Annotated in this window: 42 protein-coding genes and 1 pseudogene; 18 read left to right on the top strand and 25 right to left on the bottom strand. The window is 61.9% G+C overall.

Going from position 1 to position 45,529, the window contains the following annotated elements:
- Positions 1–517 precede the first annotated feature (517 nt).
- Positions 518–1,408 (top strand): hypothetical protein, encoded by an 891-nt coding sequence (locus GSQ90_RS09255; RefSeq protein ID WP_158814544.1) that lies wholly within the window; start codon positions 518–520, stop codon positions 1,406–1,408.
- A gap of 88 nt (positions 1,409–1,496) precedes the next feature.
- On the opposite strand, the gene GSQ90_RS09250 is transcribed toward GSQ90_RS09255, so the two are convergent.
- Both GSQ90_RS09250 and GSQ90_RS09245 read right to left on the bottom strand, forming a co-directional pair.
- Positions 1,497–2,348 (bottom strand): NAD(P)H-binding protein, encoded by an 852-nt coding sequence (locus GSQ90_RS09250; protein WP_158814543.1) that lies wholly within the window; start codon positions 2,346–2,348, stop codon positions 1,497–1,499.
- Complete coding sequence (locus GSQ90_RS09245; RefSeq protein ID WP_158814542.1) at positions 2,345–3,178, bottom strand: SGNH/GDSL hydrolase family protein; 834 nt, start codon at positions 3,176–3,178, stop codon at positions 2,345–2,347. The genes GSQ90_RS09250 and GSQ90_RS09245 overlap by 4 nt, the downstream gene beginning before the upstream one ends.
- 199 nt (positions 3,179–3,377) lie before the next feature.
- Here GSQ90_RS09245 and GSQ90_RS09240 point away from each other — a divergent pair.
- From GSQ90_RS09240 to argC, 3 genes and pseudogenes are all read left to right on the top strand, one after another.
- A pseudogene (locus GSQ90_RS09240) lies at positions 3,378–3,593 on the top strand (transposase); the annotation flags it as partial.
- Positions 3,594–4,154: 561 nt separating this feature from the next.
- On the top strand, positions 4,155–5,432 hold the full coding sequence (locus GSQ90_RS09235) for a hypothetical protein (protein ID WP_158814541.1): 1,278 nt from the start codon (positions 4,155–4,157) through the stop codon (positions 5,430–5,432).
- 173 nt (positions 5,433–5,605) lie between these two features.
- Entirely contained in the window at positions 5,606–6,532 is a 927-nt protein-coding gene (argC, locus tag GSQ90_RS09230) for an N-acetyl-gamma-glutamyl-phosphate reductase (RefSeq protein WP_158814540.1), read from the top strand.
- Positions 6,533–6,541: 9 nt separating this feature from the next.
- Here argC and GSQ90_RS09225 read toward each other — a convergent pair whose 3' ends face one another.
- Positions 6,542–6,856: a hypothetical protein gene (locus GSQ90_RS09225; protein ID WP_158814539.1), complete on the bottom strand. Its 315-nt coding sequence runs from the start codon at positions 6,854–6,856 to the stop codon at positions 6,542–6,544.
- 50 nt (positions 6,857–6,906) lie between these two features.
- Positions 6,907–7,761, bottom strand: a complete 855-nt coding sequence (locus tag GSQ90_RS09220) for a fumarylacetoacetate hydrolase family protein (RefSeq protein ID WP_158814538.1) — start codon at positions 7,759–7,761, stop codon at positions 6,907–6,909.
- Between the two features lie 503 nt (positions 7,762–8,264).
- On the opposite strand from GSQ90_RS09220, the gene GSQ90_RS09215 reads away from it, so the two are divergent.
- The 7 genes from GSQ90_RS09215 to GSQ90_RS09185 all read left to right on the top strand — a co-directional run bounded on the left by GSQ90_RS09215 (position 8,265) and on the right by GSQ90_RS09185 (position 13,892).
- On the top strand, positions 8,265–8,879 hold the full coding sequence (locus GSQ90_RS09215; RefSeq protein WP_158814537.1) for an NYN domain-containing protein: 615 nt from the start codon (positions 8,265–8,267) through the stop codon (positions 8,877–8,879).
- A gap of 99 nt (positions 8,880–8,978) precedes the next feature.
- Positions 8,979–9,623 (top strand): uracil-DNA glycosylase, encoded by a 645-nt coding sequence (locus GSQ90_RS09210; RefSeq protein WP_158814551.1) that lies wholly within the window; start codon positions 8,979–8,981, stop codon positions 9,621–9,623.
- 118 nt (positions 9,624–9,741) lie between these two features.
- Positions 9,742–10,137: a DNA-directed RNA polymerase subunit omega gene (gene rpoZ / locus GSQ90_RS09205; RefSeq protein WP_158814536.1), complete on the top strand. Its 396-nt coding sequence runs from the start codon at positions 9,742–9,744 to the stop codon at positions 10,135–10,137.
- 705 nt (positions 10,138–10,842) lie between these two features.
- Positions 10,843–11,346, top strand: coding sequence for a cold-shock protein (locus GSQ90_RS09200; protein ID WP_158814550.1), 504 nt, complete (start codon positions 10,843–10,845; stop codon positions 11,344–11,346).
- A 249-nt stretch (positions 11,347–11,595) separates the two neighbouring features.
- Complete coding sequence (locus GSQ90_RS09195) at positions 11,596–11,982, top strand: DUF192 domain-containing protein (protein WP_371418351.1); 387 nt, start codon at positions 11,596–11,598, stop codon at positions 11,980–11,982.
- A 164-nt stretch (positions 11,983–12,146) separates the two neighbouring features.
- Positions 12,147–13,184, top strand: a complete 1,038-nt coding sequence (locus GSQ90_RS09190; RefSeq protein WP_246731498.1) for a Ppx/GppA phosphatase family protein — start codon at positions 12,147–12,149, stop codon at positions 13,182–13,184.
- Positions 13,185–13,187: 3 nt separating this feature from the next.
- On the top strand, positions 13,188–13,892 hold the full coding sequence (locus tag GSQ90_RS09185) for an RlmE family RNA methyltransferase (protein WP_158814534.1): 705 nt from the start codon (positions 13,188–13,190) through the stop codon (positions 13,890–13,892).
- A gap of 18 nt (positions 13,893–13,910) precedes the next feature.
- On the opposite strand, the gene GSQ90_RS09180 is transcribed toward GSQ90_RS09185, so the two are convergent.
- Positions 13,911–15,329 (bottom strand): MFS transporter, encoded by a 1,419-nt coding sequence (locus GSQ90_RS09180; RefSeq protein WP_158814533.1) that lies wholly within the window; start codon positions 15,327–15,329, stop codon positions 13,911–13,913.
- A 237-nt stretch (positions 15,330–15,566) separates the two neighbouring features.
- Here GSQ90_RS09180 and guaB point away from each other — a divergent pair, with 237 nt between their 5' ends.
- Complete coding sequence (gene guaB / locus GSQ90_RS09175) at positions 15,567–17,057, top strand: IMP dehydrogenase (RefSeq protein WP_158814532.1); 1,491 nt, start codon at positions 15,567–15,569, stop codon at positions 17,055–17,057.
- Positions 17,058–17,066: 9 nt separating this feature from the next.
- Here the strand turns inward: guaB and glp are convergent, their stop codons facing one another.
- The 5 genes from glp to GSQ90_RS09150 are packed head-to-tail and all read right to left on the bottom strand — an operon-like array spanning position 17,067 to position 21,260.
- The gene (glp, locus tag GSQ90_RS09170; protein ID WP_158814548.1) at positions 17,067–18,287 is read right to left on the bottom strand and encodes a gephyrin-like molybdotransferase Glp; all 1,221 of its coding nucleotides are present in this window, start codon (positions 18,285–18,287) and stop codon (positions 17,067–17,069) included.
- A gap of 11 nt (positions 18,288–18,298) precedes the next feature.
- Positions 18,299–18,787 (bottom strand): cyclic pyranopterin monophosphate synthase MoaC, encoded by a 489-nt coding sequence (moaC, locus tag GSQ90_RS09165; protein WP_158814531.1) that lies wholly within the window; start codon positions 18,785–18,787, stop codon positions 18,299–18,301.
- Entirely contained in the window at positions 18,784–19,605 is an 822-nt protein-coding gene (gene trpC, locus GSQ90_RS09160; RefSeq protein WP_158814530.1) for an indole-3-glycerol phosphate synthase TrpC, read from the bottom strand. Before trpC ends, moaC begins: the two co-directional genes overlap by 4 nt.
- Positions 19,606–19,622: 17 nt before the next feature.
- Complete coding sequence (trpD, locus tag GSQ90_RS09155) at positions 19,623–20,636, bottom strand: anthranilate phosphoribosyltransferase (protein WP_158814529.1); 1,014 nt, start codon at positions 20,634–20,636, stop codon at positions 19,623–19,625.
- 15 nt (positions 20,637–20,651) lie between these two features.
- A complete protein-coding gene (locus GSQ90_RS09150; protein WP_158814528.1) occupies positions 20,652–21,260 on the bottom strand; it encodes an aminodeoxychorismate/anthranilate synthase component II in 609 nt (202 codons plus the stop codon).
- Positions 21,261–21,489: 229 nt separating this feature from the next.
- On the opposite strand from GSQ90_RS09150, the gene GSQ90_RS09145 reads away from it, so the two are divergent.
- Entirely contained in the window at positions 21,490–22,272 is a 783-nt protein-coding gene (locus tag GSQ90_RS09145; protein WP_158814527.1) for an SDR family NAD(P)-dependent oxidoreductase, read from the top strand.
- A 45-nt stretch (positions 22,273–22,317) separates the two neighbouring features.
- On the opposite strand, the gene GSQ90_RS09140 is transcribed toward GSQ90_RS09145, so the two are convergent.
- Genes GSQ90_RS09140 through GSQ90_RS09135 form a run of 3 tightly spaced genes read right to left on the bottom strand, consistent with a single transcriptional unit; the run spans position 22,318 to position 24,069 of the window.
- Positions 22,318–23,301: a deoxyribodipyrimidine photo-lyase gene (locus GSQ90_RS09140; RefSeq protein ID WP_371418350.1), complete on the bottom strand. Its 984-nt coding sequence runs from the start codon at positions 23,299–23,301 to the stop codon at positions 22,318–22,320.
- Between the two features lie 6 nt (positions 23,302–23,307).
- On the bottom strand, positions 23,308–23,760 hold the full coding sequence (locus GSQ90_RS32820) for a deoxyribodipyrimidine photo-lyase (RefSeq protein WP_371418349.1): 453 nt from the start codon (positions 23,758–23,760) through the stop codon (positions 23,308–23,310).
- A 54-nt stretch (positions 23,761–23,814) separates the two neighbouring features.
- On the bottom strand, positions 23,815–24,069 hold the full coding sequence (locus GSQ90_RS09135) for a hypothetical protein (protein WP_158814526.1): 255 nt from the start codon (positions 24,067–24,069) through the stop codon (positions 23,815–23,817).
- 231 nt (positions 24,070–24,300) lie between these two features.
- On the opposite strand from GSQ90_RS09135, the gene GSQ90_RS09130 reads away from it, so the two are divergent.
- Together GSQ90_RS09130 and mfd are read left to right on the top strand one after the other, a co-directional pair.
- Positions 24,301–24,606, top strand: a complete 306-nt coding sequence (locus GSQ90_RS09130) for a succinate dehydrogenase assembly factor 2 (protein ID WP_158814525.1) — start codon at positions 24,301–24,303, stop codon at positions 24,604–24,606.
- Positions 24,603–28,136 carry a transcription-repair coupling factor gene (gene mfd, locus GSQ90_RS09125; protein WP_246731496.1) on the top strand — a complete coding sequence of 1,178 codons (3,534 nt, stop codon included), beginning with the start codon at positions 24,603–24,605 and terminating at the stop codon, positions 28,134–28,136. Before GSQ90_RS09130 ends, mfd begins: the two co-directional genes overlap by 4 nt.
- Positions 28,137–28,163: 27 nt before the next feature.
- Here the strand turns inward: mfd and GSQ90_RS09120 are convergent, their stop codons facing one another.
- From GSQ90_RS09120 to GSQ90_RS09100, 5 genes are all read right to left on the bottom strand, one after another.
- Entirely contained in the window at positions 28,164–28,475 is a 312-nt protein-coding gene (locus GSQ90_RS09120; RefSeq protein ID WP_246731495.1) for a hypothetical protein, read from the bottom strand.
- On the bottom strand, positions 28,465–29,547 hold the full coding sequence (locus GSQ90_RS09115) for a hypothetical protein (RefSeq protein WP_158814524.1): 1,083 nt from the start codon (positions 29,545–29,547) through the stop codon (positions 28,465–28,467). Before GSQ90_RS09115 ends, GSQ90_RS09120 begins: the two co-directional genes overlap by 11 nt.
- A gap of 14 nt (positions 29,548–29,561) precedes the next feature.
- Positions 29,562–29,978 (bottom strand): DUF4383 domain-containing protein, encoded by a 417-nt coding sequence (locus tag GSQ90_RS09110; RefSeq protein ID WP_158814523.1) that lies wholly within the window; start codon positions 29,976–29,978, stop codon positions 29,562–29,564.
- Positions 29,979–29,985: 7 nt separating this feature from the next.
- Positions 29,986–31,335, bottom strand: coding sequence for an FAD-binding oxidoreductase (locus GSQ90_RS09105; RefSeq protein WP_158814522.1), 1,350 nt, complete (start codon positions 31,333–31,335; stop codon positions 29,986–29,988).
- Between the two features lie 205 nt (positions 31,336–31,540).
- Positions 31,541–32,398 (bottom strand): alpha/beta fold hydrolase, encoded by an 858-nt coding sequence (locus GSQ90_RS09100; RefSeq protein ID WP_158814521.1) that lies wholly within the window; start codon positions 32,396–32,398, stop codon positions 31,541–31,543.
- 287 nt (positions 32,399–32,685) lie between these two features.
- Between GSQ90_RS09100 and GSQ90_RS09095 the strand changes: the two genes are divergently transcribed.
- Both GSQ90_RS09095 and GSQ90_RS09090 read left to right on the top strand, forming a co-directional pair.
- Positions 32,686–34,764, top strand: a complete 2,079-nt coding sequence (locus GSQ90_RS09095; RefSeq protein ID WP_158814520.1) for a M3 family metallopeptidase — start codon at positions 32,686–32,688, stop codon at positions 34,762–34,764.
- A 131-nt stretch (positions 34,765–34,895) separates the two neighbouring features.
- Positions 34,896–36,197, top strand: a complete 1,302-nt coding sequence (locus tag GSQ90_RS09090) for an Hsp70 family protein (RefSeq protein ID WP_158814519.1) — start codon at positions 34,896–34,898, stop codon at positions 36,195–36,197.
- Positions 36,198–36,388: 191 nt separating this feature from the next.
- On the opposite strand, the gene tkt is transcribed toward GSQ90_RS09090, so the two are convergent.
- The 4 genes from tkt to GSQ90_RS09070 form a co-directional block, all read right to left on the bottom strand.
- Positions 36,389–38,434 carry a transketolase gene (gene tkt / locus GSQ90_RS09085; RefSeq protein WP_158814518.1) on the bottom strand — a complete coding sequence of 682 codons (2,046 nt, stop codon included), beginning with the start codon at positions 38,432–38,434 and terminating at the stop codon, positions 36,389–36,391.
- A 315-nt stretch (positions 38,435–38,749) separates the two neighbouring features.
- Entirely contained in the window at positions 38,750–39,523 is a 774-nt protein-coding gene (locus GSQ90_RS09080) for a TIGR00266 family protein (RefSeq protein WP_158814517.1), read from the bottom strand.
- Positions 39,524–39,668: 145 nt separating this feature from the next.
- Positions 39,669–40,061, bottom strand: a complete 393-nt coding sequence (locus GSQ90_RS09075) for a tautomerase family protein (RefSeq protein ID WP_158814516.1) — start codon at positions 40,059–40,061, stop codon at positions 39,669–39,671.
- The gene (locus GSQ90_RS09070) at positions 40,051–41,361 is read right to left on the bottom strand and encodes an MFS transporter (RefSeq protein ID WP_158814515.1); all 1,311 of its coding nucleotides are present in this window, start codon (positions 41,359–41,361) and stop codon (positions 40,051–40,053) included. The genes GSQ90_RS09075 and GSQ90_RS09070 overlap by 11 nt, the downstream gene beginning before the upstream one ends.
- A gap of 299 nt (positions 41,362–41,660) precedes the next feature.
- On the opposite strand from GSQ90_RS09070, the gene GSQ90_RS09065 reads away from it, so the two are divergent.
- Entirely contained in the window at positions 41,661–42,527 is an 867-nt protein-coding gene (locus GSQ90_RS09065) for an ADP-polyphosphate phosphotransferase (RefSeq protein ID WP_158814514.1), read from the top strand.
- 39 nt (positions 42,528–42,566) lie between these two features.
- Here GSQ90_RS09065 and GSQ90_RS09060 read toward each other — a convergent pair whose 3' ends face one another.
- The 3 genes from GSQ90_RS09060 to nikR all read right to left on the bottom strand — a co-directional run bounded on the left by GSQ90_RS09060 (position 42,567) and on the right by nikR (position 45,326).
- Positions 42,567–43,451, bottom strand: coding sequence for a hypothetical protein (locus tag GSQ90_RS09060; RefSeq protein ID WP_246731494.1), 885 nt, complete (start codon positions 43,449–43,451; stop codon positions 42,567–42,569).
- 280 nt (positions 43,452–43,731) lie between these two features.
- Positions 43,732–44,787 carry a HoxN/HupN/NixA family nickel/cobalt transporter gene (locus GSQ90_RS09055; protein ID WP_371418352.1) on the bottom strand — a complete coding sequence of 352 codons (1,056 nt, stop codon included), beginning with the start codon at positions 44,785–44,787 and terminating at the stop codon, positions 43,732–43,734.
- 59 nt (positions 44,788–44,846) lie between these two features.
- Entirely contained in the window at positions 44,847–45,326 is a 480-nt protein-coding gene (gene nikR / locus GSQ90_RS09050; protein WP_158814512.1) for a nickel-responsive transcriptional regulator NikR, read from the bottom strand.
- Positions 45,327–45,529 lie beyond the last annotated feature (203 nt).

Here is a 45,529-nt window from a genome sequence, read left to right as displayed (position 1 = left end):
TCGGCAGCTCCTCGAATCAGGCTGCCCCCAACAGGAATCATAACCGATTCATTCGAATCGAGAAGTTTCGAGACGGACACTTAGGAAAATCGTTCAGCATCGACCAGAATCCCCGGCGCCAAACGCCAACAAAAAGTGATGCGCCCGAAGACGTTGGGGACCCGTCCCGTAATGCGGCATCGCGCCGCTTGCCTATTAGCGCAAATCACTTCAAAGTGAGATGCCTAAGGGCGTGGACCGCAGGGACTTGCGACTCTTCACGATTAACGGAACGTTAGGTTGCAATAGCCACCATCCGGCACAATATACCGACTCGAATGGGCCGTCGGATCGGGGAACCTTGCTGGGTTCCCAAAGTTATCGGCCTGAGATGAAAAGGAGCCCACGATGATCACATGCTTCACCAAAAGAGGGTCCATCGTGACATCTGTCAGGGAAACAGTCTAAAATCCTTGTAGATTTACTTTATTATAATGGATAACAATCCCCCTGCTGCCAACAGCGGGGGGATTTGTCTATGTGGGGACCGTTCGCAAAACTGTTGAACTGGGCATTCTTGGTCGCGGGCGTGATCGGCCTGATATATCCCGCATTCCTTGAGCCGCCCCAAAGCCTCACGCAGATCATAACATCGTTGCTTCATCCGGAGCTGACAGCGGCGTTCGCCCTTCGCTGGCTTTGCGTCGTCATCGTCGGCGCCTGCATTTATATGCTCGCGATAAGGTCCATGTATTTCCATAGGCCAATTACCATCGTTGAGAGTAAAATTAAGTACACATTCTTCGACAATCGTGGATCGGTATTAATATCGGATAGAAAACAAATTCTCAGAGCAAATCAAAGTAATGTCAGCGCTTGCTACAGCGGGGCCTCTCCAACCAACTCCACCGGTAGAGTGAGAAGACTTGAAGTAAGCTCGTATTGTCATGACGGAGACGTTAAGAACCTGGTCGAGTTGGTAGGATCAGAAGTAAAAGGATATGAGATAATACAAGAATTTGGCCGACCAATGCCATATGGGTGGTATATGCCATTAATTCCGATTTGGTTTATTAATTCTGACTATGACAGAAATTTTCGTTTCATCAAAAAGAACCTCATATTAAGAGGACAGACAGTCGAATATCACGATGACTTTGTTGATGACCCGTGCCTGATAGAGATAGAGGCCTCGCAGTATCCGTTTCGAAGAATACGCTTAGACATTGACTTTGGTCCTTTCGGCCTTCCCGCCGACCTCAAATTTCGTCGCGTACAAGCGAACGGTGTCCTCAACCTAAACCCCAACATTTCAGGGACCACTGCGGGAATTTACATTGACCGCCTCCAGCACGAGACTTTGCGCATTTCGTGGAAACGCCCAGAAATCGCCGGTCATGCTCGCGCGGAGGCCCGTCGCGTCGGTTAGTGGTTGGTCCCGTCAAGTATAATATCGCCTTAGCATACGATTTCGTGCAGTTCTTGTTGCTGCCCCTTTAAGGCGCCGCACCGAAGCACTACTGAAACGAAGCGGCGTTCTCGGCGGCCCACTGAGCGAACGGGATTGGTTGCCGCCCAGTTACTCGTTTTACCCCGTCCGTCACCGTGTCAAGTCGGCCCTCGCGCACCGCGCGCCAGATGCCCACAAGGGCATCGACGTAGGGGCCTTTCCCCGCCCATTCGACGGCGTCGGCGTACGCCTGCCGGTCGGATATTTCCTCGAAGCCGACGGGCTTGCCGATGGCTCTGCCTATCGTGGCCGCCATCTCCCCATAGGACAGCGCCTTACGGCCGGTGATCACCAGCGCCTGGCCGTCGTGGTTGCGCGTGGTCAGGGCGGCCGTGGCGACGGCGGCGATGTCGTCTGGATGGATGAATGCGATCTTGCCCCCACCCGTAGACGAGCGCAGCACGCCCTCTCGGCGGATGGATTCCGACCAACCGAGCGCGTTGGACATGAATCCGGCCGCCTGAATGAACGTGAACACAACCCCGCTCTCCCGAATGGCATCCTCGCCGCGTGCGTGCCACGGACCGGTGCCGATCCCGGTTCGCACGTCCAACGTAGAGAGCTTGACCACATGTCGTACGCCTGCGTCGCGGGCGGCGAAGGAGACCGCGCGATCTCGCTTCTCGAGATCCGATCCATCAGTCAGGAGGAATATGCCGTCGACCCCAGCCAGCGCAGTCGCGAGCGAGGAGCTTGGCTTTTCGAGGTCTCCGGTATGGATATCGACATGGTCGCCGAAAAGGGCTCTGGCCCTCTTCGCGCTGCGCACGAACACGGACGGGCGCGCTCCAGAATCAACGAGGCGCCGGGTTACCCGAGAGCCGATGTTTCCCGTGGCGCCGATGACGAGATGTTTCACTTGAGCTCGCTCCAGCCACGGATCACTTCGAGCGCCAGTCGCTTCTGGCCCGCCACAGTGAAATGCAGACCGTCGTCCATGAGCAGGTCGGAAGGAGGGGGACTCCCCAGCGTTGAGAAGGCGTCGATAACCGGCCCGTCGCCCTCGCGGACGATCTTGGCGACTCGCGCCAAGTCTTCGTTGCGGAACCGAACCCCGAACCTGGCCAGGCCCCAATGCGCCCCCACCTGTGCCTCGTTGACCGCGGGCGGGGTGATCCAAACGCAGCTCGCCGCGCTCTCTCTGGAAACGCGCTGACGCAGCTCGGCAATGTTGCGCGCGGTCTCCTCGTGATGGACGAGCGTCTTCGTGGGGTGCGGGCCCTGCGTGCGGGCGTCATTCGTACCGAAGAGGAAGAGTATCCAGTCGGGCCGGGAATTGATGGCATTTGCGATCCGCACGAGACCGTGCGTGGTCGTCTCGCCTGCGATTGCGCTGATGGTCAACGAAATCCCGTCGGCGCCGCGGCGCCTCGCCGGCATTTCCCTCAGGACTACCGCCCAAGATTGGGGATCGGACGTCAAGCTGTCGCCGAACGCCACTACCTTGGCCCCTTTCCGCAGGGGAAGGCGATCGACCATCGATGCCACGGCTGGGTCAGCAAGCAACGCGCCGGCCGCTTCCGAGGCCTCCTTTTGCATGCGGCCGAGTTCGGTCGCGTAGATATCGACCGGGAGGTTGAGGAGCCCGGCATGAGCTTCCCGGTTTAGGTTGGCGCCCCCGGGGAGGGAGGCCAAGGTCCCTTCGGGTTGGATGACCTTCAAAAGCCAGCGCACTTGCTCGTCCGACATGGGTTTCACCTCGCAGTTCGATCCGTTTGCAGAAGGCGAAAGAGTAGTGGCGCCTCGGGGGCGTCGCTACTCGCGTTGGCTGGCTCATAAGTTATTGTAATTACTTTTAAATATTGCGACCACCAGAGCTTTCATCGGATTCAAGGTCCGTCTGAGAGGCGCCTTTCACGTTCGGCGCCGAGAGTCCGCATTTGGCGGATATCGTTGGTTTTGTTGGCTCGGCCTTGACGGCAAGGCGCCTGATCACTCCACTTTTTCGCTTAACCGGCATCGCCGCTTCCTGCAGAGCGACATCCTGCGGCATTTGTTCGAGACGGTGGTCGAGCGCCGCCTCAGCGAAGGCCTGGTCGGCGGCGAAGGCTTCGCGGTCGACGCCAGCCTGATCGCGGCGGACGCCAACAAGCAATGTTCGGTCCGGGGCGACTAGCGGATAAGAGTCCAGCCGCTTGTTTCTATTTTAGAGAAATATTGCCTGGACGCTCCAGCTTTTCCATCGTATAGTTTCCGATGTTTTCCAACGGAGACGCTTGAGTTTTTGCGCGAGCACGCGCCACGAAGGGCGGGCAGAAAGGGCGGGGCGGCGGCGGTTTTTCAGAAAATCGCTTTTTTCGGTTTTTCGCTTGCAACCCCTTGATATCTCACGATCAGGCTCGAAAAAATTTGCAAATGTTGAGCAGGTGAAAATGTAACCCATTGATATCATTGTGGTCGCTTCAGGAAGGCAAGAGCGAGATAGGAATTAATTGAATCGAACTCCCGTCATTGCGATCGGCGGTTCCACCATAAATCATCTCGCTCCAGGATTCCTGAGCCGCCTTTGCTCCCCGTCCATCGACATGCGGCTCGTCTTAGGGCATCTTCGCCCCCGTGGGGCTTGAGCGCATGCGCCCGAAGCGAAGGGCGCGAGTTTGCGATTTGGCTGGGGGCCGTTCGCGCTTGCTTGGGCGATATTGACCTTTTCCAGGGAGTTTCAGTCATGTTTCACCATTCCGTTCGCCTGGCGTCGCGCGCAACGCTCGCCGGCGCATCGCTTCTGACGCTTGTTCTGGCTTTGGGCGCCTTCCCGCGATTGGCGGCCGCATGGCCGGTGGGACAGGAAGAGGAGGTCACGCTGGATGATTTCACGACCACGTCGAAGGACGGCGACGTCATGACGATCAAACATGCCGAGTTCAAAGGGACCAATCTCAGCGAGGACGAAATCAAGAAACTGCTGACGCCCGATACTTCGCAGGAGGATAAAACCGCTTTGATGCAAAAGCTGAAGGTCGGCGAAATGTCGATTCCGCTGATCGATGTCGCGCCGAAAAAGGGCGGCGCCATCCATATTCACGATGTCACCGGAAGCGACATCGATTCAGGCAAAGTCGGCAAATTCGGCTTCTCGGGCATCGATGGCTCCGGAACGGACAAGGACGGTCCGGTGAGCATCAAGGCTGGCGCATTCACCATGGAGAACGCCGATCTGGCGGATGCGTTGGGCGCCGCCAAGGATCCCAAACAGATTTCCCCGCTGACTCATCTGGGTCATGTTTCGTGGGAAGGCCTCGATTTCACCGTCCCGGATAAGGACGCCGGCCCAGGCAAGACAATCCACATCGCGCTCGGTTCCGTTGAAATCCGCAACAATTACGATGGCGATATTCTCAAGGACGGCGCGACGACGGTGAAGGGCCTTGTTATCGAGCCGTCCAAAGGCTCGGAATTCGCCAATTCCCTGGCGATCCTGGGCTATACGCGCGTCGAATTGAGCGCGCATGTCGCCGCTCATTACGACGCCGGCGCCAAGAAACTGACGCTTGATGACTTCACGATCGACAGTCCCAACGCCGGCGCCATCAAGCTGAAGGCGGATTTCGCCGATATTGATCCGGCTTTATTTGGCGCTGACGCTTCGGCGCGGATGGGCGCCGTCATGGGAGGCGCAATTGCCGCGATTGAGATCAAATTCGTCAATGCGGGTCTTTTTGAAAAATCGGTCACCTATTTCGCCGACCAGCAGAAGACGACGCCCGACGCCCTGAAGAAACAATGGATGGGCGCGGCGGGCCAGATGCTGCCGGCTGTGCTGGGCGGCGATCCGTCCGCGTTGAAAGTCGCCGCGGAGGCGCAGAAATTCATCGCCGCGCCCACCAATCTGACCATCTCGCTGCATCCGAAGTCGGGGACGTTCAAGTTTACGGATGCCGTGGGAGCCGGCGATCCGATGGCTCTGATCAGCACGATCGATATCGCCGCGGCGGCGAATAAATAGGGCGCGCGGCGCTCTTGACGGCATGCATCATTTGCGTCATTTGCAAATGATGATCCGTGCAAGAGCCGCTCGCCACCGACGAAGCTGATCGCCCTTGACCGGAGCGCGACCTCAGGTCGCGCTCTGATGGCGCTCCTGCGCCCCATCGCTTTGCTCCTGCGACCGAGACGATCATGACAGCGACCATTTTTATTGACGGCGAGGCTGGAACTACCGGCCTGCAAATACGCGAAAAGCTTGCCACGCTGCCTGGAATCGTCTTGCGCAGCCTGCCGGCGGAGGCGCGCAAGGACGCTGCCGCCAAGCAGCGTCTTCTCGGCGAGGTCGATCTCGCGATCCTTTGCCTGCCCGATGACGCGGCGCGGCAGACCGCCGCCTTGATCGAGAGCCTGGGCGAGGCCGCCCCACGCGTTATCGACGCCTCCTCCGCCCATCGCGTCGCGCCGGGCTGGACCTATGGTTTTCCTGAATTGACGCGCGGGCAGGGCGCGGCGATCGCCAAGGCGCGCAAGGTCTCCAACCCCGGCTGCCACGCCACTGGCGCGATAGCGCTCTTGCGCCCGCTGACCGAGGCGGGCCTCATCAGCAAGGAGACGCCGATCACGATCACGTCGGTGAGCGGCTATACCGGCGGCGGCAAGACGATGATCGCGGCCTATGAAAGCGGCCAGGCGCCGGCCTTCGAACTCTACGGTCTCGGCCTCGAACACAAGCACGCGCCCGAAATCGAGGCCTATTCGGGGCTCGCGCGGCGTCCGCTATTTGTGCCGTCGGTGGGCAATTTCGCCCAAGGGATGCTTGTCAGCATTCCCCTGCAACTGGAGGCCTTGCCTGGCAAGCCGACGAGTCGGCAATTGAGCCAAGCGCTTGAAGAGCATTATCGCGGCGGTCCATTTGTCAGCGTCCTGCCCATGGCGGAGGGAGGCGGCGAGGCTGGGCGGCTCGAAGCAGAGTCGCTTAATGGCACAAATGACATGCACTTACGCGTCTTTGCTAATGAAAAACATCGGCAGGCTGTTCTCGTCGCCAAGCTCGACAATCTCGGTAAAGGCGCGTCCGGCGCGGCCGTTCAAAATCTGAGATTGATGCTCGGCCTTTGAACGCGCCGGTCAGGCGGACGGCCGGCGGCGCGCGAGGCGAAAAATCGCCCGCGCGGCCCATTCCAGCGCGCCGCCAATCACCCAGGCGAGCGCGCAGCAAAATAGCGCCGCCGCCAGCAGCTTGAGACTGTCCTCGCCGGTCATATCGAAGGCGCCGCCTGACAGAAACCGCATCGTCAGGACAAACGGCAACGCGACGAAAATAAGCCCAATATCGGCCAGCCATTGGCCGATATGGTTGCGATAATCGACATAGGCGACGACAAACGCCACGGCATAGAGCGCCGCAAACAGAGCGCCGGTGATCGATTTCAGCGGTCTCATGCGGCGCTATCCGGCTTCGGATGGAGGTTGTTGAAGCAAGACGCCGACGTTCAGGCTTCTTTCTTCCAGGCGACGACGCGCTGCGCCTGCTGGCCCAGGCCTTCAATGCCAAGCGAGACGGTGTCGCCGGCCTTGAGAAAGCGCGGCGGCTTCATGCCCATGCCGACGCCGGGCGGCGTGCCCGTGGTGATGACGTCGCCAGGCTCCAGAATCATGAAATGCGAGATGTAGGACACCAGCTTGCGCACATTGAAGATCATCGTGGCGGTTGAGCCCTTCTGCATGCGCGCGCCATTGACGTCGAGCCACATGTCGAGCTTTTGCACGTCGGCGATTTCGTCCTTGGTGACGAGCCAGGGGCCCAATGGGCCGAATGTCGGGCAGCCCTTGCCTTTCATCCATTGACCGGAGCGTTCCGTCTGGAATTCGCGCTCGGACACGTCATGGCAGAGGCAATAGCCCGCGACAAAATCCAGCGCTTCGTTTTCGGCGACGTAAGAAGCGCGGGTTCCGATCACGATCGCCAGTTCGACTTCCCAATCCGTCTTCACCGAGCTCTTCGGGATCATGACGTCGTCATTGGGGCCGACGATGCAGGACGGCGCCTTGTTGAAAAGGATCGGTTCTTTGGGGATGGCCGCCCCGGTTTCGGCCGCATGGTCGGCATAGTTCAGACCAACGGCGATGAAATTGCCGACATGGGCCACGCACGGACCAAGGCGCGGCGCGCCACGAACGAGGGGCAACGCGTCGGGCTTGATTTTAGCGAGTCGCGCAAGAACCTTGGGCGAGAGCGTTTCCGCGCCGACATCGCCGATGATGTCGCTCAGATCGCGAATCTTGCCGGCGGCGTCGATGAGGCCCGGTTTCTCTTTGCCCGACTTGCCGTAGCGTACCAGTTTCATAGCGTTTCCCCAATTCAAACGACGCGCTAGAATGAGCGTCGCGGTGGATTAGCCGATTTGCAGCTTGCGCGAAACCATGGCTGCAACAAGTTTTGACGGCAAGTGCGGCTCGTCGGCGCAGGTCGGGGTCGTGCGGGTGATTTTTCTGCGTCTGCGGCGAGATCGTCCGCAAAATGCCGCAACATGCGCGAAAACTGTCCATTTTGGGACGATTGATATTTTCGTCTTTCCATCCGTTGGAAGAGATCGTCAATCGGCCATTAATACACATTAATGATGTAATGAAATGATCGATTTCCGCGCTTGACTCCACTGGCGCCGGCGAGTTGATAAACGAGCGAAGCCAAATAATTCACGACTCCTACGATGCTTCCAGAAATGCAGATCGGAGAGCGCAAGACGGTATCGAAACGGGTAATTCTGGATGAAAGAATGAAGGCCTATTTCTTGCCAAGATTATCGTTGTTATTCTGTTAGAATCAAAACATGAAGAGATATTGATTATGCCGCAACAAGAACGAATCGCTCTTTTCATCGATGGAGCAAATCTTTACGCAAGCGCAAAGTCGCTCGGCTTCGATATTGACTATAAACGTCTTCTCAGAGAGTTTCAGGCCAAAGGTCGTCTGATACGCGCGTTTTATTATACGGCGCTTGTAGAAGATCAGGAATATTCATCCATACGTCCGCTCGTCGATTGGCTGGATTATAATGGATATTCTGTCGTCACAAAGGCGGCAAAGGAGTTTGTCGACTCGACGGGACGTCGCAAGGTGAAAGGCAATATGGATATCGAACTGGCGGTCAATGCGATGGAAATGGCCGACCATATCGATCACATGGTGCTTTTTTCGGGCGATGGCGATTTTCGTTCGCTCGTCGAGGCGATCCAGCGCAAAGGCGTGCGCGTTTCGGTTGTTTCCACCGTCGCCACCCAGCCGCCGATGGTCGCCGACGAATTGCGCCGTCAGGCCGACGAGTTCGTGGACCTCACGCAAATGATTGCGCGCATCGGGCGCGATCCGGGCGAGCGCGCGCCGCGTCAGGGCGACCATCGCCGTCCGCCGGGCCAATTGGCCGGTTTCGCCCAGCCTGGCGACGAGACCGCTGGGGATTGACGTCGCGCCCCCTTGCCCCAGCGTGTTATTATCACGCAGAACGGCGATGGTTTTGCCGGAACGGCTCCGGCCTTCTCAGAGGCGCATTTGGCATTCGATATGGAGCCGCCGAGCGATTGCCAGGATTGTCCGCGGCTGGCCGAGTTCCGGCGCGCCAATCGCGAGCAATTCCCCGATTGGCATAATGCGCCGGTCTCGTCATTTGGGCCCGTCGACGCCCGTCTGGCGATCATCGGCCTGGCGCCGGGGCTTCGCGGCGCCAACAGGACGGGGCGGCCCTTTACAGGGGATTACGCGGGGGACCTACTTTACGCGACGTTGCTGGAATTCGGCTTTGCCGACGGTGAATATGATCGTCGGCCCGACGACGGTTTGAAACTGCAGGATTGCGCTATTGTGAACGCAGTGCGTTGCGTGCCGCCGCAAAACAAGCCGACGCCGCTGGAGATCGCGACCTGCCGACGCTATCTCATCGGGGCTTTGAGCGGGCTCACGAATCTGCGCGCCATCGTGGTCCTTGGACGCATCGCCCATGACAGCGCCTTGCGGACTTTCGGGCTGCCGCTCGCGCGGTTTCCGTTTTCCCATGGCGCGATTCACGACCTGCCTGGCAGCCATCTGAAGCTTTTCGACAGCTACCATTGCTCCCGCTACAACACCAATACGGGGGTGCTCACGCCGCAAATGTTTCGCGCCGTGTTCGCCTCGGTGCGCGCGCACCTCTCCGTCGGCGGCGGCGCCTGAGACGCCCCGGAAAAGCCTGATTCGGCTGCGAGGCCGGATCGATTGTCTTGCTTTGCCGGGGTTGGCGGTGTAGGAGGCCTGCAACCCTTTCATTGCTGACCGTTTTTGAGGAGTTGCCATGGCGCGCGTCACCGTCGAGGATTGCATCGACAAGATCGAGAATCGCTTCGATCTCGTTTTAATGGCCAGTCACCGCGCGAGGATGATTTCCTCCGGCGCCCAGATCACCGTGGCGCGCGATAATGACAAGAACCCGGTCGTCGCCTTGCGCGAAATCGCCGACGCTCATTTGACGCCGGGCGATTTGAAGGAAGATCTGATTCATTCGCTGCAAAAGCATGTCGAGGTCGACGAGCCCGAGGCCGAGGCGGCGCCGCCGATGGTCAACAACGCCTTTGCCGGCCAGGCCGACGCTGGCGGCGACGCCCAGTTCGATCGTATGACCGAAGAAGACCTGTTGCGCGGCCTCGAAGGCATGGCGCCGCCACCCGAACCCGAAGACGAAGCGGAATAAAATTCGGGGCGTTCTGCGCAGCGCTGTTTCCTATTTCGGCTTGACCGACGCCGCGCGCCTCGAGGGATTTCGTGGCGCGCGCGAGCTACGGGCACGCCTTTTCTCGATCGCGTATCCAGCCTTTGCTTGCGGCGCGTTTTCCCAAAGATGAATCAAAATCACGCTCGAGACTTTCGGCGCCGTGTTTGCGTTGGTGCGCGGGCGTCGTCGCGCGGCGCTGAGGCCTGATTCGATCGCCATGGATGGGGCTGGACGCAGCGGAAAACGCCCCGCGCGCGGTGCGCCGCGCGGTCCCGCGGAAAATTTCGATCGATGAAGGGCTGTCCACAAGGTTTCGCAAGCGGGCGAAGATTTTACTAGGTCGCCTGCGGCGTTTTGCTATCCTTCATGTGAGAGAATCACTTGGCTCACGCTCAGATTGACCGGCGACCCGAGTGAATCAGGGTTAATGGAGCGGCGATTTATCCGACAAGCGATTTGCGAAGGAAGAATAGCCGAACATTGAGCATGTGCGGGAGCGCCGACGATTTTGTCGATGCATGCGAGCGGGATGTTTTGTTCGCCTAGATTTATTGTTTGTTGAGGGATGCTGTATTCGTTGGGGGAGCCGATAAATTGAGCGCGAACGGTTCTAAATCTCATCTTGAGATTGGCGGCGAGGCCCCGGGTCTGTCGGAAGAGGGTCATCGCGGCGCGCTTGTGGAGATGGCCGGGCGCGTCAAATGGTTTGATGTGTCCAAGGGCTATGGCTTTATCATCCCCGATGGCGGCGAGCCTGACGTTTTACTTCACGTCACGGTGTTGAGGCGAGACGGCTTTCAATCGATCCACGAAGGCGCGCGCGTCGTTGCTGAAGTCGTGCGCGGGGACAGGGGCATGCAAGTGTTCCGCGTCCTTTCCGTTGAGGCTGGCGAACCCGTTCATCCCTCCCAATTGGCGCCGGCGCGCACGCATGTGCAGGTCACCGAAGTCGGCAGCTTCGAAATTGTCATCGTCAAATGGTTTAATCGCATTCGCGGCTTCGGTTTCCTGTCGCGCGGCGAGGGCACGGAAGACATATTCGTCCATATGGAGACGCTGCGCCGCTACGGATTTGCGGACGTCAAGCCGGGCGATAGCCTTCTCGCGCGTTTTGGTCCAGGCCCGAAGGGCTTGATGGCTGCCGAAGTGCGGCCGCTCGAGGGCTCAAAGCTGCTTTCCTCGCATTGAGTCCGGGCGGGGCCGTGCCAAATTCGACACATTCAGCCAGCAGATAGGGCGTCCTCGCGCGCCGCGATTTCGAGAGGAAATCGTTTGGGTTTCCCCGTCTGCCGGCGTTCTTTGACAGCCATTATTGAAAAGGCAGGCGTGAACGTGCCGATCAGGTCGACCTCAGCTCTCAGTTGGCGTGCGCCGCGCCGATTCGCGGCGGCGTTGTTTGTCTTTGCCTATTTCGCCATAGGGGGCTCCATTGGAGCCTTGGCGCAAACCTTTGACAAACTTGAGATTGTGACGTCGACGGGCGTTCACGCTTTTTCGGTTGAACTCGCGCGCAACGACGCCGAGCGGGAAAAGGGCCTGATGTATCGCCGGTTCATGCCGGCCGATCGCGGCATGCTTTTCGATTTCAAACGCGAAGAGCCGGTCACGTTCTGGATGAAGAACACCTATATCCCGCTCGACATGATTTTCATCTCTCATGCCGGAACGGTCGTCAGCATCGCCGCCAACGCGGAGCCCCTGTCGGAACGCCTGATCCCTTCCGAAAGGCCTTGCTATGGCGTTCTCGAAGTCAATGGCGGGGTCGCGGAGAGCATTGGGCTCAAACCCGGCGACAAGGTCAGGCATCCGATATTCGCGCCCTGACGCCCGGCTGCGCCACGCCCGCATTGCATCCTTCCGCCACGTTGTTACAATTGCGGCGAATGTTCGCCCGGACGCAGGCTGTTTCGGGCGCGAGGAGTTTGCGCTTGACTGTCATCTCGCCGCTCGGCTCGCCCTTTGGGCCGACGCCGAAGCGCGCGTCCGGCATGGATGGGGGCCCGCCGCTCGGCCGCGCGCCGCGGGGTCCCTACGCCGCTTTGGACCTTGGCACCAATAATTGCCGGTTGCTGATCGCCCGCCCGACGGTGGACGGGTTCAGGGTCATCGATTCGTTTTCCCGTATTGTAAGGCTTGGCGAAGGGTTGTCGCAGACCGGCCGTCTCAGCGAGGCGGCGATCGCGCGCACGATCAGCGCCTTGACCGTTTGCCGCGACAAGATGCGTATCCATGGCGTCGCGCGCGCGCGCATGATCGCCACCGAGGCGTGTCGATCCGCGGCGAACGGCATCCAATTCCTTGAAGACGTGCGCGATCGCCTTGGGATCCAGCTTGAAATCGTCGATCGCGAGACCGAGGCGCATCTGGCGGCGGCCGGGTGCGGCGCCCTTGCCGACCAAAATGCCCGTTCGATCGTGCTGTTCGACATCGGCGGCGGGTCGTCGGAGATTGTCTGGCTGTCGGGCGAAGAAGGGCGAGGCGGGGAAGGCTTCGACGATTCAACAGCTCGGCGAATTCGGGCATGGGAATCGCTTCGTCTAGGCGTCGTGACGCTCGCCGAGAAATTCGGCGGCAATGATGTCAGCGACGAAACATTCGCGGCAATGACCCAATTCGTCGCCGATCAATTGGCGCCTTTCGCCCTTCGCGTGGCGGGCGAGGCGCGATGCGCCCATTTTCACCTGCTGGGCACTTCAGGCACCGTCACGACAATCGCCGGCGTCCATCTGAATTTGCCCCGATACGACCGGCGGCAAATCGACGGACTCTGGCTGACCAGCAGCGAAGTTGACGCGACAATCGGCAGATTGCGGTCGATGACCTATGCGCAACGCTCGGCCAATCCCTGCATCGGCCACGAGCGCGCCGATCTGGTGCTGGCCGGGTGCGCGATTCTTGAGGCGATCCGCCAGAGTTTCCCCGCCGAGCGCATCCGCATCGCCGATCGGGGCCTGCGTGAAGGCATGCTCACCCAATTGATGAGCGCCGATCGCGGCGGCCCGCACGCCAACAGAATGGGTCACTGATTCATGGCCACAGGCGGGGGTGGCTCAGGACACGAGGGCGGTCGCTCGCTCAAGACGAAGGTGCGCACCGCCAAGAAGCGCAGCCTCTCGTCGACGCTTTGGCTGGAGCGCCAATTGAACGATCCTTTCGTCGCGCAAGCGCGACGGGAAGGATTCCGGTCCCGCGCCGCCTATAAGCTGATCGAAATCGCTGAGAAATACCACCTGTTCAAACTCGGCCAGAGAATCGTCGATCTTGGCGCGGCGCCGGGCGGCTGGTCGCAGATCGCCGCCAAAAGCGTCGGTTCGCCCGATGGTAAGGGCAGGGTGGTCGGCATTGACCTGCTCGATATCGATCCTATCGAGGGCGTCGAATTCAAGGTGATGGATTTCCACGATCCAGAGGCGCCCGCGCGATTGACGGCGATGCTCGGCGGCCCCGCCGACGGCGTGCTGTCCGATATGGCGGCCAATGCGACCGGTCATCGCAAGACGGATCACCTGCGCATAGTCGGTCTTGCCGAGCTCGCCGCTGATTTTGCGCGCGGAATCCTGGCGCCGAACGGCTTCTTCCTCGCCAAAGTGCTGCATGGCGGCACCGAGGGCGAATTGCTCGCCAGCCTGAAGCGCGACTTTGCGACCGTCCGCCACCTCAAGCCGAAGGCGAGTCGCGCGGGAAGCGCCGAACTCTATGTGCTGGCGACGGGGTTTCGAGGGCGGCCGAGCTAGCGGCCGGCGCTCGGGTTCTTACTCCGCCGCCGCGGGGGCCGTTTCACCGACGGCGGCCTTGCGCCCGGAGACTTCGGCGCCGGCATCCGGCGTCAGGCGCGCGAAGATCGCGACCGAGGCGACCGAGATCAGCGCCACGACGAAGAAGGCGGGCCCAAAATCCCGGGTGACCAGGGCGCCGTCGCCGTAAAAAAATTGCACGGATTCGAGCGCCGCGGCGCCGGCCGCGATGCCGACGGTCTGCGACATCTGCTGCGAAACGCTGGAAAAGCTCGTCGCGCGGCTCATTTTCGCCAAGGAGATGTCGGCATAGCCGATGGCGTTGAGCGCGGTGAATTCCAGCGAGCGGAAAAAGCCGCCTAGCAACAGGGCGGTCAAGATGAGCCAGCCCGGTGTCGTCTGCGTGAAGAGGCCGTATGACGCGAGGAAGATTGCGCTGATGACGGCCGTGATGATCAGAACGCGGCGAAAGCCGAAGCGGCGAAGGATCGCGCTTGCGGAGAACTTCATCATCATCGCGCCCGCCGCCGCCGCGAAGGTGAGAGAACCCGATGCGAAGGGCGTCAATCCGAAGCCAAGTTGCAACAGCAACGGCAACAGGAACGGAATGGCCCCGATGCCGACGCGAAAGATGAAGCCGCCGACAGCGCTCGAGAAGAAGGTTGGTATCGACAGCAGGCTGAGGTCCAGGATTGCGTTGGGCTCGCGACGGGCGTGGCGGACATAGGCGATCAGCGAGGCGAGGCCGAGCACGATCATCGCCGCGTTGACGGGCGCGGAAACGAAGCCGCGCCCGATCAGGGTCAGTCCGAAAATGAATGTCGCGAGCCCGAACCCCGACAGCAGGAACCCGGTGAAGTCGAAACGCGTCACCGTCTTTTCGCGCAGATTTTCGATGAAAGTCAGGGCCAGCGCGATCCCGAGGATTCCGATCGGGACATTGATCCAGAAAATCCAGCGCCAATGGAAATAGGTTGTGATGAAGCCACCAAGCGGCGGCCCTGCAACCGGACCGATCATCGCCGGAATTGTCAGATAGGCAAGTGCGCGGACAAGGTCGCTCTTCGAGACGCTACGCAGCAGAACCAGCCGCCCGACGGGCACCATCATCGCGCCGCCGACGCCTTGGAAAATGCGGGCGGCGATCAATGTGCCCAGGGAATTGGAGGCGCCGCAGAGAATTGATCCAAGGGTGAAAACGCCGATGGCCGAGCAAAAGACGGTGCGGGCGCCGAAGCGGTCGGCGACCCAGCCGCTTGCCGGAATGAACACCGCCAGCGTCAGCATATAGGCGGTCAGCGCCAGTTTTAGAACAATTGGATCCTGATGCAGATCGAGGGCGATCGCGGGCAGTGAAGTCGAGAGCACCGTCCCGTCCATATTTTCCATGAACAGGGCGGTGGCGATGATGAAAGGCGTCAGAACAGCGGGTCGCATGGTGACTCTGGCAAATCGAAGTCCCCTTGTGGCGCCGCGCGGCGAAGGCCGCAACGTTTGGCGGCGCTTTTGGCGCGCTTCGGCGCCAGAAGAATGCTCACGAAGCGTTGATCGGACAATACGACGCCCTGTTCGCGCGAGATCGACCGTGTTAACAGCCCATGCCACGCGCGGGAATCGCGCCCTTGATGTGAACGCGGCTCCGACCTTTCAGGAGCGCTAACGGAAGGACCCGCCATGGCGACCGTCGAAAAGTCAGTGTTTCCCGAAGGCCTCGCCTTTGATGACGTATTGCTGCGGCCGGGGCATAGCACGGTCATGCCGAGCCAGGTCGATATTGGCGCGCGGCTGACGCGCTCGATTCGCCTCAATGTGCCGATCATCTCCTCGGCGATGGACACCGTGACCGAAGCGCGCCTCGCCGTGGCGATGGCGCAGGCGGGGGGCATCGGCGTCATCCATCGCAACCTGTCGCCCGAGGATCAGGCGGATGAAGTGCGCAAGGTCAAGCGCTTCGAGAGCGGCATGGTGGTCGATCCGATCACGATTTTTCCTGACGCGACCCTCGCCGAAGCGCTCGCGCTCATGCGCCGCAGCGCCATATCGGGCATTCCGGTCGTCGAGCGCGGCGCCAATGGCAAGCCGGCCCGGCTTGTCGGCATTTTGACCAATCGCGATGTGCGCTTTGCCGACGACCCGCGCCAGGCGATCAGCGAACTGATGACGCGCGACGTCGTCACCGTGCGCGAGGGCGTCGGCAAGGACGAGGCGCGCCGGCTGCTGCACCAGCGCCGGATCGAGAAACTGGTCGTCGTCGACGAAGACGGGCATTGCGTCGGCCTCATTACGGTCAAAGACATCGAGAAGGCGACCCAGCATCCCCACGCCGCCAAGGACGCGGAAGGCCGCCTGCGCGTCGCCGCGGCGACGACAGTCGGCGACAAGGGCTATGATCGCGCCGAGCTTCTGATGGCGGCGGGCGTCGATTGCCTCGTCGTCGATACGGCGCACGGCCATTCCGAGCTGGTGCTCGATCAGGTCCGGCGCATCAAGCGCGCGACCAACAAGGTTTCGATCATCGCCGGCAATGTCGCCACGCGCGAGGGCGCGCAAGCGCTGATCGACGCGGGCGCCGACGCGATCAAGGTCGGCATCGGGCCGGGTTCGATCTGCACGACGCGAATCGTCGCGGGCGTCGGCGTGCCGCAGCTCACCGCGATCATGGAGGCGGCGGAAGCGGCGCGTGCCGCCGACATTCCGGTCATCGGCGACGGCGGCATTAAATTTTCGGGGGATCTGGCCAAGGCGATCGCCGGCGGCGCCGATTGCGTCATGATCGGATCGCTGCTGGCGGGAACGGATGAGAGTCCAGGCGAAGTGTTCCTTTACCAGGGCCGGTCCTACAAGACCTATCGCGGCATGGGCTCGCTCGGCGCCATGGCGCAGGGTTCGGCGGATCGCTATTTCCAACAGGATATCAAGGATCAGATGAAGCTTGTTCCAGAAGGCGTTGAGGGACAGGTTCCCTATCGCGGCCCGACTGGCGCGATCATTCACCAGTTGGCGGGCGGCCTGCGCGCGGCGATGGGCTATGTCGGCGCGAAAGACATCGCCGAGTTTCAGGCCAAGGCGCAGTTCATGCGCATTTCCTCGGCCGCCCTGCGCGAAAGCCACGTTCATGACGTGGCGATTACGCGCGAAAGCCCGAATTATCCCTCGAGCCTGTGAACGAATTGGTCAGAGCCCCCATTCGTCGAGCCTGATGATCCGACAAGCCTCGCCGCGTCGCGTCGCGGGCGCGTGGGGCGGGCGAACGACGAGGCATTGGGCTCGCGCCAGCAATTTGACCAGCGACGAATCCTGGCTCGTGAAGGGCGTCGCGACCAGCGCGCCGCCTGCGTCGCGCGCCAATGTCGCACGCAGATAATCCTGCCGCATATCGTTGGCGGCGACATCCGCGCCGAGCGCCGCCGGTTCGCTGACATCAGCGCCGGCTTGGGGATCGCCGGCAAGCGCGCGCAACAGCGGCGCCAGGAACAGAATCGCGCAGACAACCGAGGATACGGGATTGCCCGGCAAGCCGAGCACGCGCATGGCGCCGAGCCGCCCCTGCATCAGCGGCTTGCCGGGGCGCATGGCGATGCGCCAGAAGCCCAATTCGAGACCGGCGTCGACCAGCGCCCGCTGCACAAGATCGTAATCGCCGACCGAGGCGCCCCCAAGGGTCACGAGAATATCGGCTTCGATCTCCTGAGCGCGGCGGAAGCTGCGCGCGAGGGCGCCCATTTCGTCGGCGGCTATGCCAAGATCGACCGATTCGCCGCCGCATGCCGCGACAATGCCGGCGATCGCATAATTGTTGGACGCCACGATCTGCGAGGGGCCAAGCGCATCGCCCGGCCGCACGAGTTCGTCGCCGGTCGCCAGAATAGCGACGCGCGGCCGCCGTCGCACTGCGAGGGTCGGATGGTTGGCGGCGGCGGCGAGAGCAAGATCGCGCGGACTCAATCGCCGCCCCGCCGGCAGCAAGAGCTCGCCTTCGACAAAGTCTATCCCTGCGTCCCGCACATTATGGCGCGAGGTCTCGCGGGTTTTCGCGACGAGTAAATCACCCTCGCGCGCGGCATTCTCCTGGATCAGAACCGCGTCGGCGCCTTGGGGCATCGGCGCTCCGGTGAAGATACGCACGGCCTCATGCGCGCCAACCGCGCCGGTAAAGGCGCGCCCGGCCGCCGATTCGCCGATCACCCTCAACCTCGCAAGGGAAGGCGCGGTGTCGGCGGCGCGCAACGCGTATCCGTCCATCGCGGAATTGGCGAACGGCGGCTGCGTGCGCAGGGCGTGAAGGTCGCTCGCCAGCGTGCGCCCGAGGGCGGCCTCGATGGAAACGGATTCCTCTGTGACGGGTTTTGGCGCCGAGGCGAGCACGCGGGCCAAAGCCTCGGCGACCGAGATCATGCCCTCGGCGCTCACGCGGCGCTTTCGGGCGCGCGCCAGTCGCCGGACTTTCCGCCGCTCTTTTCGAGCAAGCGCACGCCTTCGATGCGCATGCCGCGATCGGCGGCCTTGGCCATGTCATAGATGGTGAGGCAGGCGATCGAGACGGCCGTCAGCGCTTCCATTTCGACGCCGGTCTGTCCGCGCGTTTTCACCTCGGCGCGCACGCGCAGGCCGGGCAGCGCCTCGTCGGGCGCGATGTCGACGGAGATTTTGGTCAGCAGCAGGGGATGGCACAGCGGGATCAGTTCATGCGTTCGCTTGGCCGCCATAATGCCCGCGATGCGCGCCGCGCCCAGCACATCGCCCTTCTTCGCATCGCCCGACAAGACCATCGCCAGTGTCTGCACGGCCATGATCACGTGGCCCTCGGCCAATGCGACCCGCGCCGTCTCGCTCTTTCCGGAAACATCGACCATGCGCGCCTCGCCCGAAGCGCCGATATGGCTTAGGGCGCTCAATGCGCCGTCTTTGCATGTTCCGGCTCGACGCCGGTCAGCAGCGCGCGCGTCGCCGCCGCGACATCGTCCTTGCGCATCAGGGATTCGCCAACCAGGAAAGTCTCGATGCCGACATTGGCGAGGCGCACGCAATCGGCGTGGCGCGAAATGCCGCTTTCGCCGACGACGACCCGGTCCTTTGGAATGAGGCGCGACAGCCGCTCGCAGACCTCCAACGTCGTGTGGAATGTGCGCAGGTCGCGATTGTTGATGCCGATCAGCCTGGCCTCCAGCGCCAGCGCGCGCGCGAGCTCCTCCTCATCATGCACCTCGACCAGCACGTCGAGCCCGAGGTCATGGGCCGTCTTGTTGAGGGTTCGCGCGCATTCGTCGTCGACAGCCGCCATGATGATGAGGATGCAATCGGCGCCCCAGGCGCGCGCCTCAAGCACCTGATAAGAATCGAACAGGAAATCCTTGCGCAGCACCGGCAGGCGCGCCGCTGCTCTGGCCATGCCGACATGCTCGGGTTTGCCCTGGAAAGAGGGTGTGTCGGTGAGGACCGAGAGGCAGGCGGCGCCGCCCGATTGATAAGCTTTGGCGAGCGCGCGCGGATCGAAATGTTCGCGGATCAGACCTTTGGAGGGACTGGCCTTCTTGATTTCAGCGATCAGCGCGAAACGGCCGGCGGCCTGCTCGCGCTCGATCGCCTTAAGAAAACCGCGCGGCGGCGTCTGGTCATGGATCTCGCGCTCAAGCGTGGCGCGCGGTACGCGCACTTTCGCATCGGCGATTTCGCGCCGCTTGTAAGCTTCGATCTTGCGCAGAATGTCGGACATGCCCAATCCCGCCCCGGTCAATCGTTCGAAACTTTGACAAGCTTGGCGAGCGTGCGGCGCGCCTCACCCGATTTGAGCGCCGCCGCCGCGAGAGTGACGCCTTCGCCGAGTTCGCGCGCCTTGCCCGCCACGACCAGGGCGCCGGCGGCGTTCAGCAGCGCGATGTCGCGATAGGCGTTCTCGGCCCCCTCAAGCACTGCGAGCAGCGCTTCGGCATTATATGCGGCGTCGCCGCCCTTGAGGTCGGCGGGCTGCGCGCGTTTCAGGCCAACCTCTTCCGGCGTCACCTCGAAGGAGCGGATTTCGCCGTCACGCAATTCAACCACGCTTGTCGATCCGGTCGTCGTCATTTCATCGAGGCCGTCGCCGCCATGGATGACCCATACGCGCTCCGAACCGAGATTGCGCAACACCTGCGCCACTGGTTCAAGCCAGGCGCCGGAGAACACGCCAATCAATTGGCGCCGAACGCCGGCGGGGTTCGACAAAGGCCCTAGCAAGTTGAAGATCGTGCGCGTGCCAAGCTCGACGCGCGCGGGTCCGACATGGCGCATCGCCGCGTGATGCGTGGGCGCCATCATGAAGCCGATGCCCGCCTCTTTGATGCAGCGCTCGATCGCCGCCGGTTCGATGCCGATCTTAACGCCAAGCACGCCGAGCGCGTCGGCCGCGCCCGATTTCGACGAAGCAGCGCGATTGCCGTGTTTGGCGACGGGAACGCCGCAGGCCGCGACGATGATCGCGGCGAGCGTCGAAACATTGTAGGAGCCGGATCCGTCGCCGCCGGTCCCGACGACATCCACGGCATCGGCCGGCGCTTCGACGCGCAGCATTTTGGCGCGCATCGCCGAAACGGCGCCGGTGATTTCCTCGACGCTCTCGCCGCGAACGCGCAGGCCCATCAGGAACCCGCCCATTTGCGCTGGCGTGACCTCGCCCGACAACATCGCGTCGAAAGCGGCCGCTGCCTCGGCGCGGCTCAAATATGCGCCGGCGGCCACCTTGCCGAGAAGAGGCTTGAACGATTCCATTCCCGACCGGTCTCCTTAATGGACGCGGGCCGCGTCGGCGCCGTTGAAGGCGCGCGCGAGGTCCAGAAAATTCCGCAAAATGAGAGATCCATGCTCCGAAAGAATGCTCTCGGGATGAAATTGTACGCCATGCGTCGGCAATTCGCGATGCGAGACGCCCATGATCAGGCCGTCTTCCGTTTCGGCGGTGATTTCGAGGTCCGCCGGCGCTGTGGCGCGATCGACGATCAGCGAATGATAGCGGGTCGCCTGAAACGGGCCATTGATGCCGCGGAAAACCCCGCGCGCATTGTGGGAAATGCGCGAAAGTTTACCATGCATCGGCAGCGGCGCACGCACGACTTCACCGCCAAAGACCTGGCCGATCGCCTGATGGCCAAGGCATACGCCGAGCATCGGAATCGTGGCGCTTGCGGCGCGAATGAGTTCAAGGCAGATGCCCGCCTCGTTGGGCGTGCAGGGGCCGGGGGAGAGAACGATGGCGTCGGGCTTGGCGGCGAGCACGTCGGCCGCCGAAATCTCGTCATTTCGCCATACCGACACATCCGCCCCCAACGCGCCCAGATAATGCGCGAGATTGAAGGTGAAACTGTCGTAATTGTCGATCAGCGTGACGGTGGGCATCGGAATCTCGGTAAAAGCAGCGGCGAAGCGGCGCGCGCCTGCTCATCTTTTCCGACGCTGCGCCGCCCCCGTCAAGCTGCGCGGGTAGACCGGGTGGCGCAGGAGCGCAAGAGGCGCGCGTCCCGCTCGCCCTTTCGATAGGCCCTTGTTGCTCGGCGAGCGCCTATGAGGGACATTGCGGTCAAGGCAAGCGAGCCGCTCATTGTTCGAAGACCACAGAGAGACATTCATGACGTACAGAGCCAATCCTGACGACGGGATCGCCTGGGTCACAGGCGCCAGCTCCGGCATCGGGCGCGGGGTCGCTCTCGAGCTGGCCCGACGCGGCTATGTCGTCGCCGCCAGCGCGCGCCGCGCCGAGGAATTGCAGACCTTGGCGAGCGAAGCGGTAGGCCATCCCGGGCGCATCGAGCCGACGCCAGTGGACGTGACGGATCGCGAGGCGATGGCGAAAGCCGTCGCGGAAATCGAATCGCGCGGCCCGATCGCGCTGGCGTTTCTCAACGCCGGCGGTTCCTTTGACGATGCGGCTGGCGATTTTGGCGGGGCTGGATTTCGCAAAACATTCGAACTGAATGTCTTTGGCGTCGTCAATGGCCTCAATCCGCTGATGAACGCCATGAAGACTAGAGGCAAGGGCCAGATCGCGATCAACGGATCGCTTGCCGGCTATGGCGGCCTGCCGGGAGCGGGCGCCTACGCACCGAGCAAAGCGGCGATCATCAATCTGGCGGCGGGCGCGAAATTCTCCGGCGATCGCATCGGCGTGACGATCCAGATCGTCAATCCCGGCTTCGTGCGCACGCCATTGACCGCCGCCAACACCCATCCCATGCCCGGAATCATCGATTGCGACGACGCCTGCCGGCGCATCTGCGACGGCTTCGAGCGAGCCGGATTCGAAATCGCTTTCCCGCGCAGGCTCGCCTGGTCTCTCAGGGCGATGAATCACTTGCCCTATCGCCTGTATTTCGCCCTGATGAGCCGCGGCGCCCCCAAGCGGGCGAATTAGGCGCCGCCGTGCGATATTTCGAAAAATGGAACGCGAGCGCTGCGTTCACCCGGTCATCGTCTTGAATGCCGCAAGAGCCCTCTCGCGCGCGAATCGATGATCGACGATCGGGAAGGGATAGCTGTGGCTGAGCGTCACGCCAGCCTTTTGCAGGGCGACTGGCGACGCCAGCCACGGCGCGTGGATGGCCGCCGCGTCGAGTTCGGCAAGCTCGGGGATCCATCGGCGGACATATTGTCCCTCCGCGTCGAATTTCTGGCCCTGCAGCACGGGATTGAAAATGCGGAAATATGGCGCGGCGTCCGCTCCGGAACCTGCGACCCATTGCCAGCTCGCGGGATTATTGGCGGGATCTGCGTCGCATAAAGTATCCCAGAACCATCGTTCGCCGCGCCGCCAGTCGCAAAGCAGATGTTTGATGAGGAAGGAGGCGGCGATCATTCGCACGCGATTGTGCATGAAGCCGGTTCGCCAGAGTTCGCGCATGCCGGCGTCGACGATGGGGTAACCGGTCAGACCGCGCGTCCAGGCGGCAAAGCCGGATTCATCGTCGACGAACGGAAAGGCGTCGAAACGGCTCCGCCAATTGCGCGTCGCAAGATCGGGGAAGGCATAGAGCAGCGTGTAAGAGAATTCGCGCCAGCCCAGTTCGGCGAGAAATTTTTCCGCGGAACGCGCCTGCGCCTGGCCGGCGGCGAGGGCGTTCTCAATCGAGCTTGCGATGCGACGCGCAGAGATTTCGCCAAAGCGCAGATGCGGCGATAGCCGCGACGTCGTCTCGCCGCCGGGCTTGTCGCGCGCCTCCGGGTAATCGCTTAGCGCCTGGCTGAGGAAGGCGCTGAGTCTCGCTCTCGCTCCCTTCTCGCCAGGGCGCCAATTCTCCGCCAGGCCGCGCGACCAGTCTGGCTTCCTGGGCGTCAGCCCCAGTTCCTCAATTGTCGAGCGCGCCGGCGCTTCTTCCGGCCAGGGGGCTGCCTGAAGCCTCGCTGGCGCCGCGATCGGCGCGGGGAGGGTCCCAAGGGCTTGCAAGCCCCGCTAGAACGCGGAAAAGACGCGGAACGGCGCGCCCTCGCGAGTCACGACTTCCCAGGGCTCCCGCAAGAGCTGTCCGTTGAAGCTGCTTGCTTTGCAGCCTTGCACCAGCAATGTCGCCTTGATGCGCGTATCGACGGCGATCTGGCTTGCGCCATAGCGTCGGGTCCAGAACGCCTCGCGCGCACCGCAGGCCTGCGCGATGCGCGGCAGGATCGCTTCCGCGCGACCGCGGACAATATCAAGTCTTCCGCCGATTGCCGCTATATCGTCTGCAAGCGAGGCCAGCGAGCGGGCCAGCCACCATCGGGACGCGCCGCCAAGTAGACGGAAAGTTTCGGTTTCTTCGAGAACATAGACGATCAGAACGGGCCGCCCGGCCGACGCAGCAAGTGCGGGCTGGTCGTCGAGCCGCAGGTCGTCGCGGAGCCATACTATAGCGGGTGTTTGGCTCACGCGCCGCGCTCTCCCGCGCTCTCGGGTTTGACGAAGGGTGGGCGCGTTGTCAGCCTATCGGTACGCCGCCGGGTTGTTGAGGCATTTTTCCATTTCTGCCCGCAAATCATCTTTCTTCAAGTGTTTTGCCGCCACCAGGCTTTTACAATCTACGGCGTCCGCGTCTGTCGGGGTGTCTCGCGACGCCTTCATGTCCGCCCATGCGGGGGCCGCGAGAATTGAGAGGCCGACCAGCAGGACGAGCGGAGATTTGTTTTTCATGATTGAAATACGCGGCGGTGCGCTCGCGAGATGACGATTTCCCTTCACGATTCCGTGATATCCGAAGCAAATCGCGCATATGACGCGGGACTCAGGCCGGCAATTCGGGCGCCGCAATGCAATCCGATTCTAATCGATTGAAATCGTGAGCCTTCAAGCGAAATTCGAACGGGTGAATATCTGCGCGGCGACTGCGGGCTGACAGGCGGCCCTGGCCTCGCTATAAGCCGCGCGGGGGAAGCGTTTCGCTCGAACCTGCGCATCCCACGAGGAAATCCTATGACCGGCTCGGATCTGTCGAGCGCCGGGCTTGACGCCCGCCGCCGCCGTATTCTTTTCCGCGCGTGGCGGCGCGGCATGCGCGAGATGGATCTGGTCATGGGGCAGTTCGCCGATGCGCAATTGCCTGATATGTCAGAGGCCGAACTTGATGAGTTCGAGCGCCTGCTCGACGCGCCCGACCCGTCGGTGCTGGCCTGGATCACCGGCGAGGAGCCTGTTCCCGCACCATACGATACGCCTTTGTTCGCACGGCTGCGCCTGGCGCCCCGTGAGGCTTTGGCGAAGGAAACATTGCGCACGTGAATAAGATTGTCCCGCCCGCCGGCCTGTTTGGCCAAGCCGTCAGTCGTCTCGCGGAGGGAGGCGCGCTCACGCTCGCCTCGGCGCCCGAAGGTTTCGACGCCTTCGTCATTGCCGACATCGCCTCGGGCCTGGCCAAAGCGGGCGAGGATCGCGCGGTCGCGCTTTGCTTCGTCGCGCGCGACGGGCAGCGCGCCCAGAGCTTCATCGACGCTCTGGCTTTCGCCGCGCCGCAGATCGAGGCGCTCTATCTTCCTTCGTGGGATTGCCAGCCCTACGATCGCGTCTCGCCCAATGCCGCCATTTCCGCGCAACGCATGACGGTGCTGGCGCGTCTGGCCCGCACGCGCGGCGCGCTCGAGCGCCCGCGCGTTCTGGTGACGACGGTGAATGCGCTTGTGCAACGCGTTCCGCCTTTGACTTTCGTCGCCGCCGCCGCCTTTTCGGCGGCGCCCGGCAATAGCGTTAACATGGAGGAACTCGCGCGCTGGCTGGAGACCAACGGTTTTTCGCGCGCGAGCAGCGTGCGCGATGTCGGCGATTACGCGATGCGCGGCGGCATTCTCGATCTTTACGCGCCGGGCGCGCCCGCGCCGATACGGCTCGATTTCTTCGGCGACGCGCTGGAATCGATCCGCTCGTTCGATCCCGAAACGCAGCGCAGCGTCGGGCAATTACGGGCGCTCGACCTTGTGCCGATGAGCGAGGCGCAGGTCACGACTGAAACGATCCGCCGCTTCCGCCAGGCCTATGTCGCCGAATTTGGCGCGCAGACGCGCGGCGACGCGCTTTATGACGCGGTCAGCGAAGGGCGCCGTCATGCCGGTTTCGAACATTGGCTGCCGCTGTTCTATGGCGCGATGGACAGTCTGTTCGACTATATCGCCGACGCGCCGGTCGTTCTCGACGCGCGCGCCGAAGAAGCCGCGCATGAACGCCTCGCGCAGATCGCCGATTATTATCAGGCGCGAAAGACGGCTTATGAGGAAGACGGCGCCAAGGCCAATTATCGTCCGCTGAAGCCGGACCAGCTCTATCTGTCGGAAGAAGAATGGCGCACGCGTCTCGCCAAGGCGCCGCTGGCGCGTCTTAACCCCTTCGCCGCGCCGACGGGGGCCGCGAATATTATCGATTGCGGCGCGCGCGTCGGGCGTAATTTCCTGGCCGAGCGACAGGACGAAAACGTCAACGTCTTCGACGCCGCCGTCGCCCATATCCGCGCTTTGCGCGATAGGGGTCTGCGCGTGATCGTCGCCGGCTGGACCGACGGTTCACGCGAGCGCCTGTCGCATGTTTTGGCCGAACACGGCTTGAAGTCGGTGGAACTGGCCTCCTCCTATCCTCAGGCCAAAACCGCGCGAACGGGCGCGTTGCCGCTGGCGGTCATTGCGATCGAGCAAGGCTTTGAGGCGGGCGACTTCGCGATTATCGGCGAACAGGACATTCTTGGCGATCGCCTCGTGCGCCAGCGCAAGCACAAGCGGCGCGCGCAGGATGTGCTGGCCGAGGCGTCCTCGCTGGCGGCGGGCGACCTTGTCGTGCATATCGACCATGGCATCGGACGCTTCGTCGGATTGAAGACGATCGAAGCGGCGGGCGCGCCGCATGACTGCCTCGAAATCCATTACGCCGGCGGCGACCGCCTGTTCCTGCCGGTCGAAAATCTCGAACTTCTCTCACGCTACGGCTCCGAAGGCGGCGACGCGCAGCTCGACAGGCTCGGCTCCTCCGGCTGGCAGACGCGCAAGGCGCGGCTGAAGAAGCGCGTGCGCGAAATGGCGGGCGAGTTGATCCGCATCGCCGCGGCGCGCCAGTTGCGTGAAGCGCCGCGTCTTCGCGCGCCCGAGGGGCTCTACGACGAATTTTGCGCGCGCTTCCCCTATGACGAGACGCTCGACCAGGCGAATGCGATCGAGGCGACGCTCGACGATCTCAATTCCGGCCGGCCGATGGACCGGCTCGTCTGCGGCGACGTCGGCTTCGGCAAGACTGAGGTGGCGCTGCGCGCCGCTTTTGCCGCCGCCATCAACGGCAAGCAGACGGCGATCGTCGTGCCGACCACTTTGCTGGCGCGCCAGCATCACAAGAACTTCGTCGCGCGCTTCGCGGGCCTGCCTGTCAAGATCGGCCAGCTCTCGCGCATGATCGGCTCCGCCGAACAGCGCGAAGTAAAGCAAGGCCTCGCCGAGGGCTCCGTCGATATTGTCGTTGGCACCCATGCGGTGCTCGGCAAGACGGTCGGCTTCAAAGACCTCGGCCTGGTGGTGATCGACGAGGAGCAGCATTTTGGCGTCGGCCATAAGGAGCGCCTGAAGGATCTGCGCGCCGAAGTGCATGTATTGACGCTGTCGGCGACGCCGATCCCGCGCACTCTGCAATTGGCGATGACGGGCGTGCGCGACCTGTCGATCATCGCCACGCCGCCCGTCGACCGGCTCGCCGTGCGCTCTTTCGTCTCGCCCTTCGATCCGCTGATCGTGCGCGAGGCACTGTTGCGCGAGCGCTATCGCGGCGGCCAGTCTTTCTACGTCTGTCCGCGCATCGACGACCTCGACGAAGCGGCCGCTTTCCTGCGCCAGAATGTGCCGGAGGCAAAATTCGTAGTGGCGCACGGGCAGATGGCCGCGACCGAACTCGAAGACAAGATCGGCGCTTTCTACGACGGCAAATATGACATCCTGCTGTCGACATCGATCGTCGAATCCGGGCTCGACATCCCGACCGCCAATACGCTGATCGTCCACCGCGCCGATATGTTCGGCCTCGCCCAGCTTTATCAATTGCGCGGCCGGGTCGGACGGTCGAAGACGCGCGCCTATGCGATCTTCACCGTGCCCGCGAACAAGCCGATGACGCCGCAGGCGGAAAAGCGGTTGAAAGTCCTGCAATCGCTCGACACGCTCGGCGCGGGCTTTCAGCTAGCAAGCCATGATCTTGACATCCGCGGCGCCGGCAATCTGCTCGGCGACGAACAATCGGGCCATGTCAAAGAGGTCGGCTACGAACTCTATCAGCAGATGGTGCAGGACGCCGTGGAGCGCCTCAAAAGCGGCGTCGAGGAGCCGGCGCAGGAGATGTGGTCGCCGAGCATTTCGCTGGGCGCGCCCGTCACCATTCCCGAACATTATATTCCGGACTTGCCGACCAGGCTCAACCTCTATCGCCGCCTCTCCGCGCTTGAGCAGGACGAGGATATTGACGCGATGGGCGCCGAGATCGTCGACCGTTTCGGGCCGATGCCGCAAGAAGTCGCTTTGTTGATGAAGTTGGTGACGATCAAGGCCCTGTGCCGGCGCGCCAATGTCGAAAAGCTCGACGCCGGTCCTAAGGGCGTGACTTTGGCCTTCCGCGATAATTCCTTCGCCAATCCGACGGCTTTGGTGAAATGGGTGACGGCTCAGGGCTCGATCGCAAAGGTCCGCCCGGACATGCGCATCGTCGTCATCGGCGATTTCGAGGAATTGGCCGAGCGGCTGGACGGGACGCTCAGGATCATGCGGGAGCTGGCGAAAATCGCGGGGCGGAAGGGGTAGGGGCCAATCGCGCGGCCACGCGGCTTCCTAAAGGCTTCGCTTCCCCGGCCTGCATGTCGCTTGCAGCGCCGGCCAGACAAACCAGGCGCCGCCCGCATAGAGGCGTCTGACGAGGCCGACGCCATTGGCCTTGGCGGTGACGAAGCCTTTGCCCATCGAAAGAATGGACGCATCGCCGGCGTCGACGGCGGCGATGAGGCTGGCCGTCGGTCCAAAGACGACGACAGCGGGCGGCTCTACCAGCAAAGCCAGCGCCGCCATGCCGCCGAACCAGACAAGCAAGGCGACGCCCAACCCGACGATGACGCGGCGCGCTTCACAGCCGGGGTTAATAATCATAGGCGTGCTCAAATTCGGCGCCTTGTTTTCCGACTTCGCCGATCAGGCGCGTGAGCGCTCCGACATCGGTGTCGAGACCAATCCGCCGCCAGCCCGGCCGCGACTGGAGCGGAATGCTAAAAATTTCAATCGCGCCAGGCGTGGTCAGCTTCGCCTCGGCCGGCGCGACAATGGTCGTCAATATGCGCCGATTGCCGGCGATTTCAATGACATCGCGGCCGCGCGCGCCAAGGCGGCGAAGGATTTCAGTATATTCCTGATAGCGCGGCGTTTCGATCAAGGTCGCGCTGTCGCCGATGTCGCGCAATTTCTTGATGCGAGGCTCCGCGGCAAGGTCGTCGGCATCGAGATGGGCGACCACGCTCATCAAGCGCAAGTCGGCTGGCGAATAACCGGCGAGCGCGCCAATCGCGATGGCGTATAGCGCCTTGCCGCCATATTCGAGGCTGAGCGCGAAGCGCCGTTCGAGGCTCCGTAACAGATTGCCATGGTCGAGCGGCGTCTTGCGCCAGAAACGCTGCAATTGCGGCCAGAAGGGATAGCGATACCAGGGCGTCTGCTGCAGGAAGGCGGCGTAGGAATCGGCCGCCGCAAGCGCAAATTCGTCCTCATCCGTGCGCTGCGGCCCGCGCATCCAAACCGTCGCCGCGCCGATCGTGCGCTCGTAGAGGCCGGTGATCGTCATTTCGGCGGTGAAACTGAGGCCGATGATATAATTGGTGATCTTCTGGTCGGAGGTGACCGGTCCGACGCGACCGGCGGCGATCGTTGCGCGACAGAGACTGCGCCAAAAGCCTGTGACGCTCGCGATATAATCGAAGGCGGATTCTGAGGATTGCCGCGTCACCCCAGCGAGGTCCGTGTAGGCGTGGACGATGTACCATTCGGGATAGGTCAGGTAGCTGTCGCCTTCGGCGCGGCGATAGCCTTGTTCGGTAAGGTTGAATGGATTGGCTTCCGCCGAGGGCAGATCGGGCGTCGCCTCGCAGCGTGTTTCGACATAGGCGATCGGCGCCGCGCAGAGAATGACGACTATTCCCAGCGCTGCGAGCGCGCGCCGGAGCCATTTCATGGCAGCGCCTCGCCTCAATTGCGCGCGCCGATCAACAGGCGCTCGCCGAACCAGCCGGCGATGATGCCAAACGCGCCAAGGAACAGATGCGGGACGCTGGAGAAGAGTTTGATCAGCGGCGGATTGTTGAGGACGCCCTGGGTGATGATGCTGAGATCGAGAAAGCCCGAACCGGTGAAGGTCCCCATCACCCCGTCGAGAAAATACAGCGTTCCGAAAATCTTCAGGAACAGCGTTGCGGCGCGTCGCGACATGATCGCGGCGACCAAGGCCCAAAGGCCGGAAGCGACATGTAGCGCGTCCTTGTAGATATCGAGCTTGAACAACCCGAAAACCTTGCCTTGGGCATCGAGGAAGGTGGGGATGTAGTCGGTCGCGGCGGCAAACCACAGCGCAAGGCAGAGCAGAAGCGCGGCGAGGCGGGGGATCATGCTGTCCTCATGAGAAATAGGCGTCCCACATCGCGTTGCGGAACAGGAGTTTGGGATCGTAGAAGCGTTTGCGGTCAACGAAACGCGCTGTTCCGGGATAGGCTTTTTCGACCTGGTCGCGGCTCGCATGAAGGCGGTAGGGCAGGTAGAACGCCCCGTCCAGCGCGATGACGCGATCGATCAGGCGTTGGGTCGTCTCCAGCATATCGATTTCGCCTTCGGTCGACATTTCCTGCGAGAACGACATAACGGCCGCGATTCGCGGCTGCGGGGCGAAAGCCATCACGGCGGTTTCGTCGGCGCCGACATAGCGCAACGTGACATTGATGAATTCGGCCTTGGCCGGCGGGATGACCTCCCGGCAGGCGGCGAGGAACGCGCGAAAACGCTGCGGAGGGACGAAATATTCGTGCAAAATGTCGGTGCGATAACGAGACGGATTGGCGAGATTGGAGACGGGTTCGTTGAGCAGGCTGTTGCGCGTGGCGAGACCTGAGCCGATGCTCGGATTGAGCCGGGATTCGGCGAGCCAGCGCAGGCGCTTGGGGATTTCGCTGCCGATCTGCTCGCGATAAATGGCGTTGGAGATCGCGGTCATTGCGCCCCCGCTTGTCGCCGCGGGCAGCGGCGAGGGCTGGGGATCGGCCGCGCGATAGGTCGTCATAAGCGCCTCGCTGAAAAAATCACGGCGGGCGACGGACAGCCGGCCATAGGCCAGCAGAATTGCAGGGTCCTTTTCCACGGCGGGAATGAAATGGTCGGCGAATTCGTCGCCTGGCATCAGGACGACCGTCGGCGCAAGCAGCACATTTCTGGCCATTTCGACGTCGAGATCGACGATGATTCCAAACAGGCCGTAGCCGCCCATTGCGAGCGAGAAAAGCTCCGCGTTTTGGGTTCTCGAACATTCGACCAGCGAGCCGTCCGCCAACATCAGGCGCAAGGCGCGCACCGTCGAGCCGAAGGGCCCATGGGGAACGGGCCAGCCATGCGCGTTGATGCAAAATGTGCTGGCGACGCCGAAATCATTGTTGGACTGCATGACTTTGGGCGAAAAACCCAGAGGGTCGAGCCTGGCGATCACTTCCGACCAGCGAGCGCCCGCCGAAACGCGATAGACCTCATTCGCCGTATCGATCTCGAACCAGGGATTGTCGAAGGTGATCGCGACCCCATCGCGCGGCAAACTCTGGCCGCCCATCGAGTGCCGCGCGGCGCCCATCGTGACGCGATGTCCAGCGTCGGTCGCGGTTTTCAGCTCAAGCCGCAACGCTTCGATCAGCGCGCCTTGCGGGTCGCTTTTGGGACGCCAATGCTTGAGGACCGGGGTCGGATTCAGCCGGCTCGCGTCGTTCATGATGAGCCGCGGATCAGCGCGAGCAGCGACTGGGAGCTGCAACGCGGCGCCGGTCGCGAGCGCGGAGGCGATAAAAGCGCGGCGACTAGCGGTCAGGCGAGGCAAGTCGACATATTCCCGTGCTTTGGTCCGGCGGCGCGATTCGTCATGCGAAGTTCAATTCCCTTATCAAATTTAAGCTGCGCGCGACCGTTGGTCCAACGTTTCATCGCGCCATCGCCTTGAGTTTCGCCTTCAAGACAGAAAGGAATGTCTGTTCGTCCTCGATGTGGGGGATGTGTCCGACGTCTGCGATCGTGTCGAGCGTCGATCCCGCGATGAGCTTTTGCAACCGTTGGCCTTGCGCAAGCGGCGTCACCTGGTCGCGGTCGCCCCATATCAGCGCAGTGGGCGTTTTGATTCGCGCGTAATTAGCGGGGGTCGCGCTACGCGCGTCCGTTTCGGCGAGGAGGAGGCTGGGAAGCCAATGCGCGTAAGATTCCGTCGTGCCTTGGCGTGCGTAGGGCTTGGTGAGAATTTCGACCTGGCGCTGCGTTGCGGCGTCCTCGCGATAGAGCAGGCTGGCAAGAAGCGGCCTCGTCGCCCAAATGTTGACCAGCGTCGCGGCGACGAGGGTCTGCGCAATCGCCGGCTGGTTTAGCGCCCAACGCAGCGGCCGGTTGTCGGGAGGGGTGTCTTGCCCTTCGCCGGGTAGCCCGAGGGCGGCGTCGACCAGGACCATGCCGCCAAGGGTGTCGGGATGCGCGATCGCCAATTCAACGACCGCGCCGGCCCCGAAGGAATGCCCGACGACGATGGGGCGTTCGAGACCGAGCGCTTGGACGAGCGCAGCCAGACGTTCTGCTTGATCAGCGCGGGAATAGGCGCCGTTCGCACTGCGCGCGGAGAAACCGAACGGCGGCAGATCGACGGCCACGGCGCGGTAGCCGCTCTTGCCGATTTCGTCGGCGACGGACAACCAAAACCCGCTCCAGGCCGCCGTTCCCGGGATGAAAAGAACCGCCCGGCCGGCATCAGGACCGCGCATTTGGACGAAGATGTCGCCGGCCGTGGTTGAAACCATTCGTCCGTCGGGCGGCGCGCCTGACTCAGCGCTCTCGCGCCAAGCGGCCGCCAATCGCAGGCCCGTCAGTGCAAGAACGGCTATGAAAAGCGCGACGACAACAAGCTTGAACGTCCAACGCGCCAATGTCCGCATGTTTTCGCGACCTAGCAGCTCTTCAAACTTATGGAAGCCAGTGACTAAAGCGCGATGTCGCCACGGCGCGAACCCAGGGTATAATGCGAGCGCGGCGCCGGCAAACGACGCTCGAGGGTGCGCTCGCGCCCATCTTTTGAGGCAAATTTATCGTGATCAAACCGCTTGCTCAGTCCGCCAATCCCCTTCTCGCCTCCTGGGCCGGACCCTTCGAAGCGCCGCCCTTCGATGTTCTCAGGCCCGAACATTTCAGCCCCGCCTTTGAAACAACGCTTGCCGAAAAGCGCGCGGAAATCGCCGCCATCGCCGCCAATTCCGAGCCCCCTTCCTTCGCCAATACCATCGAAGCGCTGGAGCGCAGCGGGCGCAATCTCGATCGGGTCGCCGCGGTGTTTTTCAATCTGGCGGGCGCCGACAGCAATGATGCGCTTGAGGCGATCGAGCGCGAGATTGCGCCGGTCCTGTCTCGCCTCAGCAGCGAGATTTATCAGAATGGCGCCCTATTCGCGCGCATCGAGGCGCTGCGGGCGGGGCAGGGCGGCCTCGGCCTGACGGACGAACAGGCGCGTGTGTTGAAACTCTATCACATCGCCTTTGTCCGCAACGGCGCCGCGCTTGGCGCTGAAGCCAAGGCGCGGCTCGCCGAAATTGACGAACGCCTCGCGACGCTCGGCACGCAATTTGGCCAGAACGTCCTCGCCGATGAAAAGGCCTATATGCTGGCGCTTGAGACGCCGGAGGACCGCGCGGGGCTGTCCGATTCGCTCCTTGGCGCGGCGGCGGAGACCGCCAGCGCGCGTGGGTTGCCTGGCCAGCACGCGATTACGCTGTCGCGCTCCAGCATAGAGCCGTTCCTGCAATTTGCCGCCCGCCGAGACCTGCGCGAGAAGGCCTTTCGCGCCTGGGCCGCGCGCGGCGAGAATGAAGGGCCAACCGACAATCGCGCTGTCATGGCCGAGACGGTGCGGCTTCGCGCCGAGCGCGCGCGGCTTCTCGGCTTTCAGAGCTACGCGCATTTTCGCCTCGACGACACCATGGCCAAGACGCCGCAGGCGGCGCAGAATCTCCTCCAGTCGGTCTGGACGCCGGCGCGCGCGCAGGCTCTGCGCGAAGCGGATGCGTTGCAGACAATTATCGCCGAAGAGGGCGGCAATTTTCGCCTCGCGCCCTGGGACTGGCGCTATTACGCGGAAAAACGCCGCAAAGCCTTGTACGATCTCGATGAGAGCGAGACAAAGCCCTATCTGCAGCTCGACAAGATGATCGAGGCGGCATTTTATGTCGCGAACCGGCTGTTCGGCCTGAGCTTCGTCGAGCGCACGGATATCAAACTCTATCATTCCGACGCGCGTTGCTGGACGGTGAAGGGGCGGGATGGCGCGCTAATCGCCCTGTTCATCGGCGATTATTTTGCGCGTCCCTCGAAACATAGCGGCGCCTGGATGAGCGCTTTCCGCGATCAGCACAAGCTCGACGGTGCGGTGCAGCCGATCGTCGTCAATGTCATGAATTTCGCCAAGACAGGCGCGGGCGAACCTTGTCTTTTGAGCTTCGACGATGCGCGCACTTTGTTCCATGAGTTTGGACACGGATTGCACGGCATGTTGTCCGATGTGACCTATCCCTTGCTTTCGGGAACCAGCGTTTCGCGCGATTTTGTCGAATTCCCCTCGCAGCTCTATGAACATTGGCTTGAGCAGCCGGAAATCTTGCGCCGCTTCGCCGTTCATTATCGGACGGGCGAGCCGATGCCCGAAGCTTTGCTGCAGCGCGTATTGCGTGCGCGGCAGTTCAATCAGGGTTTTGCGACCGTGGAATTCACCGCCTCCGCGTTGGTCGATCTCGACCTTCATCTTGAAGCGACGCCAGAGGCGATCGACGTTGTCGCCTTCGAGCGAAGCACGCTCGAAAAACTCGGCATGCCCGCCGCCATCGCGATGCGCCACCGCACCCCGCATTTTCAGCACATCTTTGCCGGCTCAGGTTATTCCGCCGGCTATTACAGCTATCTCTGGTCGGAAATTCTCGACGCCGACGGTTTTGAGGCGTTCGAGGAAAGCGGCGACATATTCAATCCCGCGCTCGCGCAACGTTTGCGCGACTATGTCTATGCCGCCGGCAATAGCCGCGAGCCGGACGCCGCCTATGCGGCCTTTCGCGGCCGCGCGCCGGGAACCGGGGCGCTGTTGCGAAAGCGCGGACTCGCGGAGGCGGGGGGCGAGCGCGGCTGAGGCGACATTTCGGATAGCGATATCAGCTTGAAGTTCAGACGTTTCGTCTCATTTGGCGCATCCGGCTTTCTCCAGGGTCCGCGAGAGCGTCGACGAGGGCGTGTTGGCGCACACATCAGGTCTTCCCATTCATGACAAAATCCTTCGCGCGTCCCGACGCCTCCAAAGCGTCGCCCTATCCAACCATCGGCATCGATTTTGGCACGACGAACACCGTCATCGCCATTTCAGGTGGGGCGGGAGAGGTTCGCTTCGTCAGGTTCGATCATCGCGGCGAGAGCCTGTCGAGCGTGCTTTCCGCGCTCTGCTTCTGGAGCGAAAATACGCCCGATGGCCGCAGGACCTATTGCGAGGCGGGCCCTTGGGCGGTGGAGCAATATCTCGAGCGATACGGCAGTGTGCGTTTTTTGCAATCCTTCAAGACGTTCGCCGGAAGCAAGGCTTTCGCCCAGACAAGGATATTCGGCGCGCCCTATAGTTATGAAGACATCATGGCCGCGTTCCTGCGCTCGGTCCTCGATCATGCGCAGATCGCGACTGAGGTCTGCCGCGTGGTCGTCGGCCGCCCGGTGCGGTTCGCGGGCTATCAAGCGGACGACGACCTTGCGATTGCGCGCTATCGGAAGGCGCTCGAATTGCTCGGCATCGGTCATGCGCGGATCGAAAACGAGCCGGTTGCCGCCGCCCATTACGCGAGCCGCGAGCTTCCGCTGAGCGGCATGGTGCTGATCGCCGATTTTGGCGGCGGCACGAGCGACTTCTCGCTTCTGCAAATGGATGGCGCTAGGGATCGCCGGCGCATAAAGCCGCTCGGCCAGGGCGGAATCGGCGTCGCTGGCGATTCCTTTGATTATCGCATCATCGACCATGTCGTGGCGCCGCGCCTGGGCAAGGGGACGACCTATTCTTCCTTCGGAAGACAATTGGCCATTCCCAACCGCTTCCATGCCAATCTCGCGAGTTGGAATCATCTCACGATGATGAAAGGCAATGGCGATCTCGACGAACTCCGGAACATGGCGAAATTCGCCGGAGACCGCGAAGGCATCGAGGCTTTCGTGCATGTCATCGAAAATGACCTCAGTCTTTTGCTTTATCGCGCGGTCGCCAAGGTTAAGGCGGAATTGTCGACGCAAAACGACGCAGTTTTTGAAGTGAATCTGGAAAGCGTAAGGATTCAGGCGCCGATTTCTCGCGCCGCTTTCGAAGAGTGGATCAGAGGAGACGTCAGCCGGATCGGGCGCGTTTTGGACGAGACATTGCAGGCGGCAGGCGTATCGCCTGATGACGTCGATCAAATCGTCGCAACCGGCGGCACATCGCGCGTGCCGGCGGTGCGAAACATGCTCCAGACGCGTTTTCCCGGAAAGAAGATATGGGACGCAGATCCGCTGCATTCGATCGCGGCGGGCCTGGCTTTGATGGGCGTCTAGGCGGTCGGCCGCAAACATTTGCTTGATCGCGCCCACTATGGACCGCCGATCTGCCGGGCGATATCCGCATACACAGATTCAGCGGCGACGATGACCGTGGGATCATCGCTATCCGCCGCCGCCTCCGCCGCCGCCAAGAAGGCTGGCGGCGAGCGCGGCGAGCGGTATTAGCGGCTTCATGACCGGCAAGCTTAGCTGGCGACTTCCGCCAGGGTTTCGCGCGCCGCACGGACCACCGCGTCGGTCGTGATGTCGAACTTCGCATAGACGTCTCCGATCTTGCCGGAGGCGCCGAAGCCGTGCATGCCGACGAAGCGGCCCTGGAAGCCGATATAGCGGTCCCAGCCCATTTCGACGGCCGCTTCCACCGCGACGCGCGCATGGGTCGCACCCATCACCGCCTTCTTATAGGCGGCGTCCTGCTCCTCGAAGAGGAGGCGGCAGGGCATCGAGACGACCGCCGTCGGAACGCCTTCCTTCTGCAGGATATCGCGCGCCTGGACCGCCAGATGCAGTTCGGACCCCGTGCCGATCAGCGTCAGCTTGCGCGCGCCGCCTTCCGCCTCGAGGAGGACATAGGCGCCCTTGGCCGATTTGTTCTCGGCGTCGGGCTCCTTGCGCAGCAGCGGCATCGGCTGGCGCGACAGAGCGATGAGCGCGGCGCGGCGCGGCGCATCCAGGATCAACTCCCAGCATTCGGCGGTCTCGATGGGATCGCCGGGGCGAAACACGGCCAGATGGGGAATCGCCCGCAGCGCCGCCAGATGCTCGACCGGCTGATGGGTCGGGCCGTCCTCGCCGAGGCCGATCGAATCATGGGTCATGACGAAGATCGTACGGATCTGCATCAGCGCCGCCAGGCGAATCGCCGGGCGGCAATAGTCGGAGAAACACATGAAGGTGCCGCCGTAGGGGATCACGCCGCCATGCAGCGCGACGCCGTTCATCGCCGCGGCCATGCCGTGCTCGCGCACGCCGTAATGCATATATGTGCCACCGTATTCGCCGGGCTTGATCTCGATCATGCCCTTCGCCTTGGTGTTGTTCGAAGGCGTGAGGTCGGCGGAACCTCCGATGAGTTCCGGAATAGCGGCGGCGAGATGGTCGAGCACGGCGCCGCTGGCCTGGCGGGTAGCGAGGTCCTTGCCGCTGGCGATGAACTCGGCGCGGGCCGCCGCGATAGCCTTCTTCCAGTCGGCCGGCAACTGCCCGTCGTTGCGGCGCTCGAACTCGGAGCGCAGTTCGGCCGGCGCCGCCTTGACGCGGTCGGCCCAGGCCAAGCGCGCCGCGCGGCCTTTGGCGCCGATCTCGCGCCATGCGCTGAGTAAGGGCTCGGGGATCACGAACGGGGGCGAATCCCAGCCGAGGATTTTCCGTGCGCCGGCGATTTCCTCTTCGCCGGGGGCGTCGCTATGGGCCTTCTGGGTTCCGGCCTTGGTCGGGAAGCCGAAGCCGATGATGGTCTTGCAGGCGATCATCGACGGCTTGTCCGTCACAGCGCGGGCGGCCGTGATGGCGTCGCGGATCGCATCGGTGTCGTGGCCGTCGATTTCCTGGACGTGCCAGCCGGAAGCGCGGAAGCGCTCGACCTCGTTATCCGATTCCGAAAGGCTGGTCGCGCCGTCGATCGTGATCGAATTGTTGTCCCAGAAGGCGATGAGATGGCCGAGCTTGTAATGGCCCGCCATCGAGATCGCCTCTTGGCTGATGCCTTCCATCAGGCAGCCATCGCCCATGAACACATAGGTCCAATGGTTGCAGATATCGTCGCCGAACTTGGCGTTCATAATACGCTCGGCGAGCGCGAAACCGGCGGAATTGGCGATGCCCTGACCCAGCGGCCCGGTCGTCGTCTCGATGCCGTCGGCATGCTTGTATTCGGGGTGGCCGGCGGTCTTGCTGTCGATCTGGCGGAAACGCTTCAGCTCATCCAGCGTCATGTCCTTGTAGCCGGTCAGATAGAGCAGGCTGTAGAGCAGCATCGAAGCGTGGCCGTTCGACAGCACGAAGCGATCGCGGTCGAACCAATGCGGATCGGTCGCATCGAACTGCATGAAATCCTTGTACAAAACAGTTGCGATGTCGGCCATGCCCATGGGCGCGCCGGGATGGCCGCTCTTGGCCTGTTGGACGGCGTCCATGGACAGAAAACGGATGCAGTCGGCCAAATCCCTGAGGTGCTGGTCGCGGGGCTTGGGGACTGTCTTGATGGCCGGAGGGGGGGCTACGTCAGCCATGGTGGGAGGCTCCTTCTTCGCGAGGTCGTTCGAGATCATATGGCACGGCTGCGCCGACGCCGAAACCGTGCGCTGTTCGTACCCGAAATCTCATGCGGTCGTGTGTGTATTAGGGCGGATCGTCGACGTGGGGAATTGAACGATTTTTCTGTGTTCATCGCGGAGCGTCGTCATCCGTTTCCACCTTAGGCGCTGTGGATACTTACCACAACCATAGGACGATTACGGCGAGTGTCGCCACAGCACGATCATTTCGCGCTGTCCTCTCGAAGCGCTTCGCCCCGCTCGGCCGGAGGCGGTCGCATGAGCGGCTCTCTAGCTCTCGCTGCCCCCGAGCAGCCCGCCCAGCAATCCGCCGATCGCGCCGAGCCCGACGCCGGTCGCGATGGCGCCGCCAGTTGAGCCGCCCCCATCGCTTCGCCCAGGCAAATAGCGCCCGATTTCCTCGGCGAGGTTGATGATCGGCATGCTTTGCAGCCAGACGTGGCCGGGACCGGTCAGCGTCGCCAAAAACAGGCCCTCGCCGCCGAACAGGATGTTCTTGAAGCCCTTCACCATCTGGATGTCGAAGCTGATGGTCGGCTCGAACACGCCGACATGGCCGGCATGGACGAGCAGACGCTCGCCAGGCGCCAGATCGCGTTCGATCACTTCGCCGGAAAGATCGAGCCATACGATTCCAGGTCCCGTCACCTTTTGCAGGATGAAGCCGTCGCCGCCAAAGAATCCGGCGCCGAGGCGTTTCTGCCAGGCGAGTTCCAGCGTCACCGATTTCTGCGCAACCAGAAAGGTCTCCTTGCGGCAGATCAGCGATTGTCCCGCCTGCAATTGCGCGGCGATCAGCGCGCCGGGAAAGCGCGGGGCGAAGGCGACATGGCCATTGCCGGTCGCGGTGAAATCGGTGACGAAGAACGAACCGCCGGCGAACGTGCGCTTGAGGCCAGCGAAGAGCCCGCCGCCCGTATGCGTGTCCATCTGGATCGCATCGTTCATCCAGGCCATCGTATTGGTCTGGCTATAGACCGTTTCGCCGGGGCTCAGATCGATCGCCACCGTCTGCATGATTGTGCCGGAAATTTCATAGCGCATGCCCCTAGTCCCCCATCAGCGAGCCAGCGAATCGCAATTTGCAACTATGGAGCAACAATTTAACGAAGGTGAGTCCCCTGGCCCAAAAAGACCTCGGCCCCGGCATTCGGCCGACGCCCTCCCGCAGGCGCCGAAAACCGGCGTCTCAATCGTTTTTCCTGGCGTATTGCGCGACGCCATGTCCGAACGACCAATTTTCGGGCAAGGTCTCGACGAGGTTGATCAGGACATCCTCCGGCCGCAGACCTGGACTTTGGCTCAAACGCTCGACGATCCGCGCGAACAGCGCCTTCTTCTGTTCGGTGGTGCGCGTGTTGTTGACGGTGAGCTGGATGATGACGAGGTCGTCGCTGCGCGCGATGCCGAGATAGCTGGCGCTGTAGTTGAAATCATCGGCCTCGTGCTCGGCGATCGTCATGAAACGATCCTCTTCGGGTACGTTGAAGGTCTCGCGCATCGCCAGATAGAGGCTCTCGAGAATGGCTTTGCGATAGGCGGCCGGCTTGCCCTTGCGCATGGAAATCTGGCTAAGCGGCATGACGGAACCCCTCGACTTGATCGGGCGCAGCGGGCCGGCCTGCGGCGCCTTGGCGATAAAGCAACAACGCGCCGACGATCGAACACAGCGCCGCGGCGCATAGCCACAGCGCGGGGGCGGAATCGCCGAAATGCTTGATTAATTGTTTGGACACCAGCGGCGTCGATGTGCCGAACAGCGCGGCGGCGAGCGAATAGGCGAGCGCGAAACAGGAGGCGCGCACATGGGCGGGCACGACCTCCGTCAAGGCCGCCACCATCGCGCCATTATAGAGCCCGTAAGCGCAGGACAGCAGCATTTCAACGCCGATCAACTTGGCGAAAGTCGGCGCATTCGCGAGCCAGGCCAGCGCGGGATAGGCCGTGACCAGAATAAGCGCGCCCGTGGCCAGAAGCACGGATTTGCGGCCGATCCGATCCGAGAGTGCGCCGCCGATCGGCAGCCAGATGAAATTTGTGAAGGCGACGAGAAGCGTGACGAGCAAGGCGTCGCCCGGCGACAGATTCAGCGTCTTACCGAAATCGGGCGTATAGACCGTGATGAAATAGAACGACACGGTCGTCAGCACGACGAGCAGCATGCCCTGCAGGACGACGGCCCAGTTCTCGGCGACGCTGCGATAGATTTCGGCGGGGGTCGGATGATGCTTCTTGGCGAGGAATTCCGGCGTCTCTTCGAGCGACCGGCGCAGCACGAAGATGACCGGTATGATCAGGCAGCCGATCAGGAACGGGATGCGCCAGCCCCAGGCTTCGATCTGGTCGGCGAGGAGGAACTGATTGAGCCCATAACCGATTAAAGCGGCGACAAACACCGCCGCCTGCTGGCTCGCCGACTGGAACGACGTGTAAAAGCCCTTCATGCCGGGTTTTGAGATTTCCGCGAGATAGACGGAAACGCCGCCAAGTTCGACGCCCGCCGAAAATCCTTGCAGCAACCGCCCGATCACCACGATGATAGGCGCGACAAGGCCGATGGTGGCGTAGGACGGGGTGAAAGCGATGATGATCGTGCCGCTCGCCATAATGGCGAGCGTAACGATCAGGCCTTTGCGCCGCCCGACGCTATCGACATAGGCGCCAAGAAAAATCGCGCCGAGCGGGCGCATGAGCGCGCCGAACCAGAAGACGATGAAAGCCGCGGACGTATCGGTGAAGGCGTCGCCCGTCGCGAAAAACGCCTTGCCGATCGGCGCCGCATAGAGGCCGAACAGGAAGAAATCGAACATTTCGAGGAAATTGCCCGCAGTCGCGCGCAGAACCGCGCCGATTTTGGGTTGAATACGCGGGGTCTGCGGCATCTAGAGCTTGCCTCCCAAGCCCGCGGCCTTCAGGCTCGCTGAGCAATATTCCGATGATTGGGCGGTCACCGTAACCGAACAAGCCTCGCGTGGCGACAACGGATTGATCAAATGCCGGGGGTCGCGGGTCAAAGCGCATGCGGCCGGCGCCGCGCCTCTCTGGCCCCTTGCATAGCGCAAAGGCCTGCGCGACATTCGCTCCCGCGGCATGCGATTGCCTGCAATCGAGGCAAATGCCTTGCAATTGCAATCTTTTGACGCCGCCTATTGTTCGTTCCCAACGCTCCAACGAGATCGAAATGAAAATCAATTCAAAGGATTTTTGCGTGGCGGAGGGCCACAAGGTCGATCTCAAGAAATGGCCGACGGCCGTCGATCCCTTCTACGGATCGAAGGAGGAATATCAGGAACTTCTGGGCGAGCATGTCGCGCAGCTCAGCGCGCAGCAGCAGCTCCTCTATGCTTCCAATCGCTATGCGTTGCTGCTGATTTTTCAGGCGATGGATGCGGCGGGAAAAGACGGCGCGATCAAGCATGTGATGTCGGGGGTCAACCCGCAGGGTTGCCAGGTGTTCAGCTTCAAGCATCCGAGCGATTCGGAGTTGCAACACGACTTTCTGTGGCGCACCACTCGCGATCTGCCCGAGCGCGGGCGTATCGGCATTTTCAACCGGTCCTATTACGAAGAAGTGCTGATCGTGCGCGTGCATCCCGAGATTCTTCGCAACGAAGCGCTCCCCGATCCCGTGCGTCACGAGAAGGCTTTTTGGCGTGGGCGTTATCGCTCGATTGTCAATCTGGAACAGCACCTCCACGCCAATGGAACCCGCATCGTCAAATTCTTCCTCCACCTCTCCAAGGAAGAGCAGCGCAAGCGTTTTCTGGCGCGCATCGATGATGCCGAAAAGAATTGGAAATTCAGCCTTGCCGATATCGAGGAGCGCAAATTCTGGAAGGATTACAGGACGGCCTATGAGGAATGCCTCAGCGCGACAAGCACGGAGGATTCGCCGTGGCATGTCGTCCCCGCCGACGACAAGCAGAACGCGCGGTTGATCGTATCCAACATCATCCTCGACGCCTTGAAAGACCTCAAGATGACTTATCCCAAGACGGACGCTAAGCGCCGGGAGGAATTGCAGGCGATCCGCAAGCAGCTTTCGTAAAGCAAACCAGGTTCGATGGAGGCCGCGGTTAGCGCGCCTTCAGGGACCGAAGATTGCGAACTCCGTAAATGACAGGTCGCCCAACGCCGGCGGAAAGGGACCCTTGAAATATTTCGGACCGCGATCAGAAAAATAGCGCCCGGCCAAACCCGCGAGGGGGCCGTTGGAATCGGCGACGCACAACGCCACGCCCGCCCGCAACATATAGAGGCCCAGAGGGCCGGACCAATGCGCGAGATCGCCGATCGAACGGCAATAGATCAATTGCCAGCACGGCATCAGGCCTTTCATCATGCGGCGCTCCAGGAAAACAAACGGCGAGCCTCGCCCGTCTTCCGTGCAGACGAGCGACTGACAGCCGAGCCGGGCGTGTTCCTCAAGCACTTCGCGCTCGTCCTTCGAGAGAAGCGCCGCTTCAGACATACCGTCTGAATATTGAAGAACCGCGCCATTGCGCCGAAACGAACTTAGCGCCGGCGCGAATACGAATTGGCCATTGCAGAATCGGCGAAACCCCATCGCTTCGACGGCGCCCCAAGTGCGGCGGGCGGGCGAAATCGTGGTGTAGGTGATATCCTTGCGCCTAAGCGCCGAAGCAACCATTTTCATGGCGTAGCTGCGGTAGGCCGGATCGACGCACCAACTCGAGAGGTTGCACCGAATGGTTTCGACTTCGCCCATTCGATAGCGCGAGAAAAGCTGAAGAAGCACGCCAACGACGTTTCCAGAAGCCTCCAACAGATAACCATATCTCGGACAATCATCCACGACCTGGCGCCGCGCCATGCGGTTAAGCGCCCGCACCCAATAGTCTCTGCTTCGGCGCGGAAAGCCTCGGCCAAGGCAATCGATAACTTGCTCACGATCGGTGTCGCTAATGAGCCGGCATTTCAGATCGGACGATATGCCGCCGAGGATTGCCATTTCCGAGTTTCCGTTTGACCGGGCGAATGACTACCCTTTTAACAAACTCGATGAAATTATTAAACAAACATCTATGGTGCAATGTAAACTCGGTTAATTATCGTCGCGGAACTTCTCTGATCAGTGCGAAGAGGAGCGGAGTGGGGGGCATTGAGGCTTTGGGGGCGGGAAATATCGTCACGATAGTCGCGGCAATGCTGGATGTTTGTTCTATTCACGCCTAGCGTTTCGTTGGCGCGGCCGCCGGACTGCCACTGATCAGGGCCCCCGCCAAGGCGCGCTACGTAGCGGAGACCTCGATCTTGTCATAGCCGTTGATGCGGTAGACCAGATAAGAGATGAGCCAGGCGACGATGAAAATGCCCACGATACAATAGCCGAGAATCCCGAAATTATCGTTCAACGATCCGATCGCGCCCCAGAAGCCGCCGCCGTCGGTCAGCCCTAATTGATCGCCGATCAGGTTGAGCGTCTCAAGGCCGCCCACGACGAGCGCCACCACGACGGATGCCGCTGTAATGGTCAGGTTGTAATAGAGTTTGCGGATCGGTCTCACGAAGGCCCAGCCATAGGCCCCCAGCATCAGAATGTTGTCGGTCGTGTCGATCAGCGTCATACTGGCGGTGAACAGGGCGGGAAACACCATGATCGACCAGACCGACAGGCCCTGCGAGGCCTGGCTCGCAGAAATCCCGAGCAGTCCAACCTCGGTCGCCGTATCGAAGCCGAGGCCGAAGAGGACGCCGAGCGGATACATCTGGCAGCTTCGCTCGATTGCTTTGAAGAACCGTCGAAACAGCCGCCCGAGCAGGCCCCGGTTGGCCAGAGCGAGATCGAGATCCTCTTCGACGAAGCCGCCGCCGTCCTTGACCGTTCGAAAAGTTCGATAGAGGGCGATCAGGACGAGAATGTTCGCAAGGGCGATGGCGAACAGAAACAGCGCCGAGACCAGCGTGCCAACCACGGCGCCGATGTTCTTGAACGTGTCGAACTGGGCTTGCAGAGCGGTCGCCGTGATCGCGATGGCGACCGATAGCGCGACGACGATCGTCGAATGGCCGAGGGAGAAGAACAGACCGACTCCAATAGGGCGCCGCCCTTCCTGCATCAATTTGCGCGTTACATTGTCGATCGCCGCGATATGGTCGGCGTCGAACGCATGGCGAAGACCGAAGCTGTAGGCGAGCGCCGCGGTCCCCAGAAGCACCGGGAAATCATGGAAAGCGACGATCGCCCAGATCCATGCGGCGATATTGGCGGCGATTAGCATGATGTAAACGACGATGACCTTCCCGCGTATATTTTCGCGTCCGTCGTTGAACAGATTGGACAGAATGGCGGTCATGCTTCTTTGTCGCCGGCTCAGGCCGCGCCCATCCGCGGGTCGGCTCATTTTCAATCTTTCGGATGCGAATGCTGATGAGGCGCGACATGGGCATGGTCGCGCCCCGCATGCGTGTGAGATTCAGCTTCGATCGAGACCGGCACAAAACTCACCTGGCCGTATTTGACGCCGCGCTCGGCGATCACGGCCTTCGAAAATTCCCGCACCACGGAGGCTTCGCCACGCAGGACAGCGACTTCGAGGCAATTGTCGTGATCGAGATGAACATGCATCGTGGCGACCTGAAGGTCGTGATGCGCGTGATGCGTATCGATCAGCCGCCGCGACAATTCCCGCGTGTGATGATTGAAAACATAGGTGAGCGTCGCGACGCACTGACCGCTCATGCTGTGATCGATCCGCGATTGCTCGAGACCCAAGCGCGCGAGATCGCGCACAGCCTCGGATCGGTTCTCGTAACAATAGCCTTTTAGGAACTCGGCGAGTTCGACGGCGAACTCATCGGACATGCTGATCGTGACCCGCTCCATCGCCTCAACTTTCCGATCCTGGATCGCTCGATGATGTATGATAATTCTTCTATCTTTTCATACGTCATCGAGTCGAACAAGGGAATGCCCTCCGCATACGCAATCGCGACCGCGAGCTGTGAGAGTCCGTCCCATAACTTCGCGATTAATTACATAGCTTTCGGAGCATGAGGCGGATCGAGGCGAGGCGGAGGAAAATGAAG

This window comes from Methylocapsa sp. S129 (genome assembly GCF_009765995.1).
In the GTDB taxonomy this organism is placed as follows: domain Bacteria; phylum Pseudomonadota; class Alphaproteobacteria; order Rhizobiales; family Beijerinckiaceae; genus Roseiarcus.
Note: the sequence above shows the minus strand (reverse complement) of the source record. Positions and strands in the feature narration are given on the sequence as shown.

What these genes read in the sequence shown, in the direction of transcription:
- GSQ90_RS09145 (WP_158814527.1), top strand. Translation starts at nt 21,490, where the DNA reads ATGACGTACAGAGCCAATCCTGACGACGGGATCGCCTGGGTCACAGGC.
- GSQ90_RS09200 (WP_158814550.1), top strand. Translation starts at nt 10,843, where the DNA reads ATGGCCGGGCGCGTCAAATGGTTTGATGTGTCCAAGGGCTATGGCTTT.
- GSQ90_RS09090 (WP_158814519.1), top strand. Translation starts at nt 34,896, where the DNA reads ATGACAAAATCCTTCGCGCGTCCCGACGCCTCCAAAGCGTCGCCCTAT.
- tkt (WP_158814518.1), bottom strand. Translation starts at nt 38,434, where the DNA reads ATGGCTGACGTAGCCCCCCCTCCGGCCATCAAGACAGTCCCCAAGCCC.
- rpoZ (WP_158814536.1), top strand. Translation starts at nt 9,742, where the DNA reads ATGGCGCGCGTCACCGTCGAGGATTGCATCGACAAGATCGAGAATCGC.
- trpC (WP_158814530.1), bottom strand. Translation starts at nt 19,605, where the DNA reads ATGTCCGACATTCTGCGCAAGATCGAAGCTTACAAGCGGCGCGAAATC.
- GSQ90_RS09080 (WP_158814517.1), bottom strand. Translation starts at nt 39,523, where the DNA reads ATGCGCTATGAAATTTCCGGCACAATCATGCAGACGGTGGCGATCGAT.
- GSQ90_RS09115 (WP_158814524.1), bottom strand. Translation starts at nt 29,547, where the DNA reads ATGAAATGGCTCCGGCGCGCGCTCGCAGCGCTGGGAATAGTCGTCATT.
- argC (WP_158814540.1), top strand. Translation starts at nt 5,606, where the DNA reads ATGACAGCGACCATTTTTATTGACGGCGAGGCTGGAACTACCGGCCTG.
- guaB (WP_158814532.1), top strand. Translation starts at nt 15,567, where the DNA reads ATGGCGACCGTCGAAAAGTCAGTGTTTCCCGAAGGCCTCGCCTTTGAT.
- GSQ90_RS09225 (WP_158814539.1), bottom strand. Translation starts at nt 6,856, where the DNA reads ATGAGACCGCTGAAATCGATCACCGGCGCTCTGTTTGCGGCGCTCTAT.
- GSQ90_RS09245 (WP_158814542.1), bottom strand. Translation starts at nt 3,178, where the DNA reads ATGTCGGACGAGCAAGTGCGCTGGCTTTTGAAGGTCATCCAACCCGAA.
- GSQ90_RS09065 (WP_158814514.1), top strand. Translation starts at nt 41,661, where the DNA reads ATGAAAATCAATTCAAAGGATTTTTGCGTGGCGGAGGGCCACAAGGTC.
- GSQ90_RS09180 (WP_158814533.1), bottom strand. Translation starts at nt 15,329, where the DNA reads ATGCGACCCGCTGTTCTGACGCCTTTCATCATCGCCACCGCCCTGTTC.
- GSQ90_RS09210 (WP_158814551.1), top strand. Translation starts at nt 8,979, where the DNA reads ATGGAGCCGCCGAGCGATTGCCAGGATTGTCCGCGGCTGGCCGAGTTC.
- GSQ90_RS09185 (WP_158814534.1), top strand. Translation starts at nt 13,188, where the DNA reads ATGGCCACAGGCGGGGGTGGCTCAGGACACGAGGGCGGTCGCTCGCTC.
- glp (WP_158814548.1), bottom strand. Translation starts at nt 18,287, where the DNA reads ATGATCTCGGTCGCCGAGGCTTTGGCCCGCGTGCTCGCCTCGGCGCCA.
- GSQ90_RS09255 (WP_158814544.1), top strand. Translation starts at nt 518, where the DNA reads ATGTGGGGACCGTTCGCAAAACTGTTGAACTGGGCATTCTTGGTCGCG.
- GSQ90_RS09190 (WP_246731498.1), top strand. Translation starts at nt 12,147, where the DNA reads ATGGATGGGGGCCCGCCGCTCGGCCGCGCGCCGCGGGGTCCCTACGCC.
- GSQ90_RS09120 (WP_246731495.1), bottom strand. Translation starts at nt 28,475, where the DNA reads ATGATTATTAACCCCGGCTGTGAAGCGCGCCGCGTCATCGTCGGGTTG.
- trpD (WP_158814529.1), bottom strand. Translation starts at nt 20,636, where the DNA reads ATGGAATCGTTCAAGCCTCTTCTCGGCAAGGTGGCCGCCGGCGCATAT.
- GSQ90_RS09060 (WP_246731494.1), bottom strand. Translation starts at nt 43,451, where the DNA reads ATGGCAATCCTCGGCGGCATATCGTCCGATCTGAAATGCCGGCTCATT.
- GSQ90_RS09105 (WP_158814522.1), bottom strand. Translation starts at nt 31,335, where the DNA reads ATGAACGACGCGAGCCGGCTGAATCCGACCCCGGTCCTCAAGCATTGG.
- GSQ90_RS09235 (WP_158814541.1), top strand. Translation starts at nt 4,155, where the DNA reads ATGTTTCACCATTCCGTTCGCCTGGCGTCGCGCGCAACGCTCGCCGGC.
- GSQ90_RS09215 (WP_158814537.1), top strand. Translation starts at nt 8,265, where the DNA reads ATGCCGCAACAAGAACGAATCGCTCTTTTCATCGATGGAGCAAATCTT.
- GSQ90_RS09100 (WP_158814521.1), bottom strand. Translation starts at nt 32,398, where the DNA reads ATGGTTTCAACCACGGCCGGCGACATCTTCGTCCAAATGCGCGGTCCT.
- nikR (WP_158814512.1), bottom strand. Translation starts at nt 45,326, where the DNA reads ATGGAGCGGGTCACGATCAGCATGTCCGATGAGTTCGCCGTCGAACTC.
- GSQ90_RS09075 (WP_158814516.1), bottom strand. Translation starts at nt 40,061, where the DNA reads ATGCCGCTTAGCCAGATTTCCATGCGCAAGGGCAAGCCGGCCGCCTAT.
- GSQ90_RS09220 (WP_158814538.1), bottom strand. Translation starts at nt 7,761, where the DNA reads ATGAAACTGGTACGCTACGGCAAGTCGGGCAAAGAGAAACCGGGCCTC.
- GSQ90_RS09150 (WP_158814528.1), bottom strand. Translation starts at nt 21,260, where the DNA reads ATGCCCACCGTCACGCTGATCGACAATTACGACAGTTTCACCTTCAAT.
- GSQ90_RS09070 (WP_158814515.1), bottom strand. Translation starts at nt 41,361, where the DNA reads ATGCCGCAGACCCCGCGTATTCAACCCAAAATCGGCGCGGTTCTGCGC.
- GSQ90_RS09130 (WP_158814525.1), top strand. Translation starts at nt 24,301, where the DNA reads ATGACCGGCTCGGATCTGTCGAGCGCCGGGCTTGACGCCCGCCGCCGC.
- GSQ90_RS09110 (WP_158814523.1), bottom strand. Translation starts at nt 29,978, where the DNA reads ATGATCCCCCGCCTCGCCGCGCTTCTGCTCTGCCTTGCGCTGTGGTTT.